Genomic DNA, 57,671 nt, shown 5'->3' with positions numbered 1-57,671 from the left:
CAATTTTGGGAATCAAGAACCTGGTACGAATGGAGATATTCAGGAATTTTGCGAACAAAACTATGGTGTAGAGTTTTTAATGGCAGAGAAGGTTGAAGTAAAAGGTGATCAGATTGATCCTTTATTTAAATACCTGACTTCGCAAGATAATCCGGATTTCAAAGGTGATATCAAGTGGAACTTTGAAAAGTTTCTAATCGATGAGAACGGAAAGCTGGTTCATCGCTATCGTTCGGCAGTTAATCCACTTGCAGATGAAATTGTCAATTGGGTGAAGAAATAGAAATTGAGAAACCAGGAAGTAAATCTTCTTGGTTTTTTTTTGTGAAATTAGATTGTAAAAAAGAAAGTCCACCTTGGGAGGGTGGACTTTAACTAACCAATTATAAACCTAAATTATGAAAAGTATTTTGTAGCTATTACTAGCTGTTATTATCTTGTTATTATAGTTATACAAAGGTAATGCCAAAATAGGCCATCATATATTAAGTAAATGTTAATAATTTGTTAAATTATAGTAACATCTCCTACATCTTGCTTCGTAAGCTTCTTTTTCACCCAAAAGTACTGTTTTTGTATCTGTAGAAGTCCTGAAAGAGTAATTTGCAGGCGCTCCGCATTGCATGCATACGGCATGTACTTTTGTTACATGTTCGGCAATTGCCATTATATGGGGTATAGGACCGAAAGGTTGTGCTTTAAAATCCATATCTAGACCTGCAACTATGACACGAATTCCTTTATTTGCCAAATTGACACATACCTCTGTCAAACCTTCATCAAAAAATTGCGCTTCATCTATACCGACAACCTGAGTATCATTGCTCAGCAATAAAATAGAAGAGGAGTGTTCAACAGGGGTAGATGGTATACTGTTGCTGTCGTGCGAAACAACTAAACGATCATCATATCTTTTGTCTACTGCCGGTTTGAAAATTTCGACATGGAGTTTAGCATATTGTGCCCGTTTTAGTCTACGGATGAGTTCTTCGGTCTTACCGGAAAACATCGAACCGCATATCACTTCGATACTCCCGTATGCTGGGCCCCTTTGTGTGAAATTATGTTCAGAAAAAAGCATTTAAATGAATTAAAATCAATAAATTGAATATTACTTTCAATCAGTATTAAATCTGATTTTTTAAATAAAATAATACTACTTAAGTCCTGCTAATATCAGAATTTAATATTAAATTTGAGTCTATAAAAGCTACAATACTTAACAATAAAGTATAAATCAGTAAGTTGAAAATGAAGTTTTATTCCTTTTGTAAAATTTAGTGTTTTACTGGAATTACGAACAATGAAATGTATTAATTTATGGTTACGAAACAAAATTTATTTGATAAAATAGGAGATTTATTGCAGGAGTTGGAAGCGCAATATCTTGCGCTTTCAAAGGATGGCTTTGAAGATAAGAAAACTGATTTAGCTCTTTTTGAAGCTACCGCACAATATATTGCCGCTCAGATTGGTGTTTTAAAAGCACAGAATCTGTTGGGTATAGCTCAGAAAATTGAAAGAGCTGATGAACCTGCAGCTCCAAAAGTAGTGCATGACCGGATAGAAGAGGAGAAAGTTTCTTTTAATAACTACTTTACACCTCCTTCCAATTTGTTTCAAAGTGTTCCTGAAAAGAAAGAAGAACAACCTAATGTGGTAACGGAGGTGGTAGATGAAACAGCTGATATCAGTTTGAATACACCACAGAAAGAATTTGCCCCTGTCGAAGATTTAAATTTGAAAGAAGAGCCTGCTAAAGAGAAACTTACTCAGGAGGAGGTCATTCCTGAAGTAGAGAAAGTGACTTTTGACAACAGTATCCCTGAGCCTGTGTCTGCTACTACTCAAGAGGATAAACCACGAGATCGTGTAACTCCAACATATGAAAAAGAGGAGGCAAAGCCTCAACAGGTAGCCGTTAATCCGGTGGAACAAGAGAAGTTAGTTGTTAATGAAGTTATTGAAGAATCAAAACAAATCTTGATTGAAGAAGAGATTCGTCCAGATGTGGAGCAAGAGACTCCTTCAAGACCGTTAACGTTAAATGAAATTATTTCACAACAGAAAAAAGCTGGTGTACAAAACCGGGTTTATGAGATGAACAATGCCTCAGGAAATTCGGGTCAGGTGAAAGATATCAAATCGATCATTAATTTGAATGATAAGCTGCTGTTTATTAAGGATCTCTTTAATGGGTATAGTTTAGCTTACAGTGAAGCTGTTGAATTATTGAACAGATGTAACGATTATGCGGAAGCGGATGCTTTTCTGCAAACGAATTATGCGGTTAAAAATAGATGGGTTGAAAAACCACAATCGGTTGAAAAGCTGTATTTATTGATTCGTAAAAGATTTGCATAAAAAAAAGCTGACTTCAAGTCAGCTTTTTTTATTGTAATTGAAACTGTATCCAGATATTTCCCTCTAAGCCGTAAAAAAAATATTTAGGCTGCAGTATTTCCGCTAATGTTTCTAATTCTAAGCAGTAGTCAGCTCCCGGAGTTTTTCCAAATTCCTCCTTATTGATTAAAAAAACTTGATTTAGCTTAACGGCATTACTATCAGACCAGTTTGTGTCAGATAATAGTGCGGGAATTTGTGCTATTGTTAATTCTTCTGAATTGATAATAATAACTTTATCTGCTTCCGAAATGGTGTAAGTAGGTATACCACCTGCTATTTTAATACACTCTTGTAAATAGTCACTGGTATTGATTACGGCAGGATTGAGGCCATCTAAAAGAATTACTTTAGGGCGATCGCTTGCTGCAATAAATTTCAATTTATGAATGATGATATGAACTTCATCATCCAAAATTTCTAAAAGCTCTGCGGTTTTTTCATCCTTATTTAATAGTCTTCCAATAGACTCTGTATAATTTATAATATCATGACTCGTGACCAAATTACTGGATAGGGTATAGATTTGCTCTAAAATATCCGTTGGCAACAAAGTTTTGTCTACTTCATATTGATTCAGAATAGCTTCAACTAAAATTTCTTGATTGCTTTGCATGATGCAAATTTACAAATGATGATTTGATTTGCGAATTAAATTGAAAGGTTATTTTGTCATCTATGATTTGAATTCAAATGTGTAAATTGCATTATATTTAGAATTGTTCATTTAGATCATATATTATGTTTGATAAATTATTCCAAGCGCAACAAAAAGCACAAGAAATTAAACAAAGATTAGATAATATTTCTGTTTTTGGAGAAGCTGAAGGTGGATTGATAAAAGTAGTTGCAACTGCTAATAAAGAAATTAAAGAAATTACAATTGATCCGATCTTCTTGAGTAATGCGGATAAAGAGGAACTGGAAGAATTGCTTGTCGTGGCTTTAAATAAAGCGATGACCCAAGCTGAAAATGTGAGTCAATCTGAGATGTCTGCTGTTAGTCAGGATATGCTTGGTGGTTTAGGAGGCCTATTTAATCAATAGTTTTATGAAAGCGACATATTACGGACAATCTTGTGTTATGTTCAATTTTGATGGACACGAGGTATTAATGGATCCTTTTATCACTTATAATCCCTTGGCTAAGGGTGTAGACGTTAATGCTCTATTACCAGAATATATTTTTTTAAGTCACGGTCATCAGGATCACGTGGCAGATATGGCACAGATTCAAAAAAATAGCCAAGCAACTGTTGCAGCTATTGTAGAGACTGCTGCATGGGTTAGGAAACAAGGAGTTCCGGATGAAAAAGTAATTGAGTTCAATTTGGGAGGTACTATTGTGACTTCTTTTGGGACTGTGAAGATGGTGTATGCTATGCATACAAATAGCACTCCTGACGGACAATATGGTGGATTTCCTGTTGGTTTCATTCTGCATTCTGGTAACAAGAAAATTTATTTTGCAGGAGATACAGCGCTTACAATGGAAATGAAGCTTTTGGCTGATCTTGAATTGGATTGGGCATTTTTACCTATCGGTGGACATTATACCATGGATGTTGATGATGCGGTAAAGGCGGCAGAATTTATTAATTGTGATAAAATAGTGGGTGTGCATTACGATACATTTCCCCCTATTACCATTGATAAAGTTAATGCTTCTGAAAAATTCGCAAATTATGGTAAGACATTATACTTACCAGCAATTGGTGAATCAATTGAATTATAACAAATAAGGGGAATGCAAATCCCCCCTTATTTGTTATATCGTTACCAGATTTTTTAGATCTTCTAAGGTGAATAGTGGTGTTTCTGTCAGCTTGTTTTTGAGAATGGATTCTTTATAATCTTCGTAATGAAATAATCGCCATTCGCCGTTATGATATTCTAAACTGCTTAAGTTTTCAACCCAATCACCTGAGTTCATGTAAGTCACTGTTCCTTTCCGGGTAATGACTTCTTTGATTTGTGGTTGATGGATGTGTCCACAGATCACATAGTCGTAATTTTTTTCAATAGCTAGTTCAGTGGCTGTTTCTTCAAAATCAGAAATGTATTTGACAGCTTTTTTAACACTGTTCTTTATTTTTTTTGATAATGAATATTTCTCACGCCCCATTTTAAGCAAGATCCAATTGATAATATGGTTTAATTGGATCAGTTTATCGTATCCCCAACCGCCTAATTTTGCTAACCATTTTGAATGATGGATGGAGGCATCAAATACGTCACCATGGAATATCCATGCTTTCTTATTGTTAAGGGATAGTAAGAGTTTGTTGGTTAATTTGATATTGCCAAGTTTTAAATCTGCAAATTTTCGGAGCATTTCATCATGATTACCGGTGATGTAATGCACTTCGGTGCCATTGGCGCTGAGATCGATTATTTTTTTGATAACATGTAAATGCTCGGATGGGAAATAGCTTTTTTTGAATTGCCAAATATCGATTATATCGCCATTTAAAATCAGCATTTTTGGTGCGATCGACTCTAAATAATAGAGTAACTCTTTTGCGTGACTTCCATGTGTTCCGAGATGAATGTCTGATAATACTACGATATCGAGATTTCTTTTCATAACTTCCGTTTTTCAAAAGACGCATTTTATTATGATCTGTATATAAATGCTTTGTTATGAAATTATTAAAAATATAAAGGGTGAAGATACGATCTTCACCCTTTATATTTTTAATACTAAAATAGCTTGAAACTATTTTGACGCTCTATTGATGTGGAATTGAACTAAATCATCGATAGGGGAACGTAATATTTTGCCAACTTTCATGCCGTACTGTACTGCTTTTTCCTCCAAAACATTACGGAAATTATAGCCTACAGAACCGATACAGTTGAATGTATATTCTTGGTAGTTTGGATATTTACTAACTAAGTTTTTGAAAAATGCTTCGAAAGCATCATCTACAATAGCACGTGTATATTCAATATTCACATTGTTGTCGTAAACAAATTTGCTGAAACTTGCGCAGAAACGGTTCGCTAATGGCTTTGTGTAAACGGTATCCATGATTTCATCTGGAGTGATCTTGTAGGTGTCGTAAAATACTTTACGAACATCTTGAGGCATTAAATCACGGATGTAATCTGTTAATAATTTTTTACCGATATAACTTCCGCTACCTTCATCACCTAAGATGTAAGCACATGAGTCGATGTTATAGGTAATGTCATTTCCATCATAAATACAAGAATTGGTACCCGTTCCTAGAATGGCTGCAAAACCTGATTCAGTACCTAATAAAGCTCTTGCGGCAGCTAATAAATCGTGACCAACCTCAACTTGAGCTTGTTGGAAAACTTCTTGGATAGCTTTAATAACGATTTCTGCTTTTTCTTTATTATGAACGCCTGCACCGTAATAGTTAACCTCTTTAATTTCATCAAAAGGTAAATCATTTGGTAAGCCTTTTCTTAAAGAGTTAACGATGTATTCGCTATCTACAAAATATGGGTTATACCCTTCTGTATTGAAGTAAATTTTTTTGTTTGAATCATCCAACAAACACCAGTTTGTTTTCGTTGACCCGCCGTCAGCAATAATAATCATTATTGAGTAGTTTTAATTGAGTTTTTTCGTTTTAAAATTGGATCATTTGAATCCGATTTTCGAAAATACATTTTTTTATTTATAATTTATGTATGATCAAAGCACTAAAATGAAAAATTATTTCATTTACTTTACATCAATTTGAAAAAAAAGGCCTTAAAATTGTATTTAAGGCCTTTTTTTTAAGATGCTATTAAATTGATTTAATAGTGTATTTTTTACAATTAGTTAGCTTTATCAATAAGCTTAATGTGATCCCTCTGCTTCGACATCATCAATATTAATTCCTTGTTTTTTGAGTACTGATTTTACTGCTATTGCAAAGAATACAATGTAGGCAAAACCTAACAATGGAAGTAGGTAAGAGTTGTGGATACCTATGATATCAGCTAATTTTCCTTGGATAGGGGGAATAACACCACCGCCTAAGATCATCATGACTAAGAATGCTGATCCTTGTGCTGTATATTTTCCAAGTCCTACGATTGAAAGGCTGAAGATTGATGACCACATGATGGAACAAGCTAATCCTCCTGCTAAGAAAGAGTAAATAGCTACTGTACCTGAAGATAATAAACCAACAGTCATAGCGATAATTCCGAATAGACCGAAAACGATCAATGTTCTCGCAGGTTTTTCTTTACTTAGGTAAAATGCTCCGATTTGTATAAGTATACAAACAACATAATAGTATAGGTGTGACATTTCAAAGCCCGCCATTGCATTAACGCCTATAATAATAGAAAATGCGACAAGTGGAACAATGATAAGTAATATGTTTTTAGTTGTTTTAGTTAGGTTAAACGCTGTAATCGCTCCAGCCCAACGACCAATCATCATACTACCCCAATACATAGAAACGTAAGGCGTAATTTGCGATGATTGTAGGCTTCCAAATTCTTTTAATGTAAGTAGTTCACCTAAGTTACTTCCTATGGCTACTTCAACTCCAACGTATAAAAATAGGGCAATCATACCCAATACTAATTGAGGGTATCTCATTGCTCCCCATCCTTCTGGGTTTTTCTGCGCTTTTACATTTGCAAAAATCAATCCACCAACAACAACAATCAGTGCACCTGCTAACCACAGCATACGTTGTATTTCAAGTGGGTGAGCAATCTCTTTAATCTGAAGTTTTAATTGCTCAATACTTGCTGGATCAACTAAAGATTTTAATTGCGCCTGTAATTGATCTACTTGAATTGCTACTTCACTTTTGTAACTTAAAAATACAGGAGCGAACATGGCAAAAAGCAAGATGGTCATGATAACCAAAGTATTAAGGGCTTTATTAGCTTTTTCCATGGGTTCATTGCTTATTCCTGCAGGCACCTTTTTACTGAAGTAAAACAAACTTGCTGCTAGTAGGAACAATAAACCAACACCTATATATAGGAAAACGACTTTGTCTAAAGGTAAATTAGCAATTTCGGAATCGGATATTTTCTCAAATGTTCCGAATAACGCAAAACCGATAACTAAGGGTCCTATTGTTGTTCCGAAAGAATTGATACCACCGCCTAAATTGACACGTGAAGCACCAGTTTTGGGATCTCCTAATAAAACTGCAAATGGATTTGCAGCGGTCTGTTGTAATGAAAAACCTAAGGCAACGGTGAAAAGTCCAAGTAACATACCGATGTATACATTTACTTCTACTGCCACGATCATTGCTCCGGCACCTAATGCTGAGAATAATAGACCATAGACAATACTTTTTTTATAGCCCCATTTACCAACTAAATCTTTTCCTGAAAATGTGCTGAAAATAAAAAGTAATAATGCCCCAAGATAATAAGCGGTGTAAAATGCAAAATCAATCAATTGTGACTGAAATTGGTCTAAGTGAAAGTAGTTTTTACAAAAGGGAATAAATACGCTATTTCCTGCTGCAATAAAACCCCAAAAGAAAAATACAATTATTAATGTATATAAGGCGGGATAATTTGTTTTAATGAGTTTATTTTCCATCTAAATCGTTTGCTTTGTTTTTTTTGCACCGCTAACTTACAAAAAAATATATCATATTTAAATATAATATTGTTGTTAATAACTACGTTTGATTTTTTAGTAAAACGTTTTAACAAGATATGATTTGTTATAAGTATGTTTTTTTTTACAAATAATTTTGAATTGTCAGATTTGTTTTTTTTCTTTGTGCAGGTTCTCATAATTTATTCCGCTTCAGGTATAGAAGAAATCACTTAGTTCTTAAATCCCTTTGTTTGTTAATCAAAATGATTAATGGAGTGTAATAAATTTCATTTTAAAATAAAATCCTAATATATCATAATAAAAATTTAATGGATATTAATGAATTAAATGCAAAACTCGTGTCTGAATTACGCGAAATTGCAAAATTAATAGGTATCGGTGACGCTGATAAGCTTAGAAAGCAAGAGTTAATTGAAAAAATAATCAGCACTGGTGATGAGTCCGAAAATACTTCTGAAAAAAAGGAAGAAAATCATGATGAGTCAACGGAGAGACCTCGAAAAAGAATAAGAACCGCAAAAGCGTCTGAGCCGGTTACTATCCGTAAAAAAGAAAATGAAGAAACAGATTCAGCTAGCGAAATAGCAATCTCAGAATCTGAAGAAAATATAAAAGCAGCTCCAGCAATTAAGTCAGCACCTCCAAAAGTAGAAACAGCTTCATCAAATGCAGATTTTGACAATGTTATTGTCAATGAAGGTGTGTTGGAAATTATGCCTGATGGATATGGTTTTTTACGTTCTTCTGACTATAATTATCTTACATCTCCAGATGATATTTACGTTTCTCAGTCGCAAATCAAATTATTTGGTTTGAAAACTGGTGATACAGTCAGAGGTAGCATTAGACCTCCAAAAGAAGGTGAGAAATATTTTCCATTGGTACGTGTAGAAGCGATCAATGGTCAAAATCCTGCTGAAATTCGTGACCGAGTTCCTTTTGATTTCTTAACGCCATTATTCCCTAATGAACGTTTGAATTTGGATTTGGGTACAAGCAACTATTCGACTCGTATCATGGATTTGTTTACTCCTATAGGTAAAGGACAACGTGGTCTTATTGTAGCTCAACCTAAAACAGGTAAAACCAATTTGTTGAAAGAGGTTGCAAATGCTATCGCTAAAAACCATCCTGAAGTTTATTTGATTATCTTATTAATCGATGAGAGACCTGAGGAGGTGACAGATATGGCAAGAAGTGTACGTGCTGAAGTGGTTTCATCTACTTTTGATGAACCTGCAGAGCGTCATGTAAAAATCGCAAATATTGTTTTAGAGAAAGCAAAACGTATGGTCGAGTGTGGTCATGATGTCGTGATCTTGCTAGATTCAATTACACGTTTGGCTCGTGCTTATAATACAGTTGCCCCTGCATCTGGTAAAATATTATCAGGTGGTGTGGATGCAAATGCTTTACATAAACCAAAACGTTTCTTCGGTGCTGCCCGTAATATCGAGCACGGAGGTTCTTTAACTATTTTAGCAACAGCTCTTACAGAGACTGGTTCTAAAATGGATGAGGTTATTTTTGAAGAGTTTAAAGGTACTGGTAACATGGAGTTACAGTTGGATCGTAAATTGGCGAACAAACGTATTTTCCCTGCTATCGATTTAACAGCTTCAAGTACGCGTCGTGATGATTTATTAATGGATAAAGAATCGATTCGTCGTCTTTGGATATTACGCAATCACTTGGCGGATATGAATTCTAATGAGGCAATGGAGTTTTTATTAGCGCAAATGCGTGGTACTAAGTCTAATGAAGAGTTTTTGATTAGCATGAATGGGTAATTCCATTTGATTTTAATAATTTAGCCATCATTTATAAAAAATGATGGCTTTTTATTTATATTGAAAATATGAAAAAACATATTCCTAATACCATAACCTGTTTGAATCTATTTAGTGGATGTATCGGGGTGTTAATGGCACTTAAAGGTGATTATATGACAACAGCTTATTGTGTATTGGCTTCTGGTATATTTGATTTCTTCGATGGTATGGTAGCACGGCTTTTACATGTCAAATCCAACATCGGTAAGGAATTAGATTCACTGGCTGATATGGTTAGTTTTGGTTTCTTGCCAGGTGCTATCCTTTATATGTTATTGTCTGAGGTTTTTATTGAGCAACCCTTGTTTGCTTATTTAGGTTTTGTGGTAACCGTGTTTTCAGCGCTTCGATTGGCAAAATTTAATCTGGATGAACGCCAAACGACTGATTTTATAGGGTTAAATACACCTATGAATACTTTTTATGTCTTATCACTGCCTTTTATTGCTGAAAAATATCCAGATATTATATTAAATCCCTTCTTTCTCTTGATCAGCACTGCACTAACAAGTTTTTTATTGGTTAGTGAGATTAGATTGTTTTCTATGAAGCTATCGTCATTGGCTTGGTCTGAAAATAAATATAAATTTATTTTTGTGATTTTAGCGGTTGTCTTATTTGCTGTTTTTCAATTCGTGGCATTGCCAATTATTTTATTAAGCTATATCTTGCTTTCACTGTTACATTTTCAACGTTTGAAATAAAGATTAAATCGATTTTTCATACTGCTCTAATTCTGTAAATAATTCATCGAATTGTATTTTTAATAGGGAGCATTCCGATTCAATGTGATTGATGTCAGCGGTTTCTTTTGCTAATGATTCTATAAGCTGCAGTTGCTCTTTTAAATGTGGTGCTCCAATGTATTCCATAGTAGGTTTGATATGGTGTGCCGCATTATTAATCTCTTGATAGTCTTTCGCTGTTATTGCTACTGTTAATTTTTTAAAATCTAAAGGAGTTTGTGTTCGGTAAAGGGCGATAAACTCTTTTATCATGTCCTCATTATTAAACATACTTTGCTTGATAATATCTGGTTTTATGTGTTTATACATTTTTTTTGTAGATGTTTACGTTTAAGGGATCTGTGCATATTGCTAAGAGTTCCTTATTACTCTTTTTTAAAATCGGGTGTATATATTCTGGAGCGATCTGGACTAATGGAATTAGTGTAAATTTACGATCCTGTATATAGGGATGTGGAATTTGGAGGTTAGGCAAGTTAATCTGCTCATTTTCGTAATATAAAATGTCAATATCGATCACACGTGCTCCCCATTTTTCTGAACGAACTCTCCCTAATTGATTTTCTATACTTTGACAGATTTCAAGCGCCTCTATTGGGTTAAGAAATGTTTTGACTTCAATTACTTGGTTTAAGAAACTGGGTTGATCTTCTACCCCCCAAGCTTCGGTTTCGACAATAGCGGAAACTTTTGCAATGTTGCCCAAGGAATCCTCCAAAGCGCTTAATGCGCTGTTTAATTGCATTAAACGATCACCCAGGTTTGCTCCTAATAAAATGTAGATGCTTTTCACCTTATAAATATAGAATTTTAGTTAATTAAATGAAAGATTTAAAAATTTATTTGTAACATTTGTACTAAATTGGCAACTAATAAATCAATTGAACTTTAGATTATTCATTTTATGAAATCATTTTTTAAGTATGTACTTGCTACTGTCACGGGAATTGTGATATCATCGGTAGTTTTATTTATTATAATGTTAGGTATTATCGGCGCGTTAGTAACTTCTGCATCTTCGGAAAAAGAAGTTATGGTTAAGGATAATTCAATATTGTATCTTTCTTTTAATCATGAGATTACAGAACGTTCCATAGATAATCCTTTTGGTTCCTTGGATATTCCTGGTTATAATTTGAAAAATCTTGGTCTTGATGATATTCTGTTGAGAATAAGAACAGCTAAAGAAGATAGTAAGATTAAAGGGATCTTTATGGATGCAAGTACAATTGCAACTGGATTTGCTAGTCTTAAAGAGATTAGAGACGCTTTGGTAGACTTTAAGTCATCGGGTAAATTTATTGTGGCTTACAACGAGGGTTATTCTCAAAAAGCTTATTATGTCGCTAGTGTTGCAGATAAGATGTATGTGAATCCCGAAGGAACTGTTGATTTTAAAGGATTGGCAAGCTCCACCATGTTTATGAAAGATGCTTTTGATAAATTTGGTGTGGATATGCAGGTTGTAAAAGTGGGAACTTTTAAAAGTGCTGTTGAACCTTATTTCTTAAACCAAATGAGTGAGGCGAACCGTTTACAGGTTAATTCTTATTTGGGAAGTATCTATGATTCATTTATTCAGGAAATTTCAACTTCAAGAAAAATGTCTGCCGACTCATTAAGGAGTATAGCTACAGATTATTTGGTTCGTAACGCTGATGATGCTGTAAGGTATAAATTGGCTGATGCTAAATTGTATAAAGATGAGCTGATTTTAGAATTAAAGAAAAGATTGAACGTAGCAACAAAAGATGATCTCTCTGTTGTATCCCTAATTGACTATAAATCGAAGATGCCGAGTGGTTCTGAATCTAATCAGGTTGCTGTTTTGTATGCTGAAGGTGCTATTGTAGGAGGAGAGGGGACTAAAGGTGAGATCGGATCCGATAAAATTTCACGTGAGCTACGTTTGTTAAGACAAGATGATAATGTGAAAGCAGTTGTTTTCCGTGTTAATTCTCCTGGAGGTTCTGCTTTAGCATCTGATGTTATATGGAGAGAGGTTGAGTTGACAAAGCAAGTAAAACCGATCATAGTTTCTATGGGGGATTATGCGGCTTCGGGCGGTTACTATATTTCGGCGGCAGCAGATTCAATCTTTGCTGAGAATAATACGATTACAGGTTCAATCGGGGTGTTTGGGGTTATTCCAAATTTTAAGAATTTATTGAATAATAAAATAGGTGTTCATTTTGATGGGGTGAAAACTGGTAAATTCTCTGATTTAGGTATGGTTCCGGATCGTCCTTTAACTGCTGAAGAACGCGATATCATCCAGATGGAGGTTAATCGTGTTTATCAAACGTTTATGAAGCGTGTGTCTGATGGTCGTAAAATAACGGTTGCTCAGGTTGATACTATTGGTCAAGGCCGTGTGTGGACTGGTAAACAGGCTGTAGAGATTGGATTGGTAGATCGTATAGGTGGTATTGATGATGCTATTAAAGCAGCAGCAAAGAAAGCAAAAATAGGACAATATGCAGTTAAGCAATATCCTGCCAAAGAGGATGCAATTTCAACTTTTTTAAATTCGTCTAAGGAAAAGGTTCAAATATGGATGGCACAACAGCAAATGGGAGAATTCTATAATTACTTTGATGTGATCAAAAAAGTTTCTGGACAATCTGGTATTATGGCGAAATTGCCGTATTCGATTGAAATACATTAATTATTTTTCATTTTATCAAAAAAAGCCTTTTATTATTCGGATAGTAAAAGGCTTTTTTTATATTTAGCTGTCCATTTGAATAGGTGGGTAAATACTTCATAATAAATAATAGAGATGAAAACAGTTGACAACTTAAACTTCGCTGACAAAAAAGCGCTAATACGTGTAGATTTTAATGTTCCTTTGGATGACAATTTTAATATTACAGATGATAATAGAATTCAAGGTGCGACACCCACGATTAAAAAAATATTAAAGGATGGTGGATCTGTTATCTTGATGTCACACTTAGGTAGACCAAAAGATGGGCCTACAGATAAATATTCACTAAAGCACATTGTTTCACATTTATCTGGAGTGTTAAAGGTTGATGTTCAGTTTGCTGCTGATTGTATTGGTGAAGATGCGGTTGAAAAAGCAAAAAATTTGAAACCAGGTCAAGTTTTACTTTTGGAGAATCTTCGTTTTTACAAAGAGGAAGAAAAAGGTGATGTTGCATTTGCAGAGAAATTATCAAAATTGGGTGATGTGTATGTCAATGATGCTTTTGGTACAGCTCACCGTGCTCATGCTTCTACTGCTGTTATTGCTCAATTTTTCCCTGATGCGAAATATTTCGGGTATTTAATGGCTGCAGAAATTGGTAATGCAGAAAAAGTGTTGAATAAAGCTGAACGTCCATTTACTGCTATCATGGGAGGGGCGAAGGTTTCTGATAAATTAGAATTAATCGAAGCTTTATTGGATCGTGTTGATAACCTGATTATAGGCGGAGGTATGGCTTATACTTTTATTAAAGCTCGTGGTGGAGAGATCGGTAAGTCATTAGTTGAGTTAGATAAGTTGGACTTGGCAACGGAATTGGTTAAGAAAGCAGCGGCAAAAGGCGTTAACCTGGTATTACCGACTGATGCTCAAATTGCGGATAAATTTTCAAATGATGCAACTGTTTATGATGGACCAAATGATCAGATCCCTGCGGAATTGGAAGGATTGGATATTGGTAAAGAATCTGGAGAAGCGTTTGCAAAAATAATTGAATCGTCTAAAACTATTCTTTGGAATGGTCCTATGGGCGTTTTTGAATTTGATACCTTTGCTAAAGGTACAAAAGCTGTTGCCGATGCGGTGGTCAATGCAACTGAAAAAGGTGCATTTTCATTGATCGGTGGTGGTGATTCTGCAGCTGCAGTTTCTAAATTTGGCATGACTGAACAGGTAAGTTATGTATCCACTGGTGGCGGTGCTTTGTTAGAATATATGGAAGGTAAAGTTTTACCTGGAGTAAAGGCTATCGAAGAGTAATAACTTTGAAATATAAAACAGGAAAAGGCATCGTTAGATGCCTTTTCCTGTTTTAAGATTTTAGTAGGTATAATTTAAACTAACGGTTGGTACAACTCTTTGTGTAGCGGTAACATCGTTGATATAAGTGAGTTTAAGAGCGGCTTCAAAATTGGGTAATGGGTATCTGAAAGCATTAAAATCTGCTGACACAGAAAGACCGAAAGTTTTTGGACTCATGTCGGACTGGTGATGGATATTTTGATAGTCGGCAAATACCCCTCCCTTAATTCTTTTGATGTACGTTATGCCTCCAACTGCCCAATCTGGATAGCTGATCGGGAATCTGTAGTTTAGTAATAAAGTGTTTTTAATTTTCTCGTACTTATAGTACCCGTAGCCGCTAATTGTTGGTATATCGTTGCTGTATTGATAACGGCCTGATGCTTTTTGATAACCAAATCTAATTTGAAATCCATGATTACTGACAAATCCAGGAATATAGAATCCACTTCGAATGGAGAAAAGATTTCCTTCTTGATCTTCGAATGGAAGGTGGCGATAAGTCATACTAAAGTTTTGTCCCCATCGAGGTGTGATATCCATTTTTGACATCATGGCGTTTCTATTCCAATAAATTTGATAAGTTAAGGGGAACAATACCTTTGAGTCGAAGTTTTTAAGGTTTTTAATACTTGTGTTGTATCGTTGAAGGTATGATGTCGCAAAATTGAAACCTAAGCTATAGACATAATTGCTTTTATAGTAAGCCAATGGAATGGAGATCTGACCACTTATATCATGCTCTCTCCAATCGAAATTGATCGTGCTATCAGATTTACTATTGATTTTTGCTGTTCCTATCTGTCCTTTGTTTTCATATTTAAGTGTGAATTTGGGAAAATATTTATTGTAATTTAAGGTTGCAGAGTAAATAGATTTTTTAATATCGGTATCGTATTCGTAACCGAGTACAAATTGTGTTGTATTTAGAATATTGTTGGAAAGCCAAAATACACCTGGTTTGAAGTTATCTAAGCTTTCGAAATTGGTGTTGCTAAGAGAAAGGCTGTGAAAATTAAATGTTCTAGATAGGCCTTTATAAGGACTTACATTGTAATCTGAAACACTTTCTGTGATGCTATCAATTTTGTTTTTTAAATTGTTACTAATAGTTTTTACGCTATATGGGTTCTTAAGAACTGTATCGGCGTCATTAAATGTTATTTTGGATATTTTATATCCATTGTACTGGTAATTATTAAAGAGAATTTCTTTTTTATTGACATCATAAGAGGGGTTGAAAGCTCCGAAAGTGGTATTTGTAAGCTTCGTTAATGCTTTTGATAGTTTATTATATTGATATAAATTATCGATACCTGAATATTGTGCTTTAAACAGAAAAAGGTGATCGTTTATGTATTGCGGTCTTTCAAATTGTTCATTGTTCCAGTCCTGAAGAAAAGTAATTTGGGAGGATTCTAATTCGATTTCTACTAAGGTTGTGCCTTTGTTTGAAATAGCAATAGCTACTATTTTTGAGCCCTCTTCATTAAATGAAGGCTGTTGAAGATAAATATCGGAAGCTATCGGAATTCTTTTTAATATTTTTTTGGTTTTAATATCGAGCAATAGAATTGCTGTCTGATTACTTAAATCCACTTCAATTGTCAGTATTTCTGCTTTGGATGGGTGTAGTATGGGATAGAAATAGCGACTTTTAAAACTAATCTGCTCTCGCTTTTTTGTTTCTAAATGGTAAAGGTTAATTACATTGTAGGATCTTTTTGTGTATCGGATATCTCTTTTAACTTCATCCCATACAATCATATTATTTCTGAAATCATAGTTTGGGACGATTTGATTTCCCAATTTTAACAATGATTCTATTTTATTGTTGTTATCTATTTTAACGATTTCAGCTGTTTTTTCTGGGGTCTGTAAAATAGATAGGGTGCTATTGTCGTGATTGTTTTTAGGCAATAACCAATCCTGGTAGTTTTTACTGGATGTTGGTTCAATTATCGGGTAGGATATCGTTGGTCTTTCATGTTCTTCTTTTTGCCATTTAATATTCAGATCATCCATCGTATGTGTAAATAGACTCGTATTATTAAATCCAGTTGTTTTTTTTAGCGACCGACTAAAATTGTAGGGCATCAATATATTTTTGTTGATGTTTTGATACAGTTCGGGTTCAAAGTTCTCCTTTACGTTTTGTTTTAAATAATTGGTCATGAAATAACCAATGGTATAATAGCTCGGTATTTTATCACGATAAGAACCTAATAAATATTTCTCGAATTTATATTTTTTATCAGTTCTTTCATTAGCTTTTAGCGTCATTTCAAAAGAGGGGAGTCGACCTCTTCCTCCTTTGGAATAAAATGTTTCTGCCCAGACTGCATCACCTTCAAAATACCAGGAAGGCAACGTTAGACCGTATATAGCAAGGGCAAGCTGTTCTAAGAACGGTGCCTTTAATTTTCCGGTCAATTTATCAAATTGAGCAACGTGTCTAAGTTCGTGCAATGCTAGATTGGAGAGCCATTCCTGATTATCTGGCTCAGGGGTTGGACTGCTGTACAGCTCCGATTTGCGTGGAGCGAGTTGGACAAAACCATTAGGACGAAGTTCGGTGTTTTGAAGAATTAAAGAAATTTTACGCGGTTTTACTTGTAAGTCTTTATAATTTGTTTTTAAATGCTGTGTAATTTGACTGGCAAGCGTTGAAGCCTTTTTTTTCATTTCGACCGGAAAGATCAGTTTAAATTCTTTAGTGTCAATCTGATGCCATTTTTGCGATGGAGGTGCCTGACTGTCTTCAAATATTTGGCAAATACCTTTATGAAAAGTTAAAATCGATAGTATGAAGGAGAGTAGGCAGATTTTCATGTACTTAAGTTGCTGTTGCTAATTATTTTAGATCGATGGTTGTTTCTTAACTTTCGAATAACTATATAGCTTGATCGTTAGGTGTTTATGTTTTGTAATTCGTTTAAATGTATTCAATAATTTGCAAATTAAATATAGGTTTTTTATTTCAATTTACTGAGTTACTTGTTCTTTATGTTGTAATGAATTGATAGTTAGTGTTGTTGTTATTTTCTTTGATTTAGATTGTCTTATTTGGAGATTTTATGAATTGGATTTAAGAAAAATAACATCTAACTTTTTATAAATGACTGTTTTTCAATAATTTGTTTTTGTAAATTATTGTTGGAGACACTATCATTTATTTTTCTATAGATTAGGTGTATCGATTATGATCACGATCTTTATTTTATGATCTAATACTGCATTAGAATATGTTTTTTATTGTTCTATTACCTATTGAAAATTTCTATTTTCAATAGGTAATAAATAAATTCTTATATTATTTTTAAAAAGACGATTTTTGCATAAAATTTTAAATACACCGATGTAGCATATTAGTAAAGAAAGGGAATTATGGAAGAATTGGAAATGCAGGTAGAACAAATCGAACAGTTCATTGAGTCGAAGGATAATGAGGGGTTACAAGCATATTTAAATGAGCTAAATATTTCGGATGTAGAGGCGTTGATCGATGAGCTACCCGAATATGGCCACATATTCATCGAAACATTAAATTTGAACCGTGCGGTTAATGTATTTCGTATTTTAGATTTCCCTACGCAAGAGCGTATTTTTAAGAAGCTTTCAGGTGCAAAAATTAGTGAATTAATTAATGAGATGCCTCCGGATGACCGGACATCATTTTTCAGTGAACTGAAGGATGGTGATGTCGTAAAACAATTGATTATTTTACTGCCACCTCAGGATCGTAAAGAAGCTCTTTCTTTATTAGGTTATCCTGAAGATAGTGTGGGGCGTCTGATGACCCCAGACTATATCACTGTAAAACCACATTGGAATATCATCCGAATTCTTGAGCATATTCGCCGTTATGGTAAAAATTCGGAAACAATTGATGTCTTATATGTCATTGATGCCGCAGGTAAATTAATAGATGATATTCGTATTAAAGATGTGTTAATGGCAGATCCAAATGTTGTTGTTGGTGATCTTATTGACAATAGGCTTATTTCTCTACATGCGAATGACCCACAAGAAGAGGCTGTGAATATTTTCCGGATGAATAATCGAGTTGCTTTACCTGTTGTTGATGAGCAGGGAATAATGTTAGGTATTGTTACGATCGATGATATTCTTTGGGTGGCAAATGAAGAGTATACGGAGGATATGCAACGATTTGGGGGAACTGAAGCTTTAGATGAACCATATCTGGATGTGTCGATTGTTAATTTAGTTAAAAAACGTTCTGGGTGGTTAGTGGTCTTATTTTTCGGTCAACTGTTAACTGCGACAGTCATTGAGCATTTTGAACATCAATTGGCGAGTGCTATCATGCTCTTCGCATTGATGCCACTGATCATATCGAGCGGTGGTAACAGTGGCTCACAAGCATCTACCTTGATCATTCAAGCCATGGCATTGGGAGAGATTACGATAGGGGACTGGTGGCGTGTTATGAAGAGGGAGATCGTTTCTGGTTTTCTGCTTGGTTTAATATTAGGTATTTTAGGTTTCATCAGAATTATGACTTTTCAGGGGTTTTCTGATGCTTATGGTGAACATTGGGTTTTAGTGGGGCTTGTGGTTGGCTTTTCTTTAGTAGGAGTAGTGCTGTGGGGATCCTTAATGGGATCTATGCTTCCTTTTATTTTAAGAAAGCTTGGTGCTGATCCTGCTAGCTCTTCAGCTCCATTTGTATCGACTTTGGTTGATGTGACCGGCCTATTAATTTACTTCACATTTGCTGTTTTACTCTTGAAGGGTGTTTTGATCTAAATGAGATGAAAATTATTCTTGTTGGAAGCGAGGGAGTTGCAAAAAATGTTTTTAAAAGATTTGTAAGATTGCAATAATCTTCCGATAATTGCATCACCGAAACGGAAATGACGCTTCGGAAAATTAACCGGATTCCTGAATAGCTCAGCTGGTTAGAGCATCTGACTGTTAATCAGAGGGTCGCTGGTTCGAGCCCAGCTTCAGGAGCAAAACGATTTTAGATAGTAAAATCGTGATTCAATCGAAAGTCTAGATTGAATGTATTTAAGAGATAAGAATGCAAATTCTTAAATAACCAAAGAGCTATAGTAATATACTCTTGAATGATTCCTGAATAGCTCAGCTGGTTAGAGCATCTGACTGTTAATCAGAGGGTCGCTGGTTCGAGCCCAGCTTCAGGAGCAAATGAAAGCCTTTCCAGTTTGGAAAGGCTTTTTGCGTTTAGTGTGATTTGATTCTGTTTTCAATCATTCCTTTAAATTGAGGAGGAGAGAGCGCTTTTAATTTTTGAAGTTGGTTTGAACCCGATGCTTTACCGGAGAGCATAGATGTACTATTCGAAAAGTTTCCTGTTACGATGTAATCATATGCGGCTTTAAACGATTGTTCATTTAAATTGCCGAAAGGGTAGTAGGCGTCATCGTTACTTGATTTGTTAACGGATATACCGTTATAATAATCGCTTTCATTTGATGCATTTCGTGATTCAAACATACTGAAATAGACATCATAACCGCCGATTGTCAAGGGGAAAAAACCAATTGGTTTTCCATAGGTTTTTGCTCCCACGATTTTTACGGTTAGATGTGGTTTAAATATATTGATCAATAACTCACTTGCTGAGGCTGTATTTTCTGTTACAATAAATACAAGGGTATTGATATTTATATTACCTGTAGGGTTGAATTTGAATGTATTCCCCGAAATACTGTAATCTAAATCGGTGTATCTGACCTTAACTTTCTCGCCCTTACTGTTTGTCGTTTCAAGGCTCAAGTTCTTTAAATATTTTGTTTTATTGTTTTGCATGGTGCTGTTGAAGTTTTCAGTAAACATAACTTTCCCATTTAATGAATTGGGAGCTATTTTATTGGCAAGAAATTCGGCAGTATTGATATACCCACCTCCGTTGTAGCGCAAATCAATTATGAGATCTGTAATACCGGCGTGCTGAAATTTATTAAAGGTTGCCGTTAAATCGGCTTGGGTGTGGCTTAGTTTGGAGAAGGAATTGAAAACAAAATAGCCAACCTTTTTTGTTTTATCTAAATATATGCTGTCTTTAATGACTGATTTTGTTTGATATTTTATTTTGTTCAAAGTTATCTCAAATGGGGTACCGCTACTTTTTTTTCCTTTAATAATTGCAGATTGGCTTTCAAAAAGCGCGTTGCTTAAGGAGGGTACTTCATGATTGAAATTGGTGCCATACTTAACTCCATTGATTTCGGTGATGATATCTCCACGTTGTAATCCCGAAATTGCAGCTGGTGATCCAGGATAAGTCAATTGAACTAGGATCTTGTAATTCTGCTCGACCCCGTATAGACCTATCTTCAGACCTAAATCGTCTCCATTTCCTTCTAAATCGAGGTTTGACAATTCATTTTTTTTAATGAATGATTTACTTCCATCGTAGCTTTCTTTGTCGATGTAACTGTATTTTGTATCGTTATTATCGATTTCATTGTATTCATAGGGTTTTCCAGTAGCAGGGTTTGTACCATATCTAGTAATATTGAATAGTACTTTATTCAAGCTATTGAATTCGACGCTTCCTTTGCTAAATTGTCTCGGATTAAATACTTCATACGTGGGTAATTGGTCGTTCCAGAAATAAATGTCCTGTGCATAGTAGAATAGTGAGTCAGCTAATCGATCTACGCGACTGACTTTTTTTTCAGGTTCTGGTTCTACAACATTCTCCTTTGGCTTTTCTTCCTCTAGATTTTTTTTACTGCAACTGAACAGCATAGGCGCAAATAAAAGCAATGTGATTGTTTTTAAAAGTGGTTTATTCATGAAAATCGGTTATGTAAGAAATTTATAGTGATGGTTAAGCTATGTAATTGCCTTGTTTTCAATCGCTACAATTTGATAATCTAAATATGATGAATATTTAGATGAAAAAAAAGTAAAAAATCTTTAAAAAAGATTTGGAAATACGTTGGATTTAGCTATTTTTGTGGCATCAAAAGAGAAAGATATATAGTCATCTTTCTTATGAAGATTCCTGAATAGCTCAGCTGGTTAGAGCATCTGACTGTTAATCAGAGGGTCGCTGGTTCGAGCCCAGCTTCAGGAGCGTTAGGTGAAACCGGCTTTATAGCCGGTTTTTTTTTGTTTACAGTTATTTATTTATATACTATGAGTTTAGTAGTAATGGGCACGGTAGCATTCGACGCTATCGAAACGCCTTTTGGTAAAACAGATAAAATTGTTGGCGGAGCAGGTACTTTTGCAGCTCTTTCTGCGTCTTTTTTATATGACCAGGTGAAATTAGTAGGTGTAATCGGTGAAGATTTTGGTGATGATAACTTAAATATCATTACGAGTAAAGGTGTAAATGTAGAGGGGATTCAGATTATTGAAGGTGGAAAATCATTTTTCTGGGCAGGTAAGTATCATAATGATATGAATAGCCGTGATACAATCACTACAGAATTGAATGTATTAGCTGACTTTGATCCGATTATTCCTGAGAGCTACCAGGATTGTGAGTTTTTGCTATTAGGCAATGCTACTCCTCAGATTCAGATGACTACTTTAAATCGTCTAAAGAACAAACCTAAATTGGTTGTTTTGGATACCATGAACTTCTGGATGGATATCGCGATGGATGATTTGAAAGCGGTGTTGAAGCATATTGATGTTTTGACAATCAACGATGGTGAAGCGCGTCAATTATCTGGTGAATATTCGTTGGTGAAAGCTGCCGCAACTATTCTTGAGATGGGACCTAAATATTTGATTATTAAAAAAGGTGAGCATGGTGCATTATTGTTTGGTGAAGGACAAATTTTCTCTGCACCAGCATTACCACTGGCAGAAGTATTTGATCCAACAGGTGCTGGTGATGCATTTGCTGGTGGCTTTATAGGATATCTGGCGAAGGTAAAAACGATTAACTTTACCAATATGAAAAATGCGGTTATCTATGGATCGGCGTTAGCATCATTCTGTGTTGAGAAATTCGGTACGGAGCGTTTGCAAACGTTAACGCAAGACGAGATTGAAGCTCGATTAAAAGCCTTTGTTGCTTTATCTAAATTTGATATTTAATTATCCGATCTTTCCTATTATAGGAAATTTTTTAAATACTTGATCTGAGTGAGGAGCTTCTGAAAGCTCCTCAGTTAGGTCTTGACCTGCCCAATGTTCGTAATGTTTTCCGGACCTCCATAATCGACTTTCTGTAACATCATATATAATGCCCTGAAAAGCAACCCATATTTCAGGCTTATCTTGCCCATTTCGTAAAGCAAGTTTTGATTTAGAATATACCGTTAACTCCTCATGATTGTCCATAGGACGAAGTTATAAAAAACTTAGTCGATAAGTTTATATGTGGATAATGATTTCTTCATTACTTTGCGGGCGATATGTATCCGGGTTTTTACAGTACCAATTGGGATTGCTAAATATTCTGAAATTTCATGGTATTTATAGCCTTCGAAATACATGCTGAATGGAACGTAGTAGTCTTCCGATAATTTTGAAAGCGCATCATGGATGTCTTCCATGACAAATTTGTTTTCACCTTGATTTTTTGATGCTGATAAGATCAAGTTTGCATTTGAAATTTCTTCTTCTTTTGTTATGAAAGAATTCGTTTTAACAATTCTGCGGTAATTGTTAATGAATGTATTTTTCATAATAGTATATAACCATCCTTTAAGATTGGTTCCTTCTCTGAAGTTGTTGAAATATGTAACAGCCTTTAGCAGAGTGTCCTGCACTAAATCGTTAGCATCTTCGTTGTCATTTGTAAACTTCTTTGCATAGTGTTTTAGAGAGTCTGACTGCTCTACCACTAACGAGTTGAATTCATACTTAGTCATATCACTGAATTTTTATTCACTTTAAAATGAATGGTTTACAAAACACTGAGTGAGAAATTGAAATGTTGATTCCTCAGCGATTTTAATACGGTTCAGTAGACTAATCGCAAATAGTATGCTAATTATTGAGAATTGATATAAATTTAATAAATATTTAACAGGAAGTTTCGTCTATAGAAATGTTATTTTGTGTAAAACGCCTAGCCAGAAGCTTTAAATGACCATTTTTATAAAGCTATTTTTAAAATATTTTTTTATTAAAAATCAAAAAATATTTACTTCACGTTCTAACTTTACATTGAATTTTTGATCAACATCGTTTATTATTTTAGACGATAATTCAAAAATTTCAGTTCCGCTTGCAGATTGTACATTTATTAGTACAAGTGCTTGATTTTTCCATACACCTGCCTGGCCGATCACTTTCCCTTTCCATCCGCATTGCTCTATTAACCAGCCTGCAGCTAACTTTACACCACCATCGGGCATGTTGTAACTGACTATATCTGGATAGAGTTCTTTTAATCCCTGATATTTATTTAATGAAATAATCGGGTTTTTAAAAAAGCTTCCGGCATTGCCTACCGTACTTGGATCAGGTAATTTTTCAACTCGAATAAAGGATACCACTTCCGCAATATCTTTTATGGTAGGATCACTTATATTTCTTTTTTTTAGTTCGGCACTTATGGCTCCATAAGAGGTATTTATTGATGGAGAAGAATTAACTTTGTAAGTAACCTCTGTAATTATATATCGTCTTTTTTGTTCTGATTTGAAAATACTATCCCGGTAAGAAAATTTGCAATCTTCATTATAGAATATTCTAAACACTCCTTCTAATGTGTCGAAAGCAATACAACTGTAAAAAATGTCCATAAGCTCGGTGCCGTATGCGCCTATGTTTTGAACTGGAGAAGCGCCCACTGTTCCAGGAATTAGAGCCATGTTTTCTAAACCACTATAATTGTTATTGACACAGAACCAAACGAGTTCATTCCATATTTCACCACCTGCAGCGGTGATAAAAATGTCGTTCTGATGCGGTTTTGCTGTAATCCCCTTAATGTTGATTTTAATGATATAACCTGCGTATGGTTGGGTAAATAAAATATTGCTTCCACTTCCCAATGTCAAGAAATCTTTTTCAAATATTCCGGCTTCATAAGCGCTTAATAACTGAGTGGGTTCTGTTATTTCAATGAAATGTGAAGCAACTTCAGTAATGCCGAATGTGTTATATTTTTTTAAAGAGATATCTGACTGTATATTTATACCCATTGTTGACTAGTTTTTTCAAAAATTCAAAAAAATAAATTATCTTTATATAATAGTTAGTAAAGATAGTACAAAGCAGTTATTATGTGTAATTAATTTTTGAATTGATGGCAAATGCAGATTTAAAGAGGACAAGGATTTTAGAGGCAGCAACGCGTAGATTTGCTCATTTTGGTATGGCCAAAACAACCATGTCCGAAATTGCAACTGATCTGAACTTTTCAAAAGCACTTCTTTATTATTATTTTCCAGATAAGAATAGTCTTTATTCTGCTGTATTCGAGTATGTGATTGATAAGATGGTGCAGGATATTAGAGAGAAGATCAACACCTGTGATGATTTTGAAGAAATCATGATTTATACCATCGATAAAAGAGTTGAACTAATTAATCAATATTATAATCTTTTTGAATATACGATCAATATGGTCAAAGAACTTCCTGAAGAACTGGAACGCGTTTTCAAAGAATCTTATGTAAGGGAGGTTGATCTTTTTGCTGAAATATTAGAAATAGGTGTTGAAACTGATAAAATCGAGGTAGAGGATGTTGAAGAGACTGCCCGCATTTTATTATATTCTTTGTTTGGAATGAGAATGGGAATATTGAAAGATATGAAGAATATGCTGTTTCCGACCAAGGATGAATTTGATGTGATATTAAGTTTGCAGAAGAAGATGATGCAAATATTTTTGAGAGGTTTAAGAAAGTAAATTATTCTCTCATTTCTTTCTTCTTGATATCTGCTAAAATTTGTTTTGCGTGTATTCGTGAATTTTCAATGAACCATAAATGAGTATTTAAACCTCCGCAGACCACTCCTGCAAGATACAACCCATCAATATTTGTTTCCATACTATCAGGATCATGTTCAGGAAGACAGGGTGATTCGGAGGGAATATGAATACCGATTTTTTTAAGAAAGTTGAAATTTGGCTGATATCCTGTCAGGGCCAAAACAAAATCATTTTCTAGTATGATATCGCCTGTTGGGGTATGGACGTGCGCGTGCGAATCTGTGATCTCTTTTAATTTGCTATTATATAGTACACGTATTTCGCCGGAGGCGATTCTGTTTTCAATATCTGGTTTGACCCAATATTTTACTCTTGGACTAATTTCTTTCCCGCGAATCACGAGCGTAACGTCTGCGCCTTTTCTATAAGTCTCAAGTGCGGCATCAATTGATGAATTGCTTGCTCCAACTACAATTACTTTTTGATTGGCATAATAGTGCGGATCCTGATAATAATGTTTTACTTTTTCTAATTCCTCACCTGGAATATTAAGTAGCGTTGGGATGTCGTAAAACCCTGTAGCAATGATGACATTTTTCGAACTGTAGGTATTTTTTATCGTATTGATTTTGAAAAGATGGTGATCTTTTGTTATTTCAGTTACTTCTTCGAATAGTCGGGTATTGAGCTTAAATTTCTGCTGGATGCGGCGATAATATTCTAATGCTTCTGCTCTTTTTGGTTTAGGTAATGTGGTTACAAATGGGATGTCGCCAATTTCTAAGCGGTCGGAAGAGGAAAAGAAAGTCATATTTTGCGGATAATTATATAACGAGTTCACCAAACATCCTTTCTCCAGGATCAGGTATGTCTTGTCATTTAAAGATGCTTCTAAAGCACAGGCCAGTCCAATTGGTCCTCCGCCTACAATGATGATATCGTAATAATTATCGTGCATAGTTGCTTGTTGTATGAAAATTAATGCATTTTATTGTTTAACATGGGGTCGATCTCAGCGCTTGTTTTTTCTTTTAATTGCTGTACCAATTTAGCTATGTCTGCAACAATTTTAGTAATAAATTGAAGTTGTTCGGTCATTAAAGTACTGTTTTCATCGGCCGTTTCATCAACTGATATTTGATTTTCTGGTATTTGAAAATCTACAGGTATAAATTGATTTTCTTCATTGGGGTTGGCCAATGCTTTGATAGCCGTTTCTAAGGAACTTAATATTTTACGGATCAATTTAATATGTTCTTTTGTTATTGTGTGGTTGACTCTTGAGGATGTAACCTGATTATGTAGGGTTACTGCAAATGAGGCTAAAACATGGTTAAAAATAACAAACTTGTTTACATCTTTTGTGTATTTCTGTTTATTTTTTGGTTCCGTCAACATGCGTTGAAAGGTTGATCCCATATTGGCTGTTTCAACGTAAAGTTTTTTCCTTACCAGTTTGTATTCTGTAATAGTGGGCTCATTTCCTGCGATTTCTTTTAAAGTTAGTGCTATATAGTGATAGCTTGCGATAAGTAGTTTTTGCATGGAGAATTTGACCTGCGTCGCTTCCCAATTTGGGAAAATGACATAACTGGACAAAAATGCTATCATGCCACCTATGAAAGTATCTAAAATACGCTCTTTTGTTACCTCCATGGTATTTGTACTTACAAAACTTAGCATAATGAGTACATAGGGCGTCATAAAAATAACAGCAACGATATAATTGACCCGAAAAAGACTGTATGCACTTAGGAAGAAAAAAATAAGCAAAACAAAGCGAATCGTTTCATCGTGAACTACGAATAAAATAAGAGCGCCAATAAGACCGCCGATTACGGTTCCCATGAGACGCTGTATATTTCTTGATTTTGTTAAGCCAAAACCAGGTTTTAAAATCACCATAATTGTCAACAGTATCCAAAAGATATTTTCAGTTATATGAAATGATTTGGCTACAAAATAAGAAACAGACATGACAATAGCCATGCGTAATGCGTGTCTAAAATAAGTGGATTCTAGGGTTAAATTTTCTCTTATTTTTTTAAAATCAATGATCGAAGGTTCTATAAATTTTTTTGCTTCGTCAATTTCCATTTTATTAACTTCTGTAGATTTTAAATGGGAATAGCTGTAGATATCATTGATATGTCTGATGATATCTCGGACATTGATTAAAATCTTCCTTAAGGCAATCGTACTGTATTGAAGCTCTTTTTCAACAGTATCAATTTTTTTATGTAATAAATTGATCTCTTGATCAAAGTTATACATAGGTTTCGGCATTCTGTTGGCATTGAGTTGATATGCAATGTGATCGAGCTCATTCGTCAGTTTTAAAATGATATGTTTGAATTCGTTCAAAATACCGGTATGACCAAATTTTTCACTGACGGTGTTATAGTCATAATGTGTTGCCATACTTTGTTCAAAAAGGTCAATGATATCATTGAAGACAAAGGTTAGATAGCGGCCCGTTTTCGTGGTATCTTTTATGGATCGCTTACTTTGAAAAAGTAAGTTTCTTACATTTTCTTGATGATCATTTACTTCTACTTGTTTTTCGATAAGTTTAAGGTAATTCTTATCATTATCTACATTGATATCATAAAAATTAGCCTTTAATCTGAGGTAATCGGCAACATGACGAATGGATTCTGCGAGTTCCTGCTGTGTTAATCTGTATGGACGAATCTGCGTGATGGATAGGCTGATGATGATATACCAGAGGCATCCGATACTATAGTAAAATAGATATGATAGGGCACTAAATAGGGTAAATGGCGTATCGACATGTATCAACATCATTAGCATACACATTAATCCTACATTCGCAGCTCGGGCATTGAAAACTGCAAACATTGCGAAGATAAAACATAATGCCGCAATGAGTATGGTCAATAAATAGATATTAGCGTTTACGGAAACAGTAAGTATAAAGGTAATGATGGTTAATATACCTGCAAAATACATTCCGGTACGGCGATGGGAAGGGGCACCGGGCGTGTCTGATAATCCGACCAATAAGGCTCCTAATGACACATATGTACCATTTATGAATTGACCCATGGCGGCAAAAATAATGACAGGAACTATGCATCCAATGGTTATCCTAATACCATCTGCGAAATATTGGCTATAAAAAAAACTCTTTATCTCTTGTGTCTGCTTCATAATATCGAATACAAACAAATATACAAGATTGAATAGGAAAAGCTATGCTTTTTATTGTAAAAGCATAGCCTGTTAATATTTAAATATAAGAATCTAAATTCCAGTTATTTTGGTTTCTATATTTCCTTTGGTTGCCTTAGAATAAGGGCATACACGATGTGCTTTTTCGGCAAGCTTTTGAGATTCTGATGCACTTAATGTGGGAATGTGCAAATCAATTTCAGCTGAGATAAAAAATGCATTGTTTTCTTCATTAAATGAAGCTCTTACGGTTACGGTAGCATCTTTCATGTCGACATGATCTTTTTCTCCTACTGCAGCTACGGCACCTAAAAAGCATGAACTCCATGCTGCCGCAAATAATTGCTCAGGGTTGGTGGCATTACCTTCACCTCCCATTGCTGTTGGTTTTTTAACGATTAAATCAATTATTCCATCTGAAGATTTCACTTCGCCATTACGTCCGCCTGTTGCCGTAACTTCTGCTGTATATAGTTTTCCCATTTCGCTATTTGTTGAATGATGTAAAATAATATAACAAATGGCAAAAGGTTTTTGTTCTTAATAATATTGTAATATTACAATGTTATTATTATCTATTTTTCATTTAAATGATTATTTGAATATTAATTTTATATATTTGAATGTTTGATCTTATTCAAACATTCTCCATTAACGACAATTTGTTTTTTCTATAATATGAAATTGAGTACAAAAGAAGCCGTTTTTCAAAACGAAGTTTTGACGCGATTTGAACTTTTTAAAAGTCTATTTTTAACACTGCCCTTCCAGCAAGTGAAGGATACTGGTACCTTGTTACCTTTTTTTGCCCAACATTGTGAGAAGGGTGTTGAGAAACATCAAACTCCAGAGGAAATTATCAATTCTTTCTTTGTGCAGCATGAGCTTTATTCGGATGAACAAACTCAGGTCGATCTATTATTTCGATTTGTGCAATATATAGAAAGACAGGTGGTTCTTTTTGATGCTATTGAAGATTCTTCATTTAAAGCGATCGGCAAGACTGATCAATCTTCACAGCTTGGGTCTTTAATTAAATCTTCTGAAATAAATCCGGAATTAAAGCGTAAGATAGTTGGTAAATTGAAAGATTTTTCGGTTCGTCTTGTGTTAACGGCTCATCCAACTCAGTTTTATCCTGGGACTGTTCTATCGATTATCAATGATTTAATTGGAGCGATTAAGGAGAATGATATTCACAATATTCATTTATTATTGCAACAGTTAGGTAAAACACCATTTATTAATAACAATAAGCCAACTCCAGTTGATGAAGCTATTAGTTTAGCTTGGTTTTTGGAAAATGTTTTTTACAAGGTTGCTTCTGAAATCCAGACATATATTGATGATGAGCTAGGTATAGAGACGGAAGAGGTTAGGCAATTGATTGAACTGGGTTTCTGGCCGGGGGGAGATCGTGACGGTAACCCTAATGTAAGTGCTGAAAGTACTAAAAAGGTAGCGACACTTTTAAGAACAATCTTATTTCGCTGTTATTATAGGGATTTTAGAGTTGTAAAACGTCGCATTACATTTAGAGGGGTTGAAAAATATATGGATAATCTGCAGGAACTGTTTTATGAAAATAGTTTTAACCCTGTTGAGAATCCTGTTGATGAAACAGCACAGATTGTTGAAAATCTAAAAGCTATTCAAGTTGTGCTTAAAGAGGACCATAATAATCTTTTTGTTGAGATTGTTGACGATTTGTTACGCAAAGTAATGACCTTCGGTTGTTTCTTTACCACGCTTGATATTCGTCAGGACAGTAGTATTCTGACTCAAACTTTTGAATATATCATTAAGAAATATCCAGAAGAAACTGGTATTTCAGCTGATTTCTCATCGTTATCTGAAGTAGATAAACAGACTGCTATTGATTTTAAAGAGTTAGATCTAGCGTTTGATGAAGAGGCTACCGCATTGGAAGTTGATACTTTACAAGTTATTCGTTTACTGAAAGATATTCAAAAATCAGGATCTGAGCGTGCTGCACAGCGATTTATCATCAGTAATTGTCAGCAAGCGAGCGATATTTTGGGATTACGACAGTTATTTCTCTGGTCTGGCTGGAAGAAAGATACTTTAACTATTGATTTTGTACCTCTATTTGAAACTGTTGATGATTTGACGCGTGCTGCTGATGTGATGAAATCACTTTATACGAATAAGGAGTATGCAAAGCATCTTAAATTGAGAGGGAATAAGCAAACAATTATGCTTGGTTATTCTGACAGTACTAAAGATGGTGGTTATTTGATGGCTAACTGGTCTATTTATAGTGCTAAAATTGAATTAACCGCTATTGCTCGAGAATATGATGTGGATCTCGTATTTTTTGATGGTCGTGGTGGTCCGCCTGCGAGAGGTGGGGGTAAAACGCAACGTTTCTATGCATCAATGGGTGAAGAAATTGCTAATGATCATATTCAGTTAACTATTCAGGGACAAACTATAAGTAGTCAATACGGTTCTTTAGATACAGCACGATTTAATATCGAACAATTACTTCATGCTGGGATTATTTCAGATCTTAAACAAAGGTCGGGTGATACTTTAACGCCGCATCAGAAAGGTATTGTGGATAAATTGGCAGATCTCAGCTATAATAAGTTTATGGATTTACGTAAGAATCCTTTATTCTTAAGCTATTTAGAAAATTTATCACCTTTAAAAGCGCTTTCCTCTATCAATATCAGTAGTCGTCCAGTTAAAAGAAATTCGGATAAGGAGCTGAAGCTTAAAGACCTTCGTGCTATCAGTTTCGTAACTGCCTGGAGTCAATTGAAACAAAATATACCAGGTTTTTATGGTGTCGGTACAGCATTGAAATGGGCGGAACAAAATAATCTTTGGAAAGATGTTCAACAGTTATATTTATCTTCTGGTTTTTTTCAGACTTTAATTGATAACTGTATGATGTCCATGACCAAATCGAACTTTGACATTACTTCTTATATGCAATATGATGAGAAATATGGTGAGTTTTGGAAGATGTTGCATGCCGAGTTTTTAATTACCAAAGAGTATTTATTAAAATTGAGCAATACATCGAAATTAATGGAAAATTACCCTATTGATCGTGAATCTATATTGGCACGTGAGAATATTGTGTTGCCATTATTAATTATTCAACACTATGCTATCAAGGTAATCAATGAGGGTAAATTGGATGAAAAGAAGCGAGAAGCTTATGCTAAATTAATTGCCAGAACAATTTATGGGGTTGTTAATGCCGGTAGAAATGTGGCATAAAGTTCAACTCTTTTTTAATTAGAGTTTTGAACCCCGTTTATTTTATTATTTTTGTGCTGTTAATATAATTGATATGAAATTTAATAAGTTATTTGTAGCGGTAGCAGTTTGTGGAAGTTCTTTATTAGCTTCTTGTAACTACCAAACAGGTTTGGATAACCAATATAAAAATTCGCGTGCTTCTTTGGCTGATGGTGATGCTTATGCCATGTTTAAGTTTGTGGGTGAGCAAGGGAACTATTTGATGAATTTGGCGAAATTTGCTGAGTCAAAATCTACTTCTGCAGAGACGAAAGCTTTATCTGCAAAAATTCAAGAGTCGTATAGTACTATTCTTCCGCAGTTGGATTCATTAGCATTGAGCCTTCATGTTAATGATGCGATGAGAGGTGTTCCTGCTTTTCAAGCTCCGGTTGCTTTAGGTGCGGACAGTACTGCAGCATTTAATGATAAAGCTTATACTCATCTTGTTGCTGAGATTCAAGCTGAAGTAAATAAAAAATTGACGAAAGAGTCTCACAATACAAATGCTGCTGTTAATCACTTTTCACATGAGAGCTTAGAAAAACTTCAAGAGGTTTATAAACTTGCTGGTGGTAAAGTAGATGAGCATGCACATCACTAAATAAAATCTTATTTTAATGACTGTAAATAAAATAATTACAGGTGTTTTGTCGTATGGAATGTCCGGAAGGGTATTCCATACGCCATTTATAGCCAATAATGATCGCTTTGAATTGCGGGCAGTTGTAGAGCGATCAACTAAAAAAGCACAATTAGATTATCCTTCGATTATCAGTTATGATAGTGTTGAGGAGCTTCTCGCAGATGATGCAATTGAACTTGTCATTATCAATACACCAAACGATACCCATGTTTCTTTAGCTAAGCAAGCTTTGCTGGCAGGAAAACATGTTCTGATTGAAAAGCCTTTTGCGCCTACGGTATTAGAAGCAAAGGAATTATTTGATTTGGGACGAAAGGTTGGAAAGTTTGTATTACCTTATCATAACAGAAGATTTGATTCGGATTTTAATTCGCTAAAATCTGTTTTGGAATGTGGTAAAGTTGGTGAAACTGTTGAACTTCATTTACGATTTGATCGTTATCGTGCTGAGATTGGACAAAAGGTCTTTAAAGAAACTAAGCGTCCTGCCGCAGGAATTTTGTTTGATCTGGGATCTCACTTACTGGACCAGGTGATCTCTTTATTTGGCAAGCCATTAACTGCTGTCAAAAGAACATCTATACATCGTAAAGATTCTGAGGTTGATGATTTTGCTACACTTCTATTGACTTTTGATCATGGTCTTACCGTATTTATCACGGTCAGTATGTTGGTCTTAGAATCACAGTACAGCTTTCTGCTCCATGGTACACAAGGAACCTTTGTTAAGGATCGTACGGACGTGCAAGAGAATCAACTGATTGATGGTATTAGTCCTATTGATGAGCATTATGGAGAAGAGAATGAACATGCCGAAGGATTGCTTACTTACTTAGAGCAAGGTAATATGGTCTCAGAACGATTAAAAGCTTTAAAAGGTAATTATATGCTGTTGTTTGATGCTGTTTACGATCAAATAAGAAACGATAAGGCTTATTTTGTTACGGAAGAACAGATTTATTGGCAATTGGAAATTTTGGAATAACCGACTTAGTGTTAAATTATTATCTTGTTCATAATTATTTAACACTAATTTCACTTCGTCTTCATTTATTATTTATATTTTCGAAACAATTAAAGAAGGCTTATTGTGAAGGAGTATTTTATCCATTCTCAGTAAGAAATCAATTTCATTTTTATTTACTTTAAATGTATTAATGTGAGGTATGCTGCGATAGATATCGGCTCCAATGCGGTTAGACTTTTAATTGCTGATATTGTTCAAGAAAAAGAAGGTTTTTCTTTTAAAAAGAATACCCTACTAAGGGTGCCGTTGCGTCTTGGTGATGACGCTTTCATCCATCAAAAATTATCGCCTAAAAAAGCGGATAATTTAGTAAAGACTATGCGTGCATTTCGTGAATTGATGGATGTGTATAATGTTGAAGATTATATGGCATGTGCTACATCGGCGATGCGTGATGTAACCAACGGTCCTGAGGTTGTGAAAAGGGTAAGTGAAATTGGTATTGATATCGCTATTATTGATGGAACCAAAGAAGCTGAGATAATTTACAATAGCCATCTGGAAGCTAAGATGGATATGGATAAAGTTTATTTGTATATCGATGTTGGCGGTGGAAGTACTGAATTATCGTTGTTTGCAAATGCCAAATTGGTGAATTCCAAATCTTTTAATTTAGGAACAATCCGTATTTTGGATAACAAAGATGAACAGGAGACCTGGGATGACCTTAAGGAATGGGTAACGACTAATACAAAAATGTATAAGCAGGTGTACGGTATAGGAACGGGTGGTAATATCAATAAGCTTTCTCGCTTGGCAAATGAAAAAGGTGATAAGCCTATTTCTTATGCAAAATTGAAGGCTCTTTATCATTATCTAACTTCATATTCTTTAAAAGAACGCATTACTTTATTGGGATTAAATGATGATCGTGCCGACGTCATTATTCCAGCGACAGAAATTTTCATGACTATCATGAAGTATGGACACTTGAAGCAGATTATGGTACCTCGCGTAGGATTAGTTGATGGGGTTATCCATACTTTGATAAAAAAGAATTTGCTAAAATAAGAGGTGAAAATAAAAATGAATATACAGGTAAAAAATACTTGTAGAATTTAAAAAAACGTTTAAATTTGCGATACCATTTTGAAATTAGGCCCAGGTGGCGAAATTGGTAGACGCACCATCTTGAGGGGGTGGCGCCTGTATGGGTGTGGCAGTTCGAATCTGCTTCTGGGTACATCATATTGATGATAAAAAAAGGTCTGGATATTTTTCCAGACCTTTTTTTATATTCGATTAGCTCGTACCGTTATTTCGGCGATATCTAATACTTCTATTTCCGTTTCTTTGTCTTTAATTTTTACTCCATCTTTAAGCATAGTCATGCAGAATGGACAGGCGGCGGCAACAATCGTAGCTTGGCTGTCGATTATTTCCTCTATGCGTTCTATATTGACGTCTTTTGTGCCTTTCTCAGGTTCTTTAAACATTTGCCCGCCACCAGCTCCACAGCATAGTCCATTGCTTTTACATCTTTTTAATTCGATTAATTGTGCATCTAGACTTTCCAGTACTTTTCTGGGCGCTTCGTAAACTTCATTGGCGCGACCTAAGTAGCAGGGATCATGGTAAGTGATCTTTTTACCTTGAAAAATATGACCGTCTGCAGGTTTCAGTTTTCCTTCATCAATTAGACTTTGAATCAATTGCGTGTGATGAATCAGTTCGTAGTTCCCCCCAAGTGCAGGATACTCGTTTTTAAGGGTGTTAAAACAATGGGGGCATGCTGTTACTATTTTTTTTACTTCATAGCCATCTAATACCTGAATATTCATCATGGCCTGCATTTGAAATAGAAATTCATTGCCAGCACGTTTTGCTGGATCACCGGTACAACTTTCTTCTGTTCCCAATATCGCGTATTTGATTCCGACATGCTGTAGAATACGGCAAATATCTCGGGTTATCTTTTGAGCCCTTTCATCAAAACTTCCGGCACAACCTACCCAAAATAGAATATCTGCTGTTTCACCTTTAGCCACTAACTCGGCCATCGTTGGGACGTGTAATTCTTTTTCCATCTTTATCGTTTTATAAAAAGCATTATTGTTGAGAAGTCCAGTTTGCCCGATCCATTTGTGAATATTTCCAAGGTGCACCGTTATTTTCTACATTTCCAAACATTGTATTAATGCTTGCAGGTGCTTGTGATTCTTCCATCACAGAGAACCTTCTCAATTCAATAATTATTTCAAGGGGATTGATATTCACTGGACATTGCTCTACACATGCGTTACAGCTTGTGCAGGCCCATAATTCTTCACGAGTTATATAAGTGTCTAATAAAGATTTTTGATCATCTACAAAGCTTCCATTTGCTTTTATATTTTTTCCGACTTCATCTAGACGATCCCGTGTGTCCATCATGATTTTTCTTGGAGATAGCAATTTGCCTGTTATATTTGCGGGACAAGAGGATGTGCATCGTCCGCATTCTGTACAGGTGTAAGCATCCAGTAAGTTTTTCCATGTTAAATCCTGAACATCTTTTGCACCAAAACGAATAGGTTGATCTGATACAGGAGGGGTGAAGGTTGGATCTAACATCGCTTTTACCTCATTGGTTACACTTTCCATATTCGTTAACTCTCCCTTGGGCTTTAAATTCGAAAAATAGGTGTTCGGGAATGCCAGCAAAATGTGCAGGTGTTTTGAATAGGGTAAATAATTAAGAAAAGCTAATACTCCTAGAATGTGGAACCACCAGCAGATACGCTCAATCAATATTAGAGCAGATGGATCGGAAGGTAGGAATGAAATTATATACTGACTGATTGGAAATGAGCCGGCAATAATATAATGTGATTCGCCATAGAGCTGTAATTTTTGATCTGCGGCATTCATTAATAAAAACGCTGTCATTAACAGAATTTCTGTAATCAGAATAAGGTTTGCATCTGTTTTTGGCCAATTCTTTAATTCTGGGCTATTGAGGCGCTTTAAGTGAAGGACATTTCTGCGAATAAAGAAAATGATACAGCCCAACAGAACACCAAAAGCTAACCATTCGAATGAGGCAATCAAGAAATTATAAAATCCTCCTAAAAATGATAAAAAACGATGGGTACCAAATATGCCGTCTACTACGATCTCAATCATCTCTATATTGATAATACAAAAACCGATATAAACGAAAAGGTGAAGTATTGCGGGAATAATCCGCTTAAACATTTTTTTTTGACCAAATGCAACCAAAAGCATGGTTTTAAAACGTTCGGCAGGTTTGTCATTTCGATTAAGCGCTCTTCCTATTTTTATATTTTTATAAATCTGCCTAGCATTTTTTGCAAACAGAATAATTGCGCTAACAAAGCATAATGTAAATATAAGTTGGTTAATCATATCTTTTTATCACTGTATACACAAATATAATATAAATAATATATTATGCATGCATAATATATTATTTAGAATTTTTAAAAATTAATGACTTTTTTGAATAAATAAGTTTGGCATTTTGGTTTAGAGGTAGGGTTGAGGTCTGTATTCAATTCTGACGACAGATATATTGTGTTATGGAATCTTTATGATGGTATTTACTATTTTCGGTTTACTATTGCTTATTAGCTACAAAAGGTAAGGTAAGGTAAGGTAAGGTAAGGTAAGGTAAGGTAAGGTAAGGTAAGGTAAGGTAAGGTAAGGTAAGGTAAGGTAAGGTAAGGTAAGGTAAGGTAAGGTAAGGTAAGGTAAGGTAAGGTAAGGTAAGGTAAGGTAAGGTAAGGTAAGGTAAGGTAAGGTAAGGTAAGGTAAGGTAAGGTAAGGTAAGGTAAGGTCATAAAAAAAACAGCAGACCTTGAAGGGACTGCTGTTTTTTTATAACCTGAATTTATTTCAGGATTTAATTAATTATTTTTTTGCTGGAGTTGCAGGAGCAGCTGTTGCAGAAATACCTAATTTTGTTTTTAAAGCAGGTGTTAAATCATCTCCGCCTTGGAAATAAGGAATGTTTGTGCTTGAGATATCAAAAACATAAGCAAATCCTTTTTCTTTAGATACAGCAGTAAGTGCATCTGATACTTTTCTATGAATAGGAGAAATCAACTCTTCTTCTTTTTTGTTTAATTCTTCTTGAGCAACACGTTGGTTTTCGTTGATACGAGTTTCAATATCGCGTAGTTCAGTACCTAATTTTTGTAATTCAACATCAACAGTCTCTTTGTTTGCTTCGCTTCTGTTACGTGCTTTATCATTTGCTTCTTTTTGTTTCGTTTGATACATCGCATACATATCTTGAAGCTCTTTCGTTTTTCCGTCGCTTAAAGTTTTCAATTGGCCTTCCGCTGTTTTGAATTCTGGTGTTGCCTGAATTACTTCAGCTAAATTAACGTGACCAATTTTTTGTTGTGCCTGAGCTAACTGAGTAGCGAAAATAACTGCTACAAATGCAATAGCACCTTTAAATAAATTTCTCATTCTTTTCATTTTAATCTTAAATCGTCTCTTCAAATTATAATGAGACAAATTTTTGTGTTTCTAATTTAATACTTACTACTACTGGTATTTGTTCTCGCAATATTAATAAACTAATATTTAGTTTGCAAGTGCTGAATTAGGTTTTAATCCTAATTTAATAATGACGTCATTACTTTTATCCAATTTTGGATTTGCATATAGGAATGTTACTTCTTGACCTCTATCCAATACAAGATCGAATCCTTGCGCTTGTGCTATATCTTGAATTGCTTTGGACACGCGTTGTTGTATAGGTTGAACCAGTTGCTGACGTTGTTTAAATAACTCGCCTTCAAAACCAAATTTTTGTTTTTGATAATCTTTTACTTCTTTTTCTTTTTTCACGATTTCATCTTCGCGACGTCTGCGCATATCTTCATTTAGTAAAACTTGATCATTCTGATAAGCTTTATACATTTTTTCTATTTCAGCATATTGTTGATCTACCTCTTGTTGCCATTTTTGAGAAAGATCATCTAACTGTTTTTGTGCGGCTGTATATTCAGGGATATGCTTTAAAATATATTCTGAATTAACATAGGCAAAATTTTGTGCAAAAGTAGCTGATATGGTAACTACGACAAATGCTATTACTAAAACTATTTTTTTCATATTCTCTGAAAGTTTTATAGACTATAATATATTATTTAACACTAATTTACTTTAAGACCATGGATAAACCCAATAGTTTAATTTGGGAAAATCATCTCCAGTAAACTTACTGCCCAAAAATAATAAAAAAGAAGCAATCTATGCGATATTTTTCGGGTTTAACACTATTTAACTTGTTTGCCCTTTTTCCTTCATGTTATGAGTAGTATAGATTCTAGTGATTAATGATGATTTGATGAATTATCATTTTTTTTTGTTGGAACTTTTATTGAAATATTATCAATGATATGTAGCATTTAATGCGTGTTTTTTATTTGTTCCGTTAAATTAGTAGTATCACTTATAATCGTTTTTTATAGGTGCTTTTTCGAGGGGGTTATAATCGAGTTGCTGGATGTGAGTATGGTATTTTATACTTTTGGCATAGGAGATGAAACGCGTTTTTAGAATAATTGAAAACTTAGTGTTTAAAACAAACTTCTCAACCCTTTTAGGAATTGGTGGTAAAAAGAAAGGCTTTCACAATGGTGAAAGCCTTTCTTTTTATTTTGATAGTACCTGAGGGTTGGATAAATCCAGCGATTAAAACCCGCCCATATTTTGCATGATACTGAATGTGAAATTTTGTTTCCACTGGCTACTTTGTAAACCTGGGATCGGATCAAATGCGTGACCGTAATCGATACCTAACATACCAAATATAGGTAAGAAGATACGTGCACCAACACCCGCTGCGCGTCTTACTTTAAATGGATTGTATTCAGAGAATTTGTTCCAAGTATTACCAGCTTCAGCAAAAGCTAATACAAAGACTGTTGCTTGTTCATTTAACATGACAGGATGTCTCAATTCCATTTGGTACTTGGTGTAAATTGGACTACCTGAACGCATAGCGATATTAACGTTTTGTGTTCCTTCTGGAATAATGGAACCATTTGCATAGCCACGCATCGCGATGATTTCAGATCCCTGTAGGAAATCAAATCCTTGCATACCGTCACCACCTAGTTTGAAGCGCTCAAATGTAGAGATTCCTGTTTTGTTGGAGTAGCTACCTAAGAAACCGAACTGTGCCTGTGCTTTGAACACCAATTTACCAGCAATCTTTGCATACCATTGTGAATCAAATTTCCATTTGTGGTATTCAGTCCATTTGTATTTAACTTCCGGTGCAGATGTTTCGTAGTTAATTTTGTTAAACAATGAATATGGAGGCGTAAGTTGTACTGAAAACTTTAGATTAGACCCTGAAGTAGGGTAAATCGGTGCATCAATCGTATTACGGCTGATTTCCTGTGTTAAGTTAATGTTGTAAGCAGTACCGTTGTCAAACAAGAAATAGTTTGAATAGTTCTGTAATTTGTAACGTTGGAACGAAAGGGAAGTATTTACCTGGAACCAGTTGTCTGGCCATTGTACACGCTTACCTAATGTTGCGGTAACACCAGTCATCCAGATACGGTTAAGATCTGAATCTTTTACCATCTGCTCTCCTGTATAGTAGTTAAAACCTCCGTAAGAAGAGCTTGATGTATATGCGCTAAGACCAAAATAAATTGGTTTTTTACCGCCTAACCAAGGTTCTGAGAATGAGAAACTATAAGATTGGTAACGTTTACCTGAAGTTTGTCCACGAACACTCAATTTTTGTCCATCACCGCGTGGTAGTGGTTTCCAAGAGCTCTTATCAAAGAAGTTACTTGTCGAGAAGTTATTGAACGTTAAACCTAAGGTACCGATAATTTGTCCAGCACCGTAACCGCCTGATAGTTCAACTTGATCGGAAGGTTTTTCTGTAACGTTATAAACGATATCTACGGTTCCTTCAGCATGGTTAATATTTTCTGGAACTGGATTTGTTTTCTGTTCGTCAAAATTACCCAACTGTGCAATTTCACGAACAGAAGTCATGATAGCTTCTTTTGAAAATTTTTGACCTGGTTTTGTACGAATAGATCTTAATACTACGCGATCATTGGTCACGTCATTTCCTTTTACTATAATATTGTTGATGGTGAACTGTGCACCTTCATATACGCGTAAATTTAAATCAATTGTATCGTTATAAATACGCGTTTGTTCAGGATCAATTGAGAATGTCAAATAACCATCATTCATATACAGAGAAGAAATATCATCACTATTTCTTCCTCCACCCATCAATTTAGTCGTTAATTTTTCTTCACTAAAAATATCACCTTTACGGATTCCTAAAATTCTATTTAAAACTGTGTCTGTATATTTTGCGTTTCCTGACCATTTAATATTACCAACATAATATTTAGGGCCTTCATACACATCGATATTGACTAAGACATTTTTATCATCAACTTTAATTACGGAATCTTGGATAATTTCGGCATCGCGGAAACCTTTGTTTTGCATTTTCGCAACTAAGGTTTCTTTTGCTTCTTTATATTTTTCTTCTTTGAATTTTCCAGGTCCAAAAATACGGAACCAAGCTTTTTGCTTAACCCCTTTTAAGTTCTTACGAAGCTGTTTTTGTGTGAATTCCTTATTTCCGGTAAATGTTATCTTTTTAACACGAACTTTATTTTTACGGTCAACATCAGCAATTAATATCTCATTATTAGCTTGAGTAGTATCTTTAATAGTACTAATCTTAATTTCTGGATATAAATAAGCTTTCTCTCTTAAAAAACGTTGAATTGTATTGCGTGTTGTATTGATCAAGTTTTCATTGACAACTTTACCTGCGTTATCTTTTAATCTTTTACGAACTTCCTCTGTTTGACTTTTACTTAAACCGTTAATGTCTATACGGGTTAATCGAGGTCTTTCGTTAACACGAATGTTTAGAAAAATAGTTTCACCTTCTATTTTTTCAGCCCATAATTGGACATCATCAAAAAGTCCTTGTGCCATCATCACTTTCACGACATTTGATGTGGCCTCACTAGGAACTTCAATATATTGGCCAACGACAAGTTTGGAGATGGTAATTAATACATTGTTGTCAAGATGCTGCGTTCCCGAAACAGTAACACCACCAATAATATAGTCTTTAGGGGATAAATAACTTATCTGGTCGGGGTCATTCAGGTTTATAGCAGTTCCATTCACTTGAGCTTGTGCGAATTGTGGTTGGGTACATGCTAAAAATAATATAACAAATAGTATGCGCTTCATTTATAAATTTTTATTGATGCTAAAGTACACCAATCAGTTGTTAATTTTTGTTAATTAAGAAAAATTTAAGAACCAGCAGATATGAAGGTTTAAAATCAGTCAGCAAAGTTACTAATAAAGATTAGATCTGTTCACTTGTTTTTCCAAATCTTCTTTCTCGCTTTTGATAGTCAAGAATTGCCTTAAAAAGGTCTTCTTGTTCAAATTCAGGCCACATCTTATCTAGGAAACAGAATTCAGCATAAGCAATCTGCCATAAAAGAAAATTACTAATTCGATATTCTCCGCTTGTTCGGATTAATAAATCTGGGTTTGGTAAGTTTGAAGTGTAGAGATTTTCCTGAAATACCTCGGTTGTTATATTCTCAATTTTCAGATCTCCTTTAACAACTTTTTCTGCTATTTTTTTTGTTGCTTGGACGATTTCCTCCTGCGAACTATAACTTAATGCTAATGTTAGTATACATTTATCATTGCCGGCAGTTAAATTCATTGTTTCCTGCAATTTTTCTTGACAATTTTTAGGGAGCTTAGATAGATCTCCAATTGCATTTAAACGAACACCGTTTTTTTGGAAAGTTTTCACTTCTTTTTTTAACGAAGATACCAGCAACTCCATTAACGCTATTACTTCTAGTTTGGGTCTATTCCAGTTTTCTGTTGAAAAAGCATACAAAGTAAGGTGTTTTACGCCAACCTGTAAAGTTGCTTCTAGTGCCTCTCTTACAGCTTTTACTCCGCTTTGATGACCAAAAATCCGTAATTTTCCTTTTTCTTTTGCCCATCTTCCATTGCCGTCCATAATAATAGCAATATGTTGAGGAAGATTGTTTTTGTCAATATGATCTATTATGCTCATTTTCTATTTCTTTACTTCTGCCTATCTCACGATTGGTAAAAACATTTATTTCTAAATATATGCTACAAGTGTATCGTTTTTTCGTAAGATAGTTGTTGAAATTGGCCTGATGCCTGTTTTAATTTCAATCGTGTATACTTATTTTAATTTCGTTGTATACAAACTACCACTGCAATTAAATTATTAAATTAGTGTGAAGTGCTACGTCAGATTTCCTTGTATCAGGTGTGATTTTCATTTGAAAAATGTAATTTCCTAATATCCTCAAGAAATTGCGCTTGCCATTAAGCAATTTTTTCTTCATTAATTTTTAAGTATTGCTGCATAAGGATAACTTATATTAACCAGATTCTTTAAAATATCGTGCGGTAAATATAAATCTTTTTGACGAATAGCGGATTACAAATTCATGTTAACGCTAATAATTTCTTACATCTAAGCCCCAAAGTAGTTTCTCCCGGAGTGTTTCAAAATAGCTTTCACCTTCTAATCTGATTAAATTAATATAGAATGGCGCTTTAGTTATTTTTAGTTTGACATTACTTTCTATTGTTTCATTTTTAGAATCGCAGCTCAATATATATTTTTCGGAACGACTTTCAATTTCTAATGCTAATTCAAATTCAGATGATATAACTACTGGACGAACATTTAAATTGTGTGGTGAAATTGGGGTAATTACGAAATTGCCACTTCCAGGCATAATGATAGGTCCTCCGCAACTTAATGAATATGCCGTAGATCCTGTTGGTGTCGCGATAATTAGACCATCGGCCCAATAGGAGTTTAAAAGTTCGCCATTTAAGTACGCATTTACTGTGATCATTGCAGAACTATCATATCTAAAAACGGTAATATCATTCAAGGCATAATTACTGTTTCCGCCAAATAATTCTCTGTCAGGCGATTCTACGGCTAGTAATGCTCTTTTTTGTATTTTATAGTTTTTAGCTAGAATTTGATCAATTGAAGGTTCAAAATCTGTTTTATTTATGGATGCTAAGAAACCTAATCTTCCGAAATTTATGCCTGCAATAGGGATTCCGGAATTATGGATTAGTGATACTGCTGATAACATAGTTCCATCACCACCCAGGCTTAACATAAAATCTGTGTCTTTTGGCAGATTCTCATTAGAGCTGTAAGTGGAGAAGGTTTTATTACAGTCAAATTGTTTTTGTAGAAAAGTATAAAAGCTGTCGTAGATCCAAATCTCAACATTTTTCCCATTTAAATATTCCAGTAAATGCTTTACATGGGGAATAACTGAAGGACTAAATTCTCTACCATAAATTGCTATTCTCATATTGTACAGTATTTTTTATTCTAGCAGTAATGATTGCATTATTTTGCCAAAGATGAGAAAAAACTAGCGTATTGCTAAATATTGATGTAATTCATGAGTTGTTGGTAACGATCTTCTAAATCATCAAATTCTTGCAGTGTATTGAAAGATGCAATGACTTTATAATTTTGTCGTGCGAAGGAAGATAGTAGAGAAGCGATGTTTGACTTATTTACTTTCATTGTCACAAGCAATGTTGCATTTTCAGGGACTGTTTTTGTTGAACAGTTTAAAATTTGAGCATTTTCTGCTTCAACTAGATGTGCTATTTTAGATAAAGAAAAATCATGTATTCCAATTTCTAAGGTAATAATTGCTCCTATATCATTTAGTGATTGCAATACTGAAATCGTTTTTACCAACTCTAAAGAAGTCAATACTCCTTCAAATTTATTGTTTTCATCTAACACAGGTAAAGTACTTATGTTATAAGCTGTCATTAAACGGATCGCATCGTATGGATGTTGATTTGCCTTGATATAAATTGGGTCAGTTTTTAAATGAACAGAAGCAATTGTATTTTGATCATCAAGGGCATTCAGTAAATCATTTTGAGAAATAAATCCTAAATAATTATCACCATCAACAACAGGCAACAAATGAAATTGGAAATCTTCCATTCGATCTAAAGCAAAAGCAATTGTGTCAGATTGCTTTATCGTCGTGTTTTGTGAAAGAGGAATGTTCGCTATATACATATGGATAATTTATCTGTATACTATTGACCTTAAATTTAGTAAAATGTTTAAAGAAAACCTTTTTTATTAATAAAAAAGCTTTCTTGCATTAAAGGTCATTAAATTTTTACTTTAACTTTGCACAGTTTATATATTATTGATAATGGATTGTACAAATTTTATCTACTTTTACAAAAGTGCGATTTATATTTTGAATATATAATGAAGTTAAATCATAGTACTGAAATTTTATGAGTGAGGTTGCAAGTCGGAAATTTATTGAAGTTAGAGAAGTAATTCGCAAGAAAAGTCCCAAGTTGATAAAATGGATTCCATCTTTTTTATTAAAGTATTTGGAACGAACTATACATGAGGACGATATCAATGATATTATGACTCGGTTTTCGGACTTGAAAGGTTTGGATTTTGTTGATGCTTTAATTAAAGATCTAGGCGTTAATGTTGAGCTAAAAGGTGCGGCTAATATTCCGATTGATGAAAGCGTTATTTTTGCTTCAAATCATCCCTTAGGTGGATTAGATGGAATTGCTTTTATGCATGCTATTGGACAGTACCGTAAAGATGTTAAATTTTTAGTCAATGATATATTGATGAATGTCGGTAATCTTCAGCCGCTATTTATACCTGTAAATAAATTAGGGGGACAAGGAAAAAGTGGGATCGCCGCCATAGAGGAAGCTTACGCGTCTGATAGTGCTTTATTGGTATTTCCTGCGGGTTTAGTTTCTAGAAAACAGGGAGACGGAAGAATTGAAGATCTTGAATGGAAGAAAAGTTTTATAAATAAGGCAAAGAAATATAAAAAAGATATCGTACCTGTCTATATTGAGGGGAAAAACTCTAACTTTTTTTATAATTTTGCAAGGCTAAGACAGAAGATTGGCTTAAAGGCAAATTTGGAAATGCTTTATCTACCTGATGAAATGTTTTCTCAACGCAACCAAACTGTGACGATTGTTATTGGCAAAAAAATATCTTACACACATTTTGATCAATCTAAAGGCGAAAAAAAATGGGCTGAAGAGGTGAAGCGATTGGTTTACGGAATGTCTCAAGAAAAATAGAATTATGCAAGAAATTATTGCTCCTGTTGATAGAAAATTGTTAAAGGCAGAATTAGGTAAAGATGCTTTTATACGATATACCAACAATGGAAATAACGAAATATATTTGATTAACTATCATAATGCACCTAATGTGATGCGGGAGATAGGACGATTAAGAGAATTGACGTTTAGAGGTGCTGGTGGTGGAACTGGTTTATCAATTGATATTGATGAAAATGATACATGCGAAGATTGCTACGATCAATTGATTGCCTGGAATCCTGAAGAAGAAGAAGTTGTTGCAGGCTATCGTGTCATCAAATGTGCCAATGCTTCGGTAAAAGATGGTGTCCCAAATTTATCAACAGCTCATTATTTTCAGTTTTCCGAACGATTTAAAACGGATTATTTGCCCTATACAATTGAATTAGGCAGGTCTTTTGTCCAACCAAAATTTCAACCAGCAATTGATAACCGCAAAGGAATCTTTTCTTTAGATAATCTATGGGATGGATTAGGTGCATTAGTGATGATTAATCCAGATATTAAGTATCTTTTCGGTAAAGTGACCATGTATCCGCATTATAATAAAGAAGCCCGTGATTTGTTGCTTTATTTCATGGAGTATCACTTCCCTGATCATGAAAATTTAGTGGTACCAATCCCAAGTTTAAATTGTGAAAATGATTTTTCTAAATTTGAAGGTATTTTCGATGGATTAGATTATAAGGAGTCTTATAAATTATTAAATAGTAAGGTTCGTGCGTTGGGTGAGAATATTCCTCCTCTGATTAACACTTATATGAATCTATCTCCAACGATGAAATCGTTTGGGACAGCAATTAACGATGAGTTTGGTGAAGTTGAAGAAACAGGGATTTTGATCATTATTGACGATGTTTATCCTGTGAAAAAAGAAAGACATATGAATACTTTCGAACGTGATCGGGAGTATGGTAATAAAAAACCAAAGAGAGGCTAAGCCTCTCTTTTTTTGTAATTATTTTTTGCTTTAAGAATCTCTTCTTCTCGAAGAAGTTCTGTTTCTATTTTCAGATCTTGGACCGGATGACGTTCTTCTTCTATTTCCTCCAGGACTAGCGTTATTTGAACTTTGGCCATTTCTGGATGTAGATGATGGTCTGCCAGATTTCTTTGCTGTACCAGCTTTCTTTGGTGCTACACCTGAGATATGTAAAGCATAGGGATGCTTCTCAACTAAAGGGATCTCCATACGGATGGATTTTTGGATATCTAGTAAGAATGCATATTCTTCTTCGTCGCAGAATGAAATCGCTTGACCATCTTTACCTGCTCTACCTGTACGGCCTATTCGGTGTACATATGATTCTGGTATATTGGGTAAATCATAGTTGATTACAAATGCCAACTCATCTATATCAATACCACGTGCAGCGATATCGGTAGCAACCAGTACACGTAGTGTACGATCTTTGAAGTTTTTAAGGGCATTTTGACGGGCACTTTGAGATTTGTTTCCATGAATGGCCGCAGATTGAATATTCTTTTTTGCAAGATCTTTAACGATGCGATCTGCACCATGTTTAGTTTTAGAAAAAACTAACACGTGATTTATATTTTTCTCCTTTAAAACATGGATTAACAAATCTTTTTTATCGTTTTTCTTAACGTAATAAACTTCCTGTTGGATCTTTTCTGCAGTAGTAGATTCTGGAGTTACTTCAACCTTGATAGGATCAACAAGAATATGATTTGCTAATTTCTGAATCTCAGGTGGCATTGTTGCTGAGAAAAATAATGTTTGTCTTTTTTCAGGTATTATTTTAATTAGCTTCTTTACGTCATGGATAAATCCCATATCTAACATACGGTCAGCTTCATCTAAAACAAAAAATTCTAAATGTTTTAAATCGATATATCCTTGACCGTATAGATCTAGTAAGCGGCCTGGTGTAGCAATAAGCACATCAACACCTCTCTTCAAGGCATCACGTTGTGGTTGTTGTCCGACACCTCCAAAAACAACTAGACTTTTAAGTGGAAGATCTTTGGAGTATTGATTGAAATTTTCTTCAATTTGAATTGCTAGTTCACGTGTGGGTGTTAAAACTAATGCACGAATATTTTTTTTCGCAGTTTTAACTTTTGAATAACTTAACATTTGAAGTATAGGAATGGCAAAGGCAGCTGTTTTACCAGTACCTGTCTGAGCGCAACCTAATAAATCATTTTTTCTAAAAATAATAGGAATCGCCTGTTCCTGAATTGGGGTAGGAGTAGTATATCCAACAGCTTCCAATGCCTTAAGGATTGGTGCTATGAGTTTTAAATCTTGAAATTGCAATCTAATTTATTTATTTGTAAGCGACAAAGGTAGCTTAATTTTATGGATTGCAACTGAAATTTGTTGAAACATTTATTTTTAATATGATCTAAAAATATGATTAATACCTACTTATCCTCTTGAAATCCTTCAAAACTTGGGTCAACGATTTCTTTCCATTCTGGATGTTTTTTTATATACGCGTATACCAAAGGGCATAATGGAAAAAGGGTGTAATGATGTTCTTTCAGGTATTGTAATGTTTTTTCAATGACAGCAGTTGCTACTCCTTGACCCGCTAATTGAGGGTCGGATTCGGTATGAATGAGCCAAACTTTACTAGGTCTTTCTTTGAATGCGATAAAGGCTTGGTATTCTCCTATATGAAGTTCAAAATGATTTAATTGATCATTTTTAGTTAAAGGTAAGTTGATAAATTCTTCTTTCATGGTTTGTTATATTTTATATGGATATAATATCAATTGCATGCATATTGTTTTGACGGGTCGAATGATAATGGTGCTTCGGGTAGACAAATAATCTTATTTTTAGCATAAGAGTTTCCTGGTAGCACTACTGGCGATCTCAGTCTGTTATTCATCTTATTTTAGCATGCTTCTTCTAAACCCTTTATATTAATTTTTTTCATCTTGACCAAAGCTTCCATTGCTTTTGGATTTGAAATGAGCATATGAATTCTTTTAGGAATTATTTGCCAAGAAAAACCAAATTTGTCTTTTAGCCAGCCACACATATTTTCTTGACCTCCATTTGCGGTCAACATATTCCAATGGTGATCGATTTCTTGTTGATCTTCACATTCAACGACAAATGAGACAGCATCTGATGGTTTATATGATGGACCTCCGTTAAGTCCCATAAATCGAGTTTTGTTAATTTCAAAAATAACGACCAGAGAATTGGATGAGATGATTTTTCCATCTTTAAATACTGAACAGTAGAAGTTTGCTGCATCTTGGGCTTGACCATCAAACCATAAACAATTATAAATTGAATCTGTCATAACTATGGTTGGGTTAAAGTATTATATACCTAAAATACAAATTAATCATGAATAACAGATATTAAATAAAACAAAAAAGGTTAGAAATGAAAATTTCTAACCTTTTATTGTGAGTTGACTACGCGCTTATTGGTAGCCCAATAATTTCATAACCTGTTTTGAATTTTGTTCCTCACCAAAAACTTCGTAATTGAATGTTTCGTCGCGGTTACGGCGAATCAGTACATGCTTTGGAGATGGTAATAAACAATGATGTATACCGCCATAACCACTCAATACATCTTGGTATGCTCCTGTATGGAAGAAACCTAGATATTGTAATTTACGTGTTTTAGGCATGAATACTGAACTAGTATGTGCTTCTTGATTGTAATAATCTTGGCCATCACAAGTAATACCACCTAGGTTTACCCGTTCATATTCAGAATCCCAATTGTTGATCGGAAGTAAGATATATTTTTGATTTAAAGCCCAAACATCTGGTAAGTTTGTAATAAATGAGCCATCAATCATAAACCATTTTTCACGATCATTTTGTAATTTACGACCTAAAACCTTGTAAAGGATACCTGATGCTTCGGCAACGGTATATTTACCAAATTCAGTAATAATATCCGGTTCCATTACTTCATGTTGTGCACAGATCTGCTTGATCCTGTTCACAATTTCATTGACCATGTACTCATAGTCAAAATCATGCACTAATGAATCTTTGAAAGGCATGCCTCCACCGATATCTAAAGTATCTAAGTCTGGGTTTACTTTTTTAAACTTACAGAACAATGTAACATATTTTTCTAGCTCATTCCAGTAATACGGGGTATCCGATATACCTGAATTGATAAAGAAATGTAACAGCTTTACTTTGAAGTTAGGATTGTTCGCAATTTTGTTGTTATAGAATTCTATAACTTCTTCGATACGAATACCTAGTCTTGAAGTGTAAAACTGTGAGTCTGGCTGTTCTTCCGATGCGATACGGATACCTAAAGCACATGGTTCATCCAATTCAATTTCATCATCATAGAGATTGAATTCCTCTTTGTTATCTAGGACGGGGATAATATTCTTATACCCATCATGGATCATGTCGATGATATACTGTTTGTATTGGTATGTCTTAAAACCATTACAAATCACTGTAATGTCTTTTTTTACTGTACCTTGACGTTCTAAGGAATCGATCATCGGCATATCAAATGCAGATGATGTTTCTAAGTGAATCTCATTCTTCAATGCCTCTTCAACAATATGTTTGAAGTGGGAAGATTTGGTACAATAACAATATTTGTAGGACCCTCTGTAGTTGTGTTTCAAAATTGCGGTTTGAAACAAAATTTTCGCTTGTTGAATTTTTTTGCTGACGATTGGCAAATAAGTAAAACGCAACGGCGTACCGTACGTTTCTATCATTTCCATTAAATTCAAATCGTGGAAATACAATTCGTCGTCGATGATTTCGAATCCGTCTTGCGGAAAACCAACACTTAGGTCAAGAAATTCCTGATAGCTCTGCATTTTTTATTATTTTTGCAAAGATATACTTTCAATATGAATACAAGAATAGCGAATGTGAATTATTTTTGTATTCTATTTCAGGGAGTTGCATATTTTACATAATCATTACATGGCGAATTCTATTCAAAACAGACTTATTGAAGTCACTGTTCAAGCTGTAAAACAGCTTTATAATGCAGATATTTCTGAAAATCAAATTGCTCTGCAAGAGACACGCAAAGAGTTTGAGGGGCAAATTACAATTGTAACTTTTCCTGTTACCCGATTTTCTAAGAAATCTCCTGAGCAGACTGGTACGGAAATAGGTGAGTATTTGAAAACTCATATCTCAGCTATTACTGATTTTAACGTTATTAAAGGGTTTCTAAATATTTGTCTTTCGGATGAATACTGGATTTCTCTTTTAAACGAGACTATCGTGAAATCTGATTTTGGGGTATTTCCTTCGAATGGTAAAAAATTAATGGTGGAGTATTCTTCTCCAAACACCAATAAGCCGCTTCACTTAGGCCATATTCGTAACAACCTATTAGGATATTCTGTTGCAGAGCTTTTAAAGGCTTATGGTTATGATGTCATAAAAGCCAATCTGGTAAATGATCGCGGTATTCATATCTGTAAATCTATGCTTGCATGGCAAAAATTCGGAAATGGAGAAACTCCTGAGTCTACGGGTATGAAAGGTGACCATTTGGTGGGTAAATATTATGTAGTTTTTGATAAAGAATATAAAAAAGAAATAGAAACACTCAAAGTTGAAGGTCAAACTGAAGATGAGGCTAAGAAGAATGCGCCATTGATTAAAGAAGCACAAGCGATGTTACAGCAATGGGAAGCTGGTGATGAGGCTGTGATTGATCTTTGGAAAACAATGAATACCTGGGTATATGCTGGTTTTGAAAAAACGTATAAGCAACTAGGTGTTAACTTTGATAAATATTATTATGAATCAAATACGTATTTGTTAGGAAAAGATATCATTCAAGAGGGTTTAGATAGTGGTGTTTTCTTTAAGAAAGAAGATAACTCTGTTTGGATTGACTTAACTGCCGACGGATTGGATGAAAAGCTTGTCCTGCGAGGCGATGGTACTTCTGTATATATTACTCAAGATTTAGGTACAGCTCAATTGAAATACGATGAGTTCAAGATGAATGATTCTATTTATGTGGTCGGTAACGAACAAGATTACCATTTTAAAGTATTGTTTTTGATCTTAAAAAAACTTGGTAAATCTTGGGCAGATGGCTTATTCCATTTATCTTACGGGATGGTCGATTTACCTTCTGGAAAGATGAAATCGCGTGAAGGTACAGTTGTAGATGCTGATGATTTGATGAGTGAGATGATCGAAACAGCGAAAGAGCGCACAGAGGAACTGGGTAAAACGGAGGGCTTGTCTGAAGAAAATAAAAATGCACTTTATAATACCATCGGTATGGGGGCTTTGAAATATTTCTTATTGAAAGTTGATCCCAAAAAACGTTTATTGTTCGATCCGAAAGAGTCTGTTGATTTTCAAGGAAATACAGGTCCTTTTATCCAATACACTTACGCTCGTATTAAGTCTGTTCTTTCTAAAGTAAATTTTGATGAACAGTCGAAAGTATCGGTGCCAGTATCCATATCGGCTTATGAGCGTGATTTGATTATGACTTTGGGTAATTTTCCAAGTATTATAGCAATCTCAGCTCAAGAATTCAGTCCAGCGCAGATGTCTAATTATATTTATGATGTAGCTAAATTGTACAATAAGTTTTATCATGAAGAGACTATTTTAAAGGCAGAAATTGAAGAAGTGAAGAATTTCCGTTTGCACCTTTCGGCTTCTGCAGCAAAAGTTATTGCAAAAGGAATGAGTTTATTAGGAATTGAAGTTCCTGAACGTATGTAATTTATCTCATGATGGCTCAAAAAATCCGTGTTGGTTTAATTGGTTTTGGTATTTCAGGACAAGTATTTCATGCTCCTGTGATGCGATCTATTGCTGACCTAGAATTAGTAAAAATAACTGCTCGCAAAGCGGAGCAAAAATTAATTGTAAGTGAAAAGTATCCTACAGCGTTGGCTGTAGATCATGCTGACGAAATATTAAATGACGATTCCATTGATTTGGTGGTTATTGCTACCTCTAATGATATGCACTATCCTTTTGCTAAGCAGGCATTGCTAGCAGGGAAACATGTGGTAGTCGAAAAACCGTTTACCAATACATCTGAACAGGCTGATGAATTGATCGCATTGGCAAAAGAAAGTGGTAAAATTTTATCTGTATATCATAATTTAAGATTCAACTCAGATTTTAGAACGATCAAAGAGGTGATTAAGGATGAACGATTGGGGCAGATCAAGAATTTTGAAGTTCGTTACGATCGTTTCCGTAACCATCTTAGACCGGGTGCGTGGCGAGAAGATAATCTGCCTGGTTCAGGAATCTTTTATGATCTTGGAGCGCATTTAATTGACCAGACGCTACAACTCTTCGGTAGACCAAATGCTGTATTTGCAGATTTGACTATTCAAAGACCTGGAGCGGGGGCAATTGATAATTTTGAAATACTACTTTACTACCCGGAAATGCGTGTTTCTTTGAAAGGAGGGATGCTTGCTAAAGAGCCGACTCCGCGATACACTGTATTTGCATTAAACGGAAACTTCCTTAAAAATGGTGTTGATCCTCAAGAGGAATTATTACGTGCTGGTGCATTTCCTGATGAAGATCCAAACTGGGGCAAAGAAGATCCAGCTATTTATGGTAAATTAAATTTACTTTGGAATGGCGAAGATCTCGAAGAGACCGTTACTTCGAAATTAGGCAGCTATCCTGATTATTACCAAAATATAGCAGATGCTATTCTTGGGAAAACTCCTCTAATTGTTACAGCAGAACAAGGACGTGATGTTATTCGTATTATCGAACTGGGGATACAAAGTCAGGCGGAACGCCGTGTCATTTCATTAGATAATGAACTAATAGGCTATTAATATATAAATATGAAGCAATATGATGCCATTATAGTTGGGGGAGGGGCGTGTGGGCTCATGTGTGCTGCTCAAGCTGGATTATTAGGTAAGCGAACTTTAGTGATTGAACGAAATGATAAAGTTGGAGCTAAGATTCTAATTTCGGGCGGAGGAAGGTGTAATTATACCAATTTGGGTACTGACATCGATAATTTTGTGTCTGAGAATGCAGACTTTTTAAGATCTGCATTTAGTCAATGGACGGTAGATGATACATTGAGTTTTTTTGAGTCGCATGGTATATTTGGTGAGGAGAAAACGTTGGGACAATTATTTCCTTCTTCGAATAAGGCTAAAGATGTTGTAGCCGTTTTTACTAAGATCTTATTTGCTACGGATCAGGATATAAGATTAAACACGGTTGTTAAAGCTATAGAAAAGCTTGAGGATGACTTTGTCTTAACAGTGGAAAGTGAAAAGGGCATTCAGCAGTTAACGACAAAGAAAGTTGTTATGGCCAGCGGAGGTTTACCTGTCGCGAAGTTGGGAGCCTCTGATTTTGCTATTCGTACGGCTAAGAAATTTGACATGGCAATTGTCCCTACCGCACCTGCTTTAGTACCTCTAACTATTACAGGAAAGGAGGCTGAATGGTATGCTTCTTTAGCTGGTAATTCAGTTTTTTCTAGAGTTTATAATCATAAGATTAGTTTTGAAGAGAACATCCTTTTTACGCATTGGGGCTTAAGTGGTCCTGCGATTCTACAGATTTCATCTTATTGGCGTGCTGGAGAAGAGTTTTATATTGATCTTTTACCTCGGTTTCAATTGGATAAAATAATCAAAGATGAACGTAATGAAGGTGGAAAACGTTTGGTTTCGAGTATCTTGAACGATTACTTTACTAAACGTATGGTGGAGGCACTGGGTAAATTTCTTCCTTTAGAAACTAAAATAGCATCTTTAAGTAAAGCGGATGCAAAATTGATTATTGATACTATTCATAAATTTAAAGTCAAGGCTGCTGGAGATAAAGGGTACGATAAAGCAGAGGTAATGCGTGGTGGTGTTTCTACTGCAGAGCTGCATGCTAAGACTCTAGAAAGTAAGCGGGTAAGGGGATTGTTTTTTGGAGGAGAGGCTGTTGATGTCACCGGTTGGTTGGGAGGCTATAATTTTCAGTGGGCTTGGGCATCTGGTTATGCTATAGCACAAGCACTTTAAATTCAAAATTTCATTCTTTTCTTTATTTATAGGGAATAATTATCAATCTAAATCCTACCTTTGCAGAAGAAGCAAACTGGTTCTACCGCTGCTCCCTTGAGGAGGAGAGGAAAGTCCGGGCAACGCAGAGCAACACGCTTCCTAACGGGAAGGATGCTGTTACAGCAGACAGAAAGTGCCACAGAAAATATACCGCTTTTCGGAGTAAGGGTGAAAACGTGAGGTAAGAGCTCACGGTCTTGTATGGCGACATACATTGCGGTAAACCTCGTGTGTTGAAAGACCAAATAGGTTGCGAAATTCGAAGGCTGCTCGTCTTCTTTTAGTTTAGGCTAAGATTCGTAATGGGTAGGTTGATGGAGCTAGTTAGTGATGACTAGCCTAGATAAATGGTAGAAACTCCGATTTTTTCGGTTTACAGAACCCGGCTTATAAGGTTTGCTTCTTTTTTACTATATTACCAATAATTTAGATAACCTTTAAGGAAGAGTAATAATACTTTTATGAGTACAATATTAATTATTGATGACGAACGGGCAATCAGAAATTCACTAAGAGACATCTTAGAGTATGAAGATTATAATATACTAGATGTAGATAATGGTATTGAGGCCTTAGAGATCATTAAGAAGGAAAAAATTGATCTTGTTCTTTGTGATATTAAAATGAATAAGATGGATGGTATGGAGGTTTTGGCAACTGCCCAAAAAACAAATCCAGATCTTCCTTTTATTATGATTTCGGGTCATGGTACGATAGAAACTGCTGTCGAAGCCGCTAAAAAAGGTGCCTTTGATTTCTTAGAAAAGCCACTTGATTTAAATCGTTTACTTATCACGGTAAGGAATGGCTTAGAGAAGGTCTCATTAGTTACTGAAACTAAAGTTTTAAAGAAAAAGGTAACGAGCTATAAAACCAAAGAAATCTTAGGTAAATCTGAAGCGATTAGTCGTATTAAAGAAACAATTGATCGGGTTGCACCTACGGAGGCTCGCGTACTTATTACAGGTGCAAATGGTGCCGGAAAAGAACTTGTTGCACGTTGGTTGCATGAGAAATCTAATCGTGCAGAAGGTCCTTTAATTGAAGTTAACTGCGCAGCAATACCATCGGAATTAATTGAGTCTGAATTATTTGGTCACGAAAAGGGATCTTTTACTTCCGCTATTAAACAACGTCTTGGTAAATTTGAATTAGCTACCAATGGTACACTTTTTCTGGATGAAATAGGCGATATGAGCCTTTCTGCCCAAGCTAAGGTGTTAAGGGCTTTACAAGAGCATAAGATAACCCGTGTAGGTGGTGATAAGGAAATTGATGTGAATGTTCGTGTTGTTGCAGCGACGAATAAGAATCTCTTTAAAGAGATTGATGAAGGGAATTTTAGAATGGATTTATACCATCGCCTTTCTGTAATTCTTATTCACGTACCTTCATTGACTGAACGTGTGGATGATATTCCTTTATTATCGAAAAATTTTTGTGAAGAAATTTGTAATGAATATGGGGTTCCAATAAAAGAAATTACACCTGCTGCATTAAAAGAGTTGAGTAATCTTCCTTGGACGGGTAATATTCGCGAATTACGTAACATGATTGAACGCTTAATTATTTTAAGTGATAAATCTATTACGGATAGGGATGTTATTGCATTTGCAAATCCTTCAAACACGGTGAATGCTATTTCTTCTCATGCACATACGGATAATGGATCTAGCCATACGACTCAAAATGGTGGAAAGGTTGATCTAGATAACTTTGCTTCTTTTCAAGATTTTAAGGATTTTGCAGAGAAGGAGTTTATCAAATATAAATTAGAGAAAAACACGTGGAATGTTTCTAAAACTGCTGATGATTTAGATATTCAGCGAAGTCATTTATATAGTAAGATCGAAAAATTCGGTCTTAAAAGAGATTAGAAAAAAGGGCTTGATAATTTTATCAAGCCCTTTTTAGTAATTCTAAAATCTTGTAAGTTGATATCTCCGTGTAGTCATTGATGTATGCATGACAGGTTGGAAGTTGATCTTTGGTGTGGGTAGATAATACGCCAACTACTGTCATTCCCGCATTCAGACCAGCTGTAATTCCTGAAAAAGAATCTTCAAAAACGACGCAATTTATAGGCTCTACCTCTAAATTATTAGCGGACGTTAGATAAACTTCTGGATGTGGTTTATGATGACTAACATTTTCACTACATAAGATCGAACCCATTTTGGATCGGATATGAAGTGCATCTAAGATTAAATCCATATTTTCTTTAGGTGCAGAAGTGGCCACTCCAGTTTTTAAATCATTTCTCTTGAGGTCTTCTAAAAATTCTAAGTAACCTGCTATTGGTGTGATCTGATCTTTATAAATAATTCTAAAGAGTTCTTCTTTCTCAAACTCTAACTTGATCAATTCATCAGGAGCTATTGTTCTCTTGAAAAAATGTTGCATGATATAGCTATTGTGTTTACCATACATATGCTCCTGAAATTCTTCTTCACTACTTTCAATATTGTATTTTTTGAAAAATGCTTCAAAAGCTTTAGCGTGATAGGGATTGGTGTGACAAATAACACCATCCATATCAAAAATAACTGCGTAATTACTCATAGTGCTAAGGTACATTTTTGACATTAAAATATGATATTATCCTGGTTAAGTTTTGTCATTTGTAACTTAAAAAACTAGGAACAAAAAATAATTCGTATTTGTTTTGCTTGCTTAGCGGGAATTTTAAAGTGATTTATTGCTTTGTTAATGAGTTGTTGTTGTAGAAATGTTGCTATAATGGATAGTGTGAGAATAGCTATCCAATTTAAATACCAGTTTTCTAAATTGATCAAGAATAGAAATAATATATGCCATAGATAAATCCAAATTGTTGAAGAGCCTATGAAATTTAAAATAGGTTTGTTT

General features: G+C 34.8%; 50 protein-coding genes, 4 tRNA genes and 1 other RNA gene (2 of these 55 only partly in view). 26 read left to right on the top strand and 29 right to left on the bottom strand.

Annotated features, from left to right (window positions below; translation table 11 throughout):
• A protein-coding gene (locus M2265_RS11225) for a glutathione peroxidase (RefSeq protein WP_132772090.1) crosses the window boundary here: on the top strand, positions 1-283 show its 3' portion. It extends 236 nt beyond the left edge of the window; 283 of the gene's 519 nt are visible here — the last part of the coding sequence; its start codon lies off the left edge, out of view; the stop codon is at positions 281-283.
• Between the two features lie 213 nt (positions 284-496).
• Here M2265_RS11225 and M2265_RS11220 read toward each other — a convergent pair whose 3' ends face one another.
• A complete protein-coding gene (locus M2265_RS11220) occupies positions 497-1,081 on the bottom strand; it encodes a thymidine kinase (protein WP_021188691.1) in 585 nt (194 codons plus the stop codon).
• 239 nt (positions 1,082-1,320) lie between these two features.
• On the opposite strand from M2265_RS11220, the gene M2265_RS11215 reads away from it, so the two are divergent.
• On the top strand, positions 1,321-2,364 hold the full coding sequence (locus tag M2265_RS11215; protein ID WP_132772057.1) for a hypothetical protein: 1,044 nt from the start codon (positions 1,321-1,323) through the stop codon (positions 2,362-2,364).
• Between the two features lie 28 nt (positions 2,365-2,392).
• On the opposite strand, the gene M2265_RS11210 is transcribed toward M2265_RS11215, so the two are convergent.
• Positions 2,393-3,019 (bottom strand): hypothetical protein, encoded by a 627-nt coding sequence (locus M2265_RS11210; RefSeq protein WP_132772056.1) that lies wholly within the window; start codon positions 3,017-3,019, stop codon positions 2,393-2,395.
• A 125-nt stretch (positions 3,020-3,144) separates the two neighbouring features.
• Between M2265_RS11210 and M2265_RS11205 the strand changes: the two genes are divergently transcribed.
• Both M2265_RS11205 and M2265_RS11200 read left to right on the top strand, forming a co-directional pair.
• The gene (locus M2265_RS11205) at positions 3,145-3,450 is read left to right on the top strand and encodes a YbaB/EbfC family nucleoid-associated protein (protein ID WP_132772055.1); all 306 of its coding nucleotides are present in this window, start codon (positions 3,145-3,147) and stop codon (positions 3,448-3,450) included.
• A gap of 4 nt (positions 3,451-3,454) precedes the next feature.
• Positions 3,455-4,138: a metal-dependent hydrolase gene (locus tag M2265_RS11200; protein ID WP_132772054.1), complete on the top strand. Its 684-nt coding sequence runs from the start codon at positions 3,455-3,457 to the stop codon at positions 4,136-4,138.
• 33 nt (positions 4,139-4,171) lie between these two features.
• On the opposite strand, the gene M2265_RS11195 is transcribed toward M2265_RS11200, so the two are convergent.
• The 3 genes from M2265_RS11195 to M2265_RS11185 all read right to left on the bottom strand — a co-directional run bounded on the left by M2265_RS11195 (position 4,172) and on the right by M2265_RS11185 (position 7,951).
• Positions 4,172-4,990, bottom strand: a complete 819-nt coding sequence (locus M2265_RS11195; RefSeq protein ID WP_021188686.1) for a UDP-2,3-diacylglucosamine diphosphatase — start codon at positions 4,988-4,990, stop codon at positions 4,172-4,174.
• Positions 4,991-5,122: 132 nt separating this feature from the next.
• The gene (locus M2265_RS11190) at positions 5,123-5,977 is read right to left on the bottom strand and encodes an N-acetylglucosamine kinase (RefSeq protein ID WP_021188685.1); all 855 of its coding nucleotides are present in this window, start codon (positions 5,975-5,977) and stop codon (positions 5,123-5,125) included.
• A 246-nt stretch (positions 5,978-6,223) separates the two neighbouring features.
• Entirely contained in the window at positions 6,224-7,951 is a 1,728-nt protein-coding gene (locus M2265_RS11185) for an MFS transporter (RefSeq protein ID WP_132772053.1), read from the bottom strand.
• A 332-nt stretch (positions 7,952-8,283) separates the two neighbouring features.
• Here M2265_RS11185 and rho point away from each other — a divergent pair, with 332 nt between their 5' ends.
• Together rho and M2265_RS11175 are read left to right on the top strand one after the other, a co-directional pair.
• Positions 8,284-9,765, top strand: coding sequence for a transcription termination factor Rho (gene rho, locus M2265_RS11180; RefSeq protein WP_132772052.1), 1,482 nt, complete (start codon positions 8,284-8,286; stop codon positions 9,763-9,765).
• A gap of 68 nt (positions 9,766-9,833) precedes the next feature.
• Complete coding sequence (locus tag M2265_RS11175) at positions 9,834-10,511, top strand: CDP-alcohol phosphatidyltransferase family protein (RefSeq protein ID WP_132772051.1); 678 nt, start codon at positions 9,834-9,836, stop codon at positions 10,509-10,511.
• A 3-nt stretch (positions 10,512-10,514) separates the two neighbouring features.
• Here the strand turns inward: M2265_RS11175 and M2265_RS11170 are convergent, their stop codons facing one another.
• Together M2265_RS11170 and folK are read right to left on the bottom strand one after the other, a co-directional pair.
• Entirely contained in the window at positions 10,515-10,862 is a 348-nt protein-coding gene (locus M2265_RS11170) for an Hpt domain-containing protein (protein ID WP_243655476.1), read from the bottom strand.
• Positions 10,855-11,346 (bottom strand): 2-amino-4-hydroxy-6-hydroxymethyldihydropteridine diphosphokinase, encoded by a 492-nt coding sequence (gene folK, locus M2265_RS11165; protein WP_132772050.1) that lies wholly within the window; start codon positions 11,344-11,346, stop codon positions 10,855-10,857. The genes M2265_RS11170 and folK overlap by 8 nt, the downstream gene beginning before the upstream one ends.
• Positions 11,347-11,457: 111 nt before the next feature.
• Between folK and sppA the strand changes: the two genes are divergently transcribed.
• Positions 11,458-13,221, top strand: coding sequence for a signal peptide peptidase SppA (gene sppA / locus M2265_RS11160; RefSeq protein WP_132772049.1), 1,764 nt, complete (start codon positions 11,458-11,460; stop codon positions 13,219-13,221).
• Positions 13,222-13,335: 114 nt separating this feature from the next.
• Entirely contained in the window at positions 13,336-14,526 is a 1,191-nt protein-coding gene (locus M2265_RS11155) for a phosphoglycerate kinase (RefSeq protein ID WP_132772048.1), read from the top strand.
• Between the two features lie 60 nt (positions 14,527-14,586).
• Here M2265_RS11155 and M2265_RS11150 read toward each other — a convergent pair whose 3' ends face one another.
• The gene (locus M2265_RS11150; RefSeq protein ID WP_132772047.1) at positions 14,587-17,400 is read right to left on the bottom strand and encodes a hypothetical protein; all 2,814 of its coding nucleotides are present in this window, start codon (positions 17,398-17,400) and stop codon (positions 14,587-14,589) included.
• A 555-nt stretch (positions 17,401-17,955) separates the two neighbouring features.
• Between M2265_RS11150 and mgtE the strand changes: the two genes are divergently transcribed.
• From mgtE to M2265_RS11135, 3 genes are all read left to right on the top strand, one after another.
• Positions 17,956-19,338, top strand: coding sequence for a magnesium transporter (gene mgtE / locus M2265_RS11145; RefSeq protein ID WP_132772046.1), 1,383 nt, complete (start codon positions 17,956-17,958; stop codon positions 19,336-19,338).
• Positions 19,339-19,471: 133 nt separating this feature from the next.
• Positions 19,472-19,545: transfer RNA gene (locus M2265_RS11140), tRNA-Asn, on the top strand.
• Between the two features lie 121 nt (positions 19,546-19,666).
• Positions 19,667-19,740 (top strand) — tRNA-Asn (locus tag M2265_RS11135).
• A gap of 39 nt (positions 19,741-19,779) precedes the next feature.
• Here the strand turns inward: M2265_RS11135 and M2265_RS11130 are convergent.
• On the bottom strand, positions 19,780-21,360 hold the full coding sequence (locus M2265_RS11130) for a S41 family peptidase (RefSeq protein WP_132772045.1): 1,581 nt from the start codon (positions 21,358-21,360) through the stop codon (positions 19,780-19,782).
• Positions 21,361-21,569: 209 nt separating this feature from the next.
• Here M2265_RS11130 and M2265_RS11125 point away from each other — a divergent pair.
• Both M2265_RS11125 and M2265_RS11120 read left to right on the top strand, forming a co-directional pair.
• A tRNA-Asn gene (locus tag M2265_RS11125) sits at positions 21,570-21,643 on the top strand.
• Between the two features lie 62 nt (positions 21,644-21,705).
• Positions 21,706-22,620 (top strand): PfkB family carbohydrate kinase, encoded by a 915-nt coding sequence (locus M2265_RS11120; protein WP_132772044.1) that lies wholly within the window; start codon positions 21,706-21,708, stop codon positions 22,618-22,620.
• Here M2265_RS11120 and M2265_RS11115 read toward each other — a convergent pair whose 3' ends face one another.
• The 3 genes from M2265_RS11115 to murB all read right to left on the bottom strand — a co-directional run bounded on the left by M2265_RS11115 (position 22,621) and on the right by murB (position 24,680).
• The gene (locus M2265_RS11115; RefSeq protein WP_021191075.1) at positions 22,621-22,866 is read right to left on the bottom strand and encodes a cytochrome b5 domain-containing protein; all 246 of its coding nucleotides are present in this window, start codon (positions 22,864-22,866) and stop codon (positions 22,621-22,623) included.
• A gap of 20 nt (positions 22,867-22,886) precedes the next feature.
• Positions 22,887-23,399, bottom strand: coding sequence for an RNA polymerase sigma factor (locus tag M2265_RS11110; RefSeq protein WP_021191074.1), 513 nt, complete (start codon positions 23,397-23,399; stop codon positions 22,887-22,889).
• 264 nt (positions 23,400-23,663) lie between these two features.
• The gene (gene murB, locus M2265_RS11105) at positions 23,664-24,680 is read right to left on the bottom strand and encodes a UDP-N-acetylmuramate dehydrogenase (RefSeq protein WP_132772043.1); all 1,017 of its coding nucleotides are present in this window, start codon (positions 24,678-24,680) and stop codon (positions 23,664-23,666) included.
• A gap of 104 nt (positions 24,681-24,784) precedes the next feature.
• Here murB and M2265_RS11100 point away from each other — a divergent pair, with 104 nt between their 5' ends.
• A complete protein-coding gene (locus tag M2265_RS11100) occupies positions 24,785-25,390 on the top strand; it encodes a TetR/AcrR family transcriptional regulator (RefSeq protein ID WP_132772042.1) in 606 nt (201 codons plus the stop codon).
• Between the two features lies 1 nt (position 25,391).
• On the opposite strand, the gene M2265_RS11095 is transcribed toward M2265_RS11100, so the two are convergent.
• The 3 genes from M2265_RS11095 to M2265_RS11085 form a co-directional block, all read right to left on the bottom strand.
• Positions 25,392-26,372, bottom strand: coding sequence for a YpdA family putative bacillithiol disulfide reductase (locus tag M2265_RS11095; protein ID WP_132772041.1), 981 nt, complete (start codon positions 26,370-26,372; stop codon positions 25,392-25,394).
• A gap of 20 nt (positions 26,373-26,392) precedes the next feature.
• Positions 26,393-28,588: an FUSC family protein gene (locus M2265_RS11090; protein ID WP_232789334.1), complete on the bottom strand. Its 2,196-nt coding sequence runs from the start codon at positions 28,586-28,588 to the stop codon at positions 26,393-26,395.
• A 93-nt stretch (positions 28,589-28,681) separates the two neighbouring features.
• A complete protein-coding gene (locus tag M2265_RS11085; protein WP_132772040.1) occupies positions 28,682-29,092 on the bottom strand; it encodes an organic hydroperoxide resistance protein in 411 nt (136 codons plus the stop codon).
• A gap of 195 nt (positions 29,093-29,287) precedes the next feature.
• Between M2265_RS11085 and M2265_RS11080 the strand changes: the two genes are divergently transcribed.
• From M2265_RS11080 to M2265_RS11060, 5 genes are all read left to right on the top strand, one after another.
• The gene (locus tag M2265_RS11080) at positions 29,288-31,864 is read left to right on the top strand and encodes a phosphoenolpyruvate carboxylase (RefSeq protein ID WP_132772039.1); all 2,577 of its coding nucleotides are present in this window, start codon (positions 29,288-29,290) and stop codon (positions 31,862-31,864) included.
• Between the two features lie 73 nt (positions 31,865-31,937).
• The gene (locus M2265_RS11075; RefSeq protein WP_132772038.1) at positions 31,938-32,489 is read left to right on the top strand and encodes a hypothetical protein; all 552 of its coding nucleotides are present in this window, start codon (positions 31,938-31,940) and stop codon (positions 32,487-32,489) included.
• Between the two features lie 16 nt (positions 32,490-32,505).
• On the top strand, positions 32,506-33,516 hold the full coding sequence (locus M2265_RS11070) for a Gfo/Idh/MocA family oxidoreductase (protein WP_132772037.1): 1,011 nt from the start codon (positions 32,506-32,508) through the stop codon (positions 33,514-33,516).
• Between the two features lie 174 nt (positions 33,517-33,690).
• The gene (locus M2265_RS11065; protein ID WP_132772036.1) at positions 33,691-34,569 is read left to right on the top strand and encodes an exopolyphosphatase; all 879 of its coding nucleotides are present in this window, start codon (positions 33,691-33,693) and stop codon (positions 34,567-34,569) included.
• Positions 34,570-34,657: 88 nt separating this feature from the next.
• Positions 34,658-34,741 (top strand) — tRNA-Leu (locus tag M2265_RS11060).
• A 49-nt stretch (positions 34,742-34,790) separates the two neighbouring features.
• Here M2265_RS11060 and M2265_RS11055 read toward each other — a convergent pair.
• From M2265_RS11055 to M2265_RS11020, 8 genes are all read right to left on the bottom strand, one after another.
• On the bottom strand, positions 34,791-35,585 hold the full coding sequence (locus M2265_RS11055; protein ID WP_132772035.1) for a (Fe-S)-binding protein: 795 nt from the start codon (positions 35,583-35,585) through the stop codon (positions 34,791-34,793).
• Positions 35,586-35,607: 22 nt separating this feature from the next.
• Positions 35,608-36,906: a (Fe-S)-binding protein gene (locus tag M2265_RS11050; RefSeq protein ID WP_132772034.1), complete on the bottom strand. Its 1,299-nt coding sequence runs from the start codon at positions 36,904-36,906 to the stop codon at positions 35,608-35,610.
• A gap of 504 nt (positions 36,907-37,410) precedes the next feature.
• On the bottom strand, positions 37,411-37,977 hold the full coding sequence (locus M2265_RS11045; RefSeq protein WP_031287178.1) for an OmpH family outer membrane protein: 567 nt from the start codon (positions 37,975-37,977) through the stop codon (positions 37,411-37,413).
• Positions 37,978-38,094: 117 nt separating this feature from the next.
• Entirely contained in the window at positions 38,095-38,628 is a 534-nt protein-coding gene (locus tag M2265_RS11040; RefSeq protein WP_132772033.1) for an OmpH family outer membrane protein, read from the bottom strand.
• A 582-nt stretch (positions 38,629-39,210) separates the two neighbouring features.
• Positions 39,211-41,778: an outer membrane protein assembly factor BamA gene (bamA, locus tag M2265_RS11035; RefSeq protein ID WP_132772032.1), complete on the bottom strand. Its 2,568-nt coding sequence runs from the start codon at positions 41,776-41,778 to the stop codon at positions 39,211-39,213.
• 121 nt (positions 41,779-41,899) lie between these two features.
• Positions 41,900-42,637 (bottom strand): isoprenyl transferase, encoded by a 738-nt coding sequence (locus M2265_RS11030; RefSeq protein ID WP_132772031.1) that lies wholly within the window; start codon positions 42,635-42,637, stop codon positions 41,900-41,902.
• A gap of 418 nt (positions 42,638-43,055) precedes the next feature.
• The gene (locus M2265_RS11025) at positions 43,056-43,943 is read right to left on the bottom strand and encodes an NAD kinase (RefSeq protein ID WP_021188282.1); all 888 of its coding nucleotides are present in this window, start codon (positions 43,941-43,943) and stop codon (positions 43,056-43,058) included.
• 74 nt (positions 43,944-44,017) lie between these two features.
• On the bottom strand, positions 44,018-44,680 hold the full coding sequence (locus M2265_RS11020) for a CBS domain-containing protein (protein WP_132772030.1): 663 nt from the start codon (positions 44,678-44,680) through the stop codon (positions 44,018-44,020).
• A gap of 230 nt (positions 44,681-44,910) precedes the next feature.
• Between M2265_RS11020 and M2265_RS11015 the strand changes: the two genes are divergently transcribed.
• Together M2265_RS11015 and M2265_RS11010 are read left to right on the top strand one after the other, a co-directional pair.
• The gene (locus M2265_RS11015; protein ID WP_132772029.1) at positions 44,911-45,744 is read left to right on the top strand and encodes a 1-acyl-sn-glycerol-3-phosphate acyltransferase; all 834 of its coding nucleotides are present in this window, start codon (positions 44,911-44,913) and stop codon (positions 45,742-45,744) included.
• A 4-nt stretch (positions 45,745-45,748) separates the two neighbouring features.
• On the top strand, positions 45,749-46,708 hold the full coding sequence (locus M2265_RS11010; protein WP_021188280.1) for a GNAT family N-acetyltransferase: 960 nt from the start codon (positions 45,749-45,751) through the stop codon (positions 46,706-46,708).
• A gap of 30 nt (positions 46,709-46,738) precedes the next feature.
• On the opposite strand, the gene M2265_RS11005 is transcribed toward M2265_RS11010, so the two are convergent.
• From M2265_RS11005 to M2265_RS10990, 4 genes are all read right to left on the bottom strand, one after another.
• Positions 46,739-48,052, bottom strand: coding sequence for a DEAD/DEAH box helicase (locus M2265_RS11005; protein WP_021188279.1), 1,314 nt, complete (start codon positions 48,050-48,052; stop codon positions 46,739-46,741).
• Positions 48,053-48,159: 107 nt separating this feature from the next.
• Complete coding sequence (locus M2265_RS11000) at positions 48,160-48,480, bottom strand: GNAT family N-acetyltransferase (protein ID WP_132772028.1); 321 nt, start codon at positions 48,478-48,480, stop codon at positions 48,160-48,162.
• A gap of 158 nt (positions 48,481-48,638) precedes the next feature.
• A complete protein-coding gene (locus tag M2265_RS10995; protein ID WP_132772027.1) occupies positions 48,639-49,055 on the bottom strand; it encodes a VOC family protein in 417 nt (138 codons plus the stop codon).
• A 126-nt stretch (positions 49,056-49,181) separates the two neighbouring features.
• Positions 49,182-50,573, bottom strand: coding sequence for an arginine decarboxylase (locus M2265_RS10990; RefSeq protein ID WP_132772026.1), 1,392 nt, complete (start codon positions 50,571-50,573; stop codon positions 49,182-49,184).
• A 109-nt stretch (positions 50,574-50,682) separates the two neighbouring features.
• Here M2265_RS10990 and argS point away from each other — a divergent pair, with 109 nt between their 5' ends.
• The 5 genes from argS (at position 50,683) to M2265_RS10965 (ending at position 56,680) form a co-directional block, all read left to right on the top strand.
• A complete protein-coding gene (gene argS / locus M2265_RS10985; RefSeq protein ID WP_132772025.1) occupies positions 50,683-52,467 on the top strand; it encodes an arginine--tRNA ligase in 1,785 nt (594 codons plus the stop codon).
• 8 nt (positions 52,468-52,475) lie between these two features.
• Positions 52,476-53,558: an oxidoreductase gene (locus M2265_RS10980; protein WP_237682863.1), complete on the top strand. Its 1,083-nt coding sequence runs from the start codon at positions 52,476-52,478 to the stop codon at positions 53,556-53,558.
• Positions 53,559-53,567: 9 nt separating this feature from the next.
• Complete coding sequence (locus M2265_RS10975; protein WP_132772024.1) at positions 53,568-54,761, top strand: NAD(P)/FAD-dependent oxidoreductase; 1,194 nt, start codon at positions 53,568-53,570, stop codon at positions 54,759-54,761.
• Positions 54,762-54,830: 69 nt separating this feature from the next.
• An RNA gene (gene rnpB / locus M2265_RS10970) (RNase P RNA component class A) lies at positions 54,831-55,209 on the top strand.
• A gap of 55 nt (positions 55,210-55,264) precedes the next feature.
• Entirely contained in the window at positions 55,265-56,680 is a 1,416-nt protein-coding gene (locus M2265_RS10965; protein ID WP_132772023.1) for a sigma-54-dependent transcriptional regulator, read from the top strand.
• Positions 56,681-56,702: 22 nt separating this feature from the next.
• On the opposite strand, the gene M2265_RS10960 is transcribed toward M2265_RS10965, so the two are convergent.
• Positions 56,703-57,365 carry an HAD family hydrolase gene (locus M2265_RS10960; RefSeq protein WP_021188276.1) on the bottom strand — a complete coding sequence of 221 codons (663 nt, stop codon included), beginning with the start codon at positions 57,363-57,365 and terminating at the stop codon, positions 56,703-56,705.
• Positions 57,366-57,439: 74 nt separating this feature from the next.
• Positions 57,440-57,671, bottom strand: partial view of an acyltransferase family protein gene (locus M2265_RS10955; protein WP_132772022.1) — the end only. It continues 776 nt past the right edge of the window; only the last 232 of its 1,008 coding nucleotides appear in the window; its start codon lies beyond the right edge, outside the window — the gene reads right to left on this strand; it ends in the stop codon at positions 57,440-57,442.

Origin of the sequence: Sphingobacterium kitahiroshimense (assembly GCF_025961315.1) — a bacterium.
Lineage (GTDB): Bacteria > Bacteroidota > Bacteroidia > Sphingobacteriales > Sphingobacteriaceae > Sphingobacterium > Sphingobacterium anhuiense.
This window is presented reverse-complemented; position numbering and strand designations above follow the sequence as displayed.

Excerpts from the sequence above, each read along its gene's own strand:
- M2265_RS11220 (WP_021188691.1), bottom strand. The coding sequence starts at position 1,081 with ATGCTTTTTTCTGAACATAATTTCACACAAAGGGGCCCAGCATACGGG.
- M2265_RS11215 (WP_132772057.1), top strand. The coding sequence starts at position 1,321 with ATGGTTACGAAACAAAATTTATTTGATAAAATAGGAGATTTATTGCAG.
- M2265_RS11210 (WP_132772056.1), bottom strand. The coding sequence starts at position 3,019 with ATGCAAAGCAATCAAGAAATTTTAGTTGAAGCTATTCTGAATCAATAT.
- M2265_RS11205 (WP_132772055.1), top strand. The coding sequence starts at position 3,145 with ATGTTTGATAAATTATTCCAAGCGCAACAAAAAGCACAAGAAATTAAA.
- M2265_RS11200 (WP_132772054.1), top strand. The coding sequence starts at position 3,455 with ATGAAAGCGACATATTACGGACAATCTTGTGTTATGTTCAATTTTGAT.
- M2265_RS11195 (WP_021188686.1), bottom strand. The coding sequence starts at position 4,990 with ATGAAAAGAAATCTCGATATCGTAGTATTATCAGACATTCATCTCGGA.
- M2265_RS11190 (WP_021188685.1), bottom strand. The coding sequence starts at position 5,977 with ATGATTATTATTGCTGACGGCGGGTCAACGAAAACAAACTGGTGTTTG.
- M2265_RS11185 (WP_132772053.1), bottom strand. The coding sequence starts at position 7,951 with ATGGAAAATAAACTCATTAAAACAAATTATCCCGCCTTATATACATTA.
- rho (WP_132772052.1), top strand. The coding sequence starts at position 8,284 with ATGGATATTAATGAATTAAATGCAAAACTCGTGTCTGAATTACGCGAA.
- M2265_RS11175 (WP_132772051.1), top strand. The coding sequence starts at position 9,834 with ATGAAAAAACATATTCCTAATACCATAACCTGTTTGAATCTATTTAGT.
- M2265_RS11170 (WP_243655476.1), bottom strand. The coding sequence starts at position 10,862 with ATGTATAAACACATAAAACCAGATATTATCAAGCAAAGTATGTTTAAT.
- sppA (WP_132772049.1), top strand. The coding sequence starts at position 11,458 with ATGAAATCATTTTTTAAGTATGTACTTGCTACTGTCACGGGAATTGTG.
- M2265_RS11155 (WP_132772048.1), top strand. The coding sequence starts at position 13,336 with ATGAAAACAGTTGACAACTTAAACTTCGCTGACAAAAAAGCGCTAATA.
- M2265_RS11150 (WP_132772047.1), bottom strand. The coding sequence starts at position 17,400 with ATGAAAATCTGCCTACTCTCCTTCATACTATCGATTTTAACTTTTCAT.
- mgtE (WP_132772046.1), top strand. The coding sequence starts at position 17,956 with ATGGAAGAATTGGAAATGCAGGTAGAACAAATCGAACAGTTCATTGAG.
- M2265_RS11130 (WP_132772045.1), bottom strand. The coding sequence starts at position 21,360 with ATGAATAAACCACTTTTAAAAACAATCACATTGCTTTTATTTGCGCCT.
- M2265_RS11120 (WP_132772044.1), top strand. The coding sequence starts at position 21,706 with ATGAGTTTAGTAGTAATGGGCACGGTAGCATTCGACGCTATCGAAACG.
- M2265_RS11115 (WP_021191075.1), bottom strand. The coding sequence starts at position 22,866 with ATGGACAATCATGAGGAGTTAACGGTATATTCTAAATCAAAACTTGCT.
- M2265_RS11110 (WP_021191074.1), bottom strand. The coding sequence starts at position 23,399 with ATGACTAAGTATGAATTCAACTCGTTAGTGGTAGAGCAGTCAGACTCT.
- murB (WP_132772043.1), bottom strand. The coding sequence starts at position 24,680 with ATGGGTATAAATATACAGTCAGATATCTCTTTAAAAAAATATAACACA.
- M2265_RS11100 (WP_132772042.1), top strand. The coding sequence starts at position 24,785 with ATGGCAAATGCAGATTTAAAGAGGACAAGGATTTTAGAGGCAGCAACG.
- M2265_RS11095 (WP_132772041.1), bottom strand. The coding sequence starts at position 26,372 with ATGCACGATAATTATTACGATATCATCATTGTAGGCGGAGGACCAATT.
- M2265_RS11090 (WP_232789334.1), bottom strand. The coding sequence starts at position 28,588 with ATGAAGCAGACACAAGAGATAAAGAGTTTTTTTTATAGCCAATATTTC.
- M2265_RS11085 (WP_132772040.1), bottom strand. The coding sequence starts at position 29,092 with ATGGGAAAACTATATACAGCAGAAGTTACGGCAACAGGCGGACGTAAT.
- M2265_RS11080 (WP_132772039.1), top strand. The coding sequence starts at position 29,288 with ATGAAATTGAGTACAAAAGAAGCCGTTTTTCAAAACGAAGTTTTGACG.
- M2265_RS11075 (WP_132772038.1), top strand. The coding sequence starts at position 31,938 with ATGAAATTTAATAAGTTATTTGTAGCGGTAGCAGTTTGTGGAAGTTCT.
- M2265_RS11070 (WP_132772037.1), top strand. The coding sequence starts at position 32,506 with ATGACTGTAAATAAAATAATTACAGGTGTTTTGTCGTATGGAATGTCC.
- M2265_RS11055 (WP_132772035.1), bottom strand. The coding sequence starts at position 35,585 with ATGGAAAAAGAATTACACGTCCCAACGATGGCCGAGTTAGTGGCTAAA.
- M2265_RS11050 (WP_132772034.1), bottom strand. The coding sequence starts at position 36,906 with ATGATTAACCAACTTATATTTACATTATGCTTTGTTAGCGCAATTATT.
- M2265_RS11045 (WP_031287178.1), bottom strand. The coding sequence starts at position 37,977 with ATGAGAAATTTATTTAAAGGTGCTATTGCATTTGTAGCAGTTATTTTC.
- M2265_RS11040 (WP_132772033.1), bottom strand. The coding sequence starts at position 38,628 with ATGAAAAAAATAGTTTTAGTAATAGCATTTGTCGTAGTTACCATATCA.
- bamA (WP_132772032.1), bottom strand. The coding sequence starts at position 41,778 with ATGAAGCGCATACTATTTGTTATATTATTTTTAGCATGTACCCAACCA.
- M2265_RS11030 (WP_132772031.1), bottom strand. The coding sequence starts at position 42,637 with ATGAGCATAATAGATCATATTGACAAAAACAATCTTCCTCAACATATT.
- M2265_RS11025 (WP_021188282.1), bottom strand. The coding sequence starts at position 43,943 with ATGAGAATAGCAATTTATGGTAGAGAATTTAGTCCTTCAGTTATTCCC.
- M2265_RS11020 (WP_132772030.1), bottom strand. The coding sequence starts at position 44,680 with ATGTATATAGCGAACATTCCTCTTTCACAAAACACGACGATAAAGCAA.
- M2265_RS11015 (WP_132772029.1), top strand. The coding sequence starts at position 44,911 with ATGAGTGAGGTTGCAAGTCGGAAATTTATTGAAGTTAGAGAAGTAATT.
- M2265_RS11010 (WP_021188280.1), top strand. The coding sequence starts at position 45,749 with ATGCAAGAAATTATTGCTCCTGTTGATAGAAAATTGTTAAAGGCAGAA.
- M2265_RS11000 (WP_132772028.1), bottom strand. The coding sequence starts at position 48,480 with ATGAAAGAAGAATTTATCAACTTACCTTTAACTAAAAATGATCAATTA.
- M2265_RS10995 (WP_132772027.1), bottom strand. The coding sequence starts at position 49,055 with ATGACAGATTCAATTTATAATTGTTTATGGTTTGATGGTCAAGCCCAA.
- M2265_RS10990 (WP_132772026.1), bottom strand. The coding sequence starts at position 50,573 with ATGCAGAGCTATCAGGAATTTCTTGACCTAAGTGTTGGTTTTCCGCAA.
- argS (WP_132772025.1), top strand. The coding sequence starts at position 50,683 with ATGGCGAATTCTATTCAAAACAGACTTATTGAAGTCACTGTTCAAGCT.
- M2265_RS10980 (WP_237682863.1), top strand. The coding sequence starts at position 52,476 with ATGATGGCTCAAAAAATCCGTGTTGGTTTAATTGGTTTTGGTATTTCA.
- M2265_RS10975 (WP_132772024.1), top strand. The coding sequence starts at position 53,568 with ATGAAGCAATATGATGCCATTATAGTTGGGGGAGGGGCGTGTGGGCTC.
- M2265_RS10965 (WP_132772023.1), top strand. The coding sequence starts at position 55,265 with ATGAGTACAATATTAATTATTGATGACGAACGGGCAATCAGAAATTCA.
- M2265_RS10960 (WP_021188276.1), bottom strand. The coding sequence starts at position 57,365 with ATGAGTAATTACGCAGTTATTTTTGATATGGATGGTGTTATTTGTCAC.